Raw genomic sequence first — 57,671 nt, forward strand, 5'->3', positions numbered from 1 at the left:
TGAATATCCTTTTGGGTGTATATTACTCAAATGACACAGATTTATGAACACTACCGTTATTCCAGGCTCTGGCATAGTTTCAATCAAATGCTTTTAACGCCAGTTACAGTGCAATTGCTACGGATAAGTACTCTGATAGCAACTTTTCATGAAACCATGCCCGCCACCAGGGAATGGGGTAGTGTTAAATTCCCTGTTAGCGCACAAGGCAATTGAAAATTGCTACGGATAAGTACTCTGATAGCAACTTTGCCACTTAAAATTTAGCCCTTAATAGGCTGTTTTTTTATGACTGATTGCCTTGTTTTGGTTTAACCCCGAACACTTCAATGGAGTGTTGTTTACCCTTTAACTTGACCGGTCCTAAATTGGTGAGCTGATACTCGCTGTCATCATTTTCCAGCCTAGCTACCAGCGCGCCGGAGAGCAGCATCCTTTGTCCTAAGGGGTTACACTGATCCTGTAGTCGCGCTAGGGTGTTGAGCACGTCGCTGAAGAAGCTGATCTCCTGTTTTTGCACCCCGACCACAGCTGCAACCACTTGGCCACAGTGAGCCGCCGCCTTGAATTTGGGGACAAAACCATAGTGTTCTTCAAAATAGCGTCGCTGCCAATTGAGCTGCTGGCTGAATTCAAAGTAGATATTCATACATCTGTCGTTAATGATGCCGTCTTCCAGCGGCCAATGGATGAGCACGGCATCACCCATGTAACGATAGATCTCGGCATCATTGTTGGTGACTGTATCGGAAAGCAAGCTGAAACTGTCCTGTATCAGCCGGGCAAAGCGGTAATCCCCCAGAGATTCGGCATGGGTAGTGGAAGCTACCATATCGAGATAGAGAAATAGCCGCTGTTCATATCTGGGCTTGTGATACTTACCCAGACCTATGTTTAACAGGATCCTGGGGCCTACCAGTAGTCCCATCTGTTCAATAAAGGCGAGCCCGACCCTGACTACCACCAGATAAATAATTAACGCCTGGAATGAGGGACTATAGAGGATATGCACTGTCAGCATCTGCCTCAAGGTTGCCATATGGTTCTCTATGGCCCACATATTCAGGTACTGGGTCATATAAGCCAAAGTGGTGGCACCCAAGAGCAGAAACAGCCCTTTAAAGATGACGGAGAAGACATAGGGCAGGCGATTGATGGCACTGAAGTCGGCTATCAGGTTTGACATCCAGTGCAAGCTACCGAAAATAATTCCCATGTAGGCGGCCAGCGTCGCGAGATCCGCCGAGCCGACAGCCCACTGAGGTAGCTCAGTGGTTTGGGCATAGCGAAAAAATACAAAAGCTGCCATAGCTACTGTCCATGCCATTATGGCAAACAGAAGCTTTTTGGCCTGGCGACGCGCTCTCACGGGGTAACTTCTATCCTAAATTAACGGGCCTTCTCAGGATGCGCTAGTTTATAGAATATACCCCTCTGATTTCCAGTGGTAATTGTGATCTTAATCAAGGCAAGTGCCGATTAGAGGCGATATCAGCCAAAAAAGCGCTCAAGTAACCCTTTTGTGAACTGAGTTTTGAGATAAAAGCCCCTGGGGTTGGTCATCTGGATACTGCCATCCTCGGCAATACTCTCGGTTAACACCTTACTGTTGGCCGCCTTTGGCCTTAACTGTAATACTTCACCGTGCCTGGCCGTGATCTTGCTGACCTTGCCCAGGCTGATAAGCTCCATGATCTCTTCCCAATCCTGGCGCAATAGCCTGTCTTCCTCGACGCTTGGTTCCCATAAAAGCGGCGAGCCGATACGTCGGACACCCGGGGGAAGATCCCTGTCCCCCTGAACCGGGATCCACAGTACCCGCTGCAATTTGTGATACACCAGACTCTGCTCCCAGCGCAGTCCTGAAATATTGGTTAGCGGCGCGACACAGACATAGGTGGTTTCCAGCGGCATACCGCGTTCATCTATTGGAATGCTCTTCAGTTCTACCCCAAGGTGCAGAAAGTCCTGTTCGGGCTTAGAGCCTGCGGTTGCTCCCAATGCCAGCTCCAGTAGTTGTCCGGTCCAGCCTTTATCACGGCGAAAGTCTTTGGGCACGGCTACCCCTAAAGATTCGGCGAGCTGTCCCAGAGTCAGCCCGGCGATATCGTCGGCGCGCTTTAGCAGTTGTGCCAAGGAGCTTGGCGGCAAGATATTGGTTTTCATGGCGTTGATTTTACCTGAGCGGGATTGGATAACAAGTTTGTGCAAAAAATGGTCATTGCGATGTCGGGTGAAGTCATCCCCAAAATTAATTTTTCTATCATTATGTTTTTATTGACTAAAGTTTTCATCTTCAACTATAGGGGAATGGATTTCCTGAGTTACTCGCCGATTTCCCCTGTGTTGCCAACAAACTTATCCACAGCATTTTGGGATAACTGAACAATTATGGCCGCAATAAAACAAATAATGGTCGGTGTCAACCGGGTTTTGACGCTGTTTTTCAGCTTGAAAGTCGAGTTTTTGTCCGTAGGGTGTGAATAAAGTTTTGTGACATTGCCGAGAAATTGCTTCTGATCGAGTGCGGGTTAAAAAGTGTACTATTGGTGGTTTAGTTGTGGTTGTATTCGTTTTTGTGCTTTGTATGATTATGTATTTGAAGTATTTTTGTTGGGTTTGTGTCTTTGTTAATTAGGAGGGAAAGGTTGTAAAAAGCAGCGTTTCCAGAAGTTCAGCCGAGTTTCAAACAGAGATATCCACAGTTTTTGTGGATATCCACTCAAGCAGAGATGGTTAATTGTTGATAAAGTGGAAAAGCTTATTTGATTATCCAAAGAAAAAGCCGTAAATAGAGAATTGCTGCCGACGTGGGATTGTGAAACAATCGAATCATTGAAATTTATCGCTTTTTCGGAGTCCATGTGATTGACAGCGACGGTTTTCGCGCAAATGTGGGCATCATTATCTGTAACAGATTTGGCCAAGTAATGTGGGCCAGGCGTTTTGGTCAGCACTCCTGGCAGTTTCCCCAAGGGGGATTGGATGACGGTGAATCCGCCGAAGATGCCATGTATCGAGAGCTGTATGAAGAAGTCGGGCTTAGGCCGGAACATGTGCAGATATTAACATCCACCCGCTCCTGGTTGCGATACAGATTGCCAAAGCGTTTGGTGCGCCAAGACAGCAAGCCTGTCTGTATCGGCCAAAAGCAGAAATGGTTTTTGCTGCAGCTCAAGAGTCAGGATAGTGCCGTTAACTTGAATTCGTCCGGCCATCCTGAATTCGATGACTGGCGCTGGGTCAGTTATTGGTACCCTGTGCGTCAGGTCGTATCTTTTAAACGTGACGTCTACCGGAAAGTGATGAAAGAGTTCGCCACCACGGCTCTGGCATTGCAGACCCGGGAGCCTTCACGCCGAAGGGGACGACAAAGAGCAGCAGGCTGAGGTTTGATATCGAAAGGGGGAACAGGTGTTAAACACGCTCAGGGATATTACTCAGGCAGTTGCGGCCGCAAGGGATCTTGAGGCTGCCCTTGAGCTATTGGTCGGCCAGATAAAGGCCGCCATGAGCACTCAGTGTTGTTCTATCTATATTCTGGATAGAAATGAGTTGGTCCTCTCGGCCACTGATGGTCTTAAGCCCAGTGCCGTTGGCCAGGTTCGCATGCCGTTGACCGAAGGTCTGGTGGGCTTGGTTGCTGAGCGTGAAGAAGCCATCAACCTTGCCGATGCCAGAGCACATCCCAGATTCAAACTCTTTCCCGAAGTGGCTGAAGAGGAATATCGAGCTTTTCTCGCCGCGCCTATTATCTATCAGAAACAGTTGCTTGGCGTCATAGTGGTGCAGCAGCCCAGTGCCCGTCAGTTCAGCGAAGGGGAAGAAGCTTTTCTTATGACGCTGGCGGCGCAGTTGGCTATGGCTATTCGCGGCCTCAAACAAAAGGCCAGCGTCAAGGAAGATCAGCTGCAAATCCTGTTTCAGGGTACACCGGCTTCCAATGGTATCGCCATTGCCCATGCTTTGGTGCTGGGTGGTCAGATATCCCTGGAGCAGCCGGATCAAACCGCAACAGATATCCCCAATGAGCTTGAACGCCTCAAGGCAGCAATCGAGCGTTGCCGTAACACTCTGAGCACCCTGGCACAGCGTTTTGACCGCGAGCAGGATGAAGAGGTGGTGTCTATCTTCTCGGCGCTGCAGCTCTTGCTGGAAGAGGCCAGCCTTGGGGGCGAATATCGCGACGAAGTGCTTGCGGGTTGGTGCGCCGAGTCGGCGGTCAGCCGCGTGTCTTTGCGTTACATCACCCAGTTTATGGCGATGGAAGACCCCTATCTCAAGGAGCGGGCCAGCGATATCCGTGACTTGGGGCAGAAGGTGCTGCGCCAGTTGATTGAGCCGGAGCGGTTGGAGCTCAATGCCGATAAGCCGGTTATTCTGGTGACCCGTGAAGCGGACACCACCTTGCTGGCCGAGTTTCCGCGGCAAAAGTTGGCCGGGATAGTGACAGAACTTGGCGGGGTCAACTCCCATGCTGCTATTCTGGCCCGGGCCCTGGGTGTGCCTGCCATCACAGGGGTCGACCAGGTTTTGGCTGCCGACATAGACAAGAAGCTTTTGGTGCTCAATGCCACCCGTGGTCAACTGATGGTGTCGCCGTCTCCGGCCGTGGTCGGTGAGTACCGCAGTTTGTTATCCGCCGAGAGAGCGTTGCAGCGGAAATACGCCAAAGAGCTGAACCTGCCGGCCGAGACGGTCGATGGCAAACGTATTCATCTATACATGAATGCCGGCTTACTCAGTGGTTTGGCCTCGGAAATTGCCGAAGGCGCCGATGGTATTGGGCTATATCGCACCGAAATCCCTTTCATGTTGCAACAGCGTTTTCCCAGCGAGTCTGAGCAGGTCAAGGTGTATCGCCAGGTGTTGGAGGCGGCATCGGGGCGCCCCGTGGTGATGCGCACCCTCGATGTGGGCGGAGACAAACCCTTGCCTTATTTCCCCATCAAGGAGGAAAACCCATTTTTGGGCTGGCGTGGCATTCGTTTGTCGCTGGACCATCCCGAGCTGTTTCTGGTGCAAATTCGCGCCATGCTCCAGGCCAGCGGCAGCGGCGAGCAGCTGCATATTTTGCTGCCCATGGTCAGTAATCTAGATGAGATAGATCAATCGCTTGAATATATCGAACAGGCTTATTCCGAGCTTAAGTCGGATGTGAACCCTGAGCTGAAAAGACCCAAGGTGGGCATTATGCTGGAGGTGCCGGCGCTGCTGTTTCAACTGGATGAAGTCGCCAAGCGGGTCGATTTTGTTTCGGTCGGCAGTAACGACCTGACTCAATATCTGTTGGCGGTGGATCGCAACAACCCCAGGGTCAGCGCCCTGTTTGACAGTTATCATCCGGGGATATTGCGTTCGCTGAAACAGGCGCGGGAGACCTGCCGTCTATATGGCCTCGGTGCCAGTGTCTGTGGCGAGTTAGCCGGTGAACCCGGTGGTGCCTTGCTGCTGGTTGCTATGGGCTACAACCGCTTGAGTATGAACCAGGGGAGCTTGGCCAGAATAAATTATCTGCTGCGGCGAGTGCGCAGCGATGAACTCGAGCAGTTATTGGCCGAGGCGCTGACACTCAAAAGCGGCAGTGAAGTGCGGCAACTGGTGCACGATTATTTGGGGCAAAGAGAACTGGCAGCCATTCTCAACTGAACCGGCGGTGCCGGGTATGGAATAACAACAAGAATTAAGGAACCTCTGTGGACACATTTCTCTGGGTATTCGGTGTTTGTCTGGCGTTGGGGGCCTTTGTCGGCTTTATGGCCGGTTTGTTGGGAATAGGCGGTGGTCTTATTGTGGTGCCGGCGCTGCTGTATATTTTACCCAAGGTGGGGGTTCCTGCCGCGCAGTTGCCCCATGTCGCCATTGCTACTTCGTTGGCGGCCATTATTTTGACCTCTTTTTCATCCGCCCGCGCCCACCACAGCCGCGGCAATATTCCTTGGCCGCTGTTTAAATCCATGTTGCCGGGGCTGGCACTGGGGGCCTTGTGTTCGGGTTTTATTGCCGAGTTGATCCCGGCCGATGATCTGCGCCGTGCCTTTGCGGTGTTTGTTATTCTAATGGCCGCCCAGATGGCATTTCCTTTCCGTCCATCAGCGAAAGAGGGCTTGCCGCCATTTCCCGTGTTGCTTATCGTCTCGGCGATGATTGCCATTATTGCCGCCTTGATGGGGATAGGCGGTGGGGTGCTCTTGGTGCCTTTCCTCACTTGGTGTGGGTTGCAGATGCGTCAGGCGGTGGGTTTTTCATCGGCTACTGGCCTTATTATCGCCCTTTGGGGCAGTTTAGGGTATGTTATCGCAGGCTGGAACGCCCCTGATATGCCAAGCGGCACTTTGGGATATGTCTATCTGCCGGCTTTGCTGGGTATTATTGCTTCCTCAATGTTGGTTGCGCCTGTGGGGGTCAAAGCGGCCAGCACCTGGCCGACGCCTGTACTGAAGAAAATATTTGCACTTTTATTGGTTGTTGTGGGTCTTAAACTTATTCTGGCCTGATCTGCGCCTTAGTTAATTTAGGAATCGTCTTTCTGTTATGGCTTTAGAATTTCCCAATATTGATCCTGTGATCGTCTCTTTTGGCCCCTTTGAGCTGTTCGGCCAGACTTTTGAACCGGCTTTGCGTTGGTATGGTTTCATGTACCTGCTGGGCTTTTTGGCCGCTATGATACTGCTCAACCGTATGGCTGACAGATCCAAGGGGGTATGGAGCCGCGAGCAGGTCTCTGATCTGCTGTTCTATGCCTTTCTCGGGGTGATCCTGGGAGGACGCATAGGTTATGTGCTCTTCTACCATTTGGATTACTTTATTGCCGACCCCTTGTACCTATTCAAGATAAGCGAAGGCGGCATGTCTTTCCATGGTGGTTTGATGGGGGTTATTCTGGCCATGCTCTACATCGCCTGGAAACAGAAGCGCAGCTTCTTCGCGGTGGCGGATATGGTGGCTCCGGTGGTGCCTATCGGTTTGGGCGCCGGGCGTCTGGGTAACTTTATCAATGGTGAGCTTTGGGGCCGGGTGACAGATGTGCCTTGGGCCATGGTGTTTCCTTCCGGCGGCCCTGAGCCTCGTCATCCTTCGCAGCTGTATCAATTTGCCCTCGAAGGCGTTGCACTGTTTATTTTACTGCAATGGTTCAGCAGACGCAGTCCCAAGACCGGAGCCGTGTCCGGGATGTTTTTGCTCGGCTATGGTATCTTCCGCTGCATAGTGGAAACGGTCAGGCAGCCGGATGCTCAACTCGGGCTTTATTTGGGCTTTTTGACCATGGGGCAGATACTGTCAGTGCCCATGATCCTCTTTGGACTCTATCTGTTAATGCGTAAAGCGCCGCAGGCCGGCGTGGTGAAGGACAAGCAGTAATGCAGCAATATCTTGATTTAATGCAACATATTTTAGATGCCGGTACTGAAAAAACTGACCGTACCGGCACGGGAACCCGCTCTGTATTTGGTTATCAGATGCGTTTTGACCTCAGTAAGGGGTTCCCCTTGGTGACCACCAAGAAGTGCCATTTGCGCTCCATCATTCATGAGTTGCTCTGGTTCCTGAAAGGGGACACCAATGTTGCTTACCTGCATGAAAATAAAGTGACGATTTGGGATGAGTGGGCCGATGAATCCGGTAATCTGGGACCGGTTTACGGCGCTCAGTGGCGTAGCTGGCCAACGCCCGATGGCGGTCATATCGATCAGATCACTCAGGTGATAGAACAGATCAAATCACAACCTGACTCCAGACGTTTAATTGTCTCGGCCTGGAACGTCTCCGAACTCGACAAGATGGCGCTGGCGCCTTGCCATGCCTTTTTCCAGTTTTATGTGGCTGATGGCAAGTTGTCCTGTCAACTGTATCAGCGCAGCTGTGATGTGTTCCTGGGGCTGCCGTTCAATATTGCCAGCTATGCGCTGTTGACCATGATGGTAGCGCAGCAGTGTGACCTCGAGTTGGGCGATTTCGTCTGGACTGGCGGTGATACCCACCTTTACTCCAATCATATGGAGCAAACGGCGCTGCAACTCAGCCGTGAACCCAAGTCTCTGCCACAAATGACAATTATTCGCAAGCCTGAGTCTATTTTCGATTACCGATTCGAAGATTTCGAGTTGTCAGGTTACGATCCTCACCCTCATATCAAAGCACCAGTTGCCATTTAAAAACAGTTTTTTAGCGGAATACCTCGTATATTTCGAGGTGTTTCGCAGAAACTTTCGATTATTCTTACCTAAATCCATCTACTACACTCAAATCAATTATGTTTTTGGGAGTTTAGTATGGAAAAGGCACTTCGGAATTTCCTGAGTCAGGAATCTGCCGGCGGTATCCTGTTATTGATTGCTGTAGCCTTGGCTATGGTCTTGGCTAATTCACCTCTTGCCGGCGTTTATCAAGGTTTTTTGGATACCCCGATGCAGTTGCGGCTCGGGGCCCTGGATATCAACAAGCCCTTGCTGCTGTGGATCAACGATGGTCTGATGGCGCTGTTCTTTCTGTTGATTGGTCTGGAAGTTAAGCGTGAATTGCTTGAGGGAGCGCTGTCCAGCGTTTCCAAGGCATCTCTACCCACCTTTGCTGCTATAGGCGGCATGCTTGTTCCGGCCGCAGTCTATCTGCTGTTCAATGCCAATGACCCAGTGACTCAGGGGGGGTGGGCGATTCCTGCCGCGACCGATATCGCCTTTGCGCTGGGGATAATGGCACTTTTAGGCAACCGGGTTCCTGTGGCGCTCAAGGTGTTTTTATTGGCGCTGGCAATCATAGATGACCTGGGTGTAATCGTTATTATTGCGCTGTTCTATAGCAGTGATCTGTCGATGATAAGCCTGGTGATTGCTGCTGCTGCGGTTATAGGTTTGATTATTTTGAACCGTCGCGGCGTGACTGCGCTTGGCGCTTATGGCGTGCTTGGGGCCATTCTTTGGGTTGCCGTACTCAAGTCCGGGGTTCATGCCACTTTGGCCGGGGTGATCATCGCCTTCTGTATTCCGCTGCGCGACAAGCAAGGTGGTTCACCGTCCGAGCATTTGGAGCATACGCTGCACCCCTGGAGTACCTTCCTGATCCTGCCGGTCTTTGCTTTTGCCAACGCCGGGGTAGCTTTGGGCGGGATGTCGCTCGAGAGCCTGGTATCGCCTGTACCTCTGGGTATTGCTTTGGGTTTGTTGCTCGGTAAGCCGATTGGTGTGGTGCTGTTCAGTTTTATTGCGGTTAAGTTGCGTCTGGCAGAGTTGCCCGAGGGCATTGCCTGGCGCCATATCATACCTGTGGCTGTGATGTGCGGTATAGGTTTTACCATGTCGATGTTTATTGCCTCGCTGGCGTTTGAGCATGGTGGCGTTGTCTATAGCGATTTGGCCAGGTTGGGGATCCTGATCGGATCTATGTTGGCGGCAGTCGTGGGCTATTTCTGGCTGTCAAAAGTGTTACCTGAAAAAGGAGAAAAGGAATGAAAACAAGCATAATGGCAGGACTCATTCTCGTGGGCATGGCCCCTTTGGTTCAGGCGTCACAGATAGAAGCCTGTGTTGCAGACAAGGAAGCTGTCCTGTGTCAGAGTTACCTTGAGGGCGTTGTTGATGGTGCGCTTATGTATAAGCCACAGGCGGTAGGTGCCCGCCTGGACAGCAACGGCTATGAAGCCCGCGCGCTTAAATATCGGGGAGGTAAGCGTTTTCAGGAAGCAAATCGCAAGTATTGCCTGGAGAGGATCCCGGATAGGGATCAACTGGTTATGGGGATCAGCGAAGCCTTTGAAAGCGGTGAGGTCAAGGATATAGAGACACTGCAGCTTGCCGTAAATAATTTGCTGGACTGTCAGCGTTTGAAGTAAGGAGTCGGGGCAGCCTATGTCTCATTTGAACTACAACCACCTGTATTACTTTTGGATGGTGCATAAGCAAGGCTCAGTGACCAAGGCTGCCGAGACACTCTGTTTAACCCCACAAACCATTACCGGCCAGATACGCACTCTGGAAGAAAGGCTCAAGGGGAGTCTGTTCAAGCGGGTAGGGCGCAATCTGGCCCCTACTGAATTGGGCGAGTTGGTGTTTCGCTACGCCGATAAAATGTTCAGCCTCTCTTATGAGATGCTCGATGTGCTCAACTATCGCAAGGATGAATCCATCCTGTTTGAGGTGGGTATTGCCGATGCTCTCTCCAAGGCGTTGGCCAGTCGGGTGCTGATGTCGGTTATCCCGGCAACTAGCTCCATGCACTTGGCCTGTTATGAATCGACTCACGAGAGTCTGATGACCCGGCTCAGGGAGCATAAACTGGATATGATACTGTCGGACTGCGCCGGTGAGTCTCTCAAATATCCGGAAATTCTTTCCAAGAAGCTGGGGGAGTGCGGTATCGCCTTCTTCTCGGCGCAGGAGTTTAAAAGTGGTTTTCCTGAATGTTTGGAAGAGGGGCCCTTGCTGATCCCCAGTCGACGCACTTCCTTGGGGCAGCAGCTCTATCGCTGGTTTGATGAGAAACGCCTTAATGTCACGATTCTCGGCGAGTTTGACGATGCGGCTATGATGAAGGCTTTTGGCTATTTCCGTAAGGGGATATTTGTTGCTCCCTCCATCTACCAGCAGGATATTCTCGAACATAATATACGTTTGCTCGGTGAAACCATGGAGATCAAAGAGGAATATCATGTGATGTTCGCAGAGCGGATGATCCAGCATCCGGCGGTGCAGCGCTTGCTGGAAACGGATTTTGGTGAGTTATTTGCCGGTCGAGATCTTCAGGTGCAGCAGTTCTGATACGGGTGGATGATTAAGGTGGGTATTCGACAGCGCAGACGCCAGAATGTAAACTTGCGGCAAAATTCTTGATTGGAGCATTATAGGTGTCTGACTTGATGAGTACCCCCAGGGTAAAGTGGGCATGTCGCCGTGGCATGCTGGAGCTTGATGTATTGTTTCAACCTTTTGTGGAGCAGCATTATGAGACTCTGAGCCCTGAGGACAAGGCCTTGTTTGTTCGTCTGCTTGAGTGTGAAGACCCGGAACTGTTTGCCTGGTTTATGGGGCATGAGCAATGTCCGGATCCGCAACTGGCACAGATGGTAGTGCGCGTTCGTGGCCGGGCAGCGCCATAGGTTTCAACTCAGTTCTTCCTTCAGCCAGTATCTGAGTCTAACTGTGCTGGCTGCTGTTTGCCTGAGCAGCTTTCTTGCCTGGCCGGCGCTGGATTATCCTTTCTATTTATCGTTCAAATACTTATGTTTGCTGCTGGTACTGGTAGCTTTTGGCCTGGCTCTGTGGCGTTTGCGCCGTTGGCAACTCTGTTTCTGGCTTAATGAATTGGGTGAAGGACAGTTCGAACCCGGTTCGAGTTTCGAACTTAGTGGCAAACCTTGGGTCAGCCCCTTTGTGGTGACTTTTACCTATCAGGGGGAGGATAACTACGGGCGTTGCTGGCTGTTTGCCGATATGTTTGACGACACAGACTATCGTCATCTGTGTCGTCTATTGTTGCAGCGGTCAAAGTCCGCTAACTGACCTTATTCCAGCTAAGTTATTCAGGCTGCAAAATGGTCGGCTGCGGATTCTCCAGTTTCTGCGGATGATCGATATTACAGTGCAAGCCGCGGCTTTCCTTGCGGGACATAGCGCAGCGGATGATCAACTCGGCCACCTGCACCAGGTTGCGCAATTCCAGTAGATTGTTTGTGACGTGGAAGTTGCTGTAATATTCCTGGATCTCCTGTTGCAGCATGGCGCAGCGGCGTAGGGCCCGCTCCAAACGCTTGTCTGAGCGCACAATCCCCACATAGTCCCACATAAAAAGTCTCAGCTCATGCCAGTTGTGGGCAATTACTACTTCCTCATCCGAGTTACATACTTGGCTTTCATCCCAGGCCGGGATATTACCGGGCATGGCAATTTTACCCAATTGGCTTTGAATATCGGTCGAAGCAGCGCGGGCGAATACCAGGCACTCCAGCAAGGAGTTGCTCGCCAGGCGATTGGCACCGTGCAGTCCGGTATAAGCCACTTCACCTATGGCATAGAGACCATTGAGATCTGTCTGGCCATGAAAATCTGTCATTACCCCGCCGCAGGTATAGTGTGCTGCAGGCACCACAGGGATAGGTTCCTTGGTGATATCTATCCCTAAGTCCAGGCAGCGCTGGTAAATGGTGGGGAAATGCTTGATGACAAATTCCGGATCCTTGTGGCTGATGTCCAGATAGACACAATCGGCGCCGAGGCGTTTCATTTCATAGTCTATGGCTCTGGCTACTATGTCTCTGGGCGCCAGTTCGGCGCGTTCATCGAAGTCAGGCATAAAGCGACTGCCATCGGGACGGCGCAGATAGGCGCCTTCACCGCGCAGGGCTTCGGTCAGCAGGAAATTACGGGCATCTGAATGGTATAGACAGGTCGGATGGAACTGATTGAATTCCATGTTGGCTACCCGGCAACCGGCACGCCAGGCCATGGCAATACCATCACCACTGGCGATATCCGGGTTAGAGGTGTACTGGTAAACCTTGGAACTGCCGCCGGTCGCCAGCGCGACAAACTTAGCCTTGATGGTTTCCACCTGCTCAAGGTTACGGTTCCAGACATAGGCGCCCAATACCCGGTTGCCCGGACGGCCCAGTTTACGGGTGGTGATCAAATCTATGGCGTTGTAACGCTCAAGCACCAGAATATTGGGGTGGGCCTGGGCCATCTCCTGCAGTGTGGTCTGTACCTCTTTGCCGGTGGCATCGGCGGCGTGCAGAATACGTCTGTGGCTGTGGCCGCCTTCACGGGTCAGATGGTAGGCACTGTCATTGATGCTGCCATCGGGGTTTTCTTCCTTATCAAAGGCCACACCGCATTCAATCAGCCATTGCATGGCGGCGCGGGCATTCTCGGCCGTATAGGTTACCACGGCTTCATCACAGAGTCCGGCGCCGGCGACCAAGGTGTCGGCCACGTGGGATTCTATGGTATCCTCCTCGTCGAAAACCGAGGCTATGCCCCCTTGGGCATAATAGGTCGAGCCTTCGTTGAGAGGACCTTTGGAGAGTAAAATGACTTTGGTTTTTTCAGCCAGGTGAAGGGCGAGAGTCAAGCCCGCTGCACCACTGCCTATGACCAGGACGTCAGATTGGTGTTCAACTACTTGTTTCATCGGGTATCATGAGATGTGACTGGGGGTTCGGTTATGGTAAACCAACTCGCAAGGGATGGATACAACTCAGCTCAGGTTATTCGCAGTACATTTTTTGCAAAACATCAGAACTTTTTCGAAGCACGCTAGTCTACATAAGTGAATATGATTCGAGCGACTGAGAAATCAGCATTATAAGATTTGGGAGAAGTCGGCTCGGATGAGTGGACAAACAAGTGATCAACAACTGGTTGAGCGCGTACAACGTGGCGATAAAAACGCTTTTAACCTGCTGGTACAAAAGTACCAGAGTAAGGTCATCAATCTGATATCCCGTTATGTACGGAATCAGGCCGATGTAGCAGACGTGGCGCAAGAAGCTTTTATCAAGGCTTATCGGGCGTTACCTAATTTTCGCGGTGAGAGTGCCTTTTATACCTGGTTGTACCGAATAGCAGTAAATACGGCCAAGAATCATCTGGTGTCACAAGGGCGCAGAACGCCTGCGAACGATGTCGATGCCGATGAAGCCGAGTTCTACGATGGCAGTGATGCCCTGAAAGAGTTCGCCTCTCCTGAGCGGTTGATGCTTTCAGACGAGATAAAGAAGACTGTCTTCGACACTCTCGAATCTTTGCCGGAAGAGTTAAAGATGGCTATCTCTTTGCGTGAGCTTGATGGTATGAGCTACGAAGATATTGCCAATGTGATGGATTGCCCTGTAGGTACTGTGAGATCCCGTATCTTTCGTGCTCGGGAAGCCATAGATAAGAAGCTCCAGCCTTTGCTGGAAAGATGACCCTTTAATAGAGACAGGTGAGTAATGGATAAATTAGGTCAGGAGTGGGTTTCTGCGGCAGTGGACGGCGAAACCGACGCTCAGACGCTGGCAGAACTGGCTGGTGACACTGCTTCTCACGACAAGTGGCGTAACTACCACCTAATTGGTGATGCCATGCGTGGCGAGTTGCCTTCCGCTATCCCCTTGGATCTTTCTGCCAGTATTGCTGCCGCTATCGACAAGGAACCGACGATAGTCGCGCCTGTTACCTCGACTCAGGTATCAGAGGTCGTTGAGCCCCAACGTCAGCTTGCTTCCGGCGGTAGAGTGATCCCCATGTTCAAACAGTTTGGCCAGTATGCGATTGCGGCCACTGTTGCCATGGTTGCCATTGTTGGTGTTCAGAACTACAACCAGGCACCTGAAAGCCAGGATCCTGCATCCCCAGTGCTTATTACCCGTCCATTGGTGGGCAGTGCTTCACCTGTTAGCCTGCAAACCGGACCGGTTCAGCAGCCACAGGGATATACCAATGAGCAGTTGATTGAGCAACGTCGCAGGATTAACAGCTATATTCAGGATCATATGTTGCAACAGAGATTGAATGCCGGTGTGGTTATGGATAACAATAGTGAGGTCGTTCCTGTTCCTATGAATCGTTAAGGAAATCTCTTGCGCCTTTTCCTCTTGGCCCTCCTGGCCTTCGCAGTGCCTGCCTTCGCGCAGGATGATATGTCCGCCAAAGCCTGGCTTGAAAAAATGAGCCAGGCTTTGCGCGAAAAAGAATACAAGATTTCTCTCATCCAACTTCAGGCCGATAATATTCGGCCTTTGGTATACCTGCACGGTAAAGTCAACGGTGAGGAAGTGGCCTTCCTCGAACACCTTAATGGGCCGCCAAAAAATGCCGTTCGTGTCGGTAATACAGTGACCTTTATCGAACACGATCAGCCCGCCTATAGTATTAATGCCAAGCGTATTCAAGGAGTGATGCCAGCGGCCTTCTTCGGTGACAGCGGCAATCTTGAGGCCGGATATCAATTGGTGTTGGGGGGGCGTAGCCGTATCGCCGGCCGTCCAGGACAGATGATCCGCATTTTGCCCAATGATGAATACCGCTATGGTTTTCAGGTGTGGATGGATATGGAAACCTTCCTGCCGCTGCGCTATGACATGCTGAATCAGGACAAGCAGTTGCTGGAGCAGTTGTTGGTCATCGAATTGATAGAACTGCAGGAAACGGCGCCTCTGCTGGTGGAGGCCTACAAGCAGGAATGGCCGGCGGTGATGAACTCCTCAGAGCGTGAAGATGGCCAGAATTGGCAGTTTGATTGGCTGCCGCCCGGTTTTCAAGTGGTGGTTCGTGATCATCATCGCCTGATTGGCAGTCATGAGCCGGTGGAATACATAGCCTTGACCGATGGCTTCAGCAATATCTCTGTCTACGTTGCCCGCGCCGGTGACGCGCCTATGCCGGAAGAGCTGATGACCCGCAATGGCCTTTCCATGGCGGCCGACCGAGTCGGTAATCTGGAAGTGGTTGCTGTTGGTAAGGTGCCGACACAAACGCTTATCCGTATCGCTTCGGGTCTAAGGCTGGAGTGAGGGCTGAATTATGATGGAGCAGGTGGCTAAGGTCGTTGGCACAGACAGCGATGGTTGGGTCAAGGTGCAGGTGGAGTTGAAGAGTGCCTGTAATCACTGCTCCAGTAGCGAATCCTGCGGCACTTCTGCGGTTGCCAAGGCGTTTGGCAGTCGGCTGCAGGAGTTTTCCCTGCCCAGTACTGAAACTTATCCAGAAGGCACTTTACTGCGTTTAGGCTTGCCGGAAAGCGTAGTGCTCAAGGCGGCATTGCTGGTTTATATGCTGCCTTTGGCCGGGCTTTTTTTAGGCGGGTTGCTGGGGCGCTTTATTGCTTCGCTTGCTGGGTTCAGTACAGATGGAGGGGCTATATTCATGGCGATCATCTTTGCTTTGCTGGCTTGGCAACTGGGTAAGTCTCAGGCGCGCAGGATTGAAAACCGGGCCCAACCCGTCATACTCGCCTATCTGGGCCAAGCCATGGAGGCCGCTTCAGAAAGCAAGTGCCATTAATCCCGTCATTCCCACACAGGCTTAAAGTGTGAATCTAATTGGTATTGGCCCAGCAATCGGGTACAATTTCGCACCTTTGAGCACAGTCTCCCATTAGAATTTAGTCATTGCAGCATAATGAAACATATTAGAAACTTTTCGATTATTGCCCATATCGACCATGGCAAATCTACCCTCTCAGATCGCCTGATCCAGGTTTGTGGCGGCTTAACCGACCGTGAAATGGCTGCTCAGGTGCTGGATTCAATGGATCTGGAGCGCGAACGCGGTATCACCATCAAGGCCCAGAGCGTGACACTCGACTATAAGGCCAAAGACGGTGAAGTCTATCAGTTGAACTTCATCGATACCCCAGGGCATGTTGACTTCTCCTATGAAGTTTCCCGCTCGCTGGCGGCTTGTGAAGGAGCTTTGCTGGTAGTTGATGCCGGTCAAGGGGTTGAGGCCCAGACACTGGCGAATTGTTATACCGCGCTGGAAATGGATCTGGACGTTGTTCCTGTACTCAACAAGATTGACCTGCCACAGGCTGAACCCGAGCGGGTGGCGGCCGAGATTGAAGATATAGTTGGCATTGAAGCCAAAGATGCAGTGCGCTGCTCTGCCAAGACAGGTATCGGCATAGACGAAGTGCTGGAAACCATAGTGGCACAAATCCCACCACCGGAAGGTGACCCGGAAGGGCCGCTGCAGGCACTGATTGTTGACTCTTGGTTCGACAGCTACCAAGGGGTTGTGTCCCTGGTTCGAATCAAGAACGGTGTACTCAAGAAGGGCGATAAGTTCAAGGTCATGAGCACAGGCCAGACTTACAACGCCGACAAGGTGGGGATCTTCACTCCCAAGCAGAAAGAAAAAACTGAACTGAGAACCGGTGAAGTAGGCTTTGTTATTGCCGGTATCAAGGAGATCCACGGGGCCCCCGTGGGGGATACCCTGACCCATGCCAAACACGGCGCGGAAAAACCGCTGCCGGGCTTCAAGAAAGTGAAGCCTCAGGTATACGCTGGTGTGTTCCCCATCTCTACCGACGACTATGAAAACTTCCGTGATGCGTTGAATAAACTGAGCTTGAACGATGCTTCACTGCAGTTTGAGCCGGAAAACTCCACTGCTCTGGGATTTGGTTTCCGTATTGGTTATCTGGGACTTCTGCATATGGAGATCATCCAGGAGCGATTGGAGCGGGAATATAACCTGGATCTGATCACCACGGCACCGACTGTAGAGTATGAAGTTGAACTGACCAATGGCGATGTTGTCTATGTGGATAACCCATCCGAGTTGCCGGCACTCAACTATATCGAAGAGATGCGCGAGCCTATCGTCGAAGCCAATATTCTGGTGCCCAAGGATTACCTGGGCAACGTGATCACTCTGTGTGTTGAAAAACGCGGTGTACAGAAGAATATGGTTTACCACGGCAACCAGGTGGCACTGACCTATCATATTCCGGCGGCTGAAGTTGTGATGGACTTCTTCGACAGGCTTAAGTCCACCAGTCGTGGCTATGCTTCGCTCGAGTATAACTTTGTCTACTTCCAGGCAGCCGACATGGTGCGTTTGGATGTGTTGATCAACGGCGACAGAGTCGATGCACTGGCGATGATCATCCACAGGGGCAACATACGCCACCGTGGTATCGCCCTGGTGGAGAAGATGAAAGAGCTGATCCCGCGGCAGATGTTTGATATTGCAATCCAAGCCGCAGTGGGCAGTCAGATTGTGGCCCGTTCGACCGTGAAAGCACTGCGTAAAGACGTAACCGCCAAATGTTACGGTGGTGACGTTTCCCGGAAGAAGAAACTGCTGCAGAAGCAGAAAGAAGGTAAGAAACGGATGAAGCAGCTCGGTAACGTGGAAGTTCCACAGGAAGCCTTCCTGGCGGTATTGAAACTGAACGAGTGATCCTGTGGCGCCGTGGCGTCCAGGATAGCTACATCTCATTTGCGCCGCATTTTGCGGCGCTTTAGTTAGTTTAAGGGGAGACCTGTCCCTGGAACGGCAAATATGGGTAAACTAACTAAAGCTGACAAGACTTATTCCAATTTAATACAAGGCAGGAGTTAATTAACCAATGGCAGCCTATTTTTCCATTATTCTGGTGCTGGTGACCTTGGTCAGTGGCCTTATCTGGGCGCTCGATGCCTTTGTGTTGGCCCCCAAGCGTCAGGCTAAACTGGCTTTGGCCCAAGCGCAAAATGGCACCTTGACCGATGAAGTCACTGAAAAAATCATCCAGGAGCCAGGTTATGTGGAAACCTCCAAGTCCATTTTCCCTGTGATAGCCTTTGTGCTAATCCTGAGATCTTTTTTGTATGAACCGTTTCAGATCCCTTCCGGCTCCATGATGCCAACCCTGCTGGTGGGTGACTTCATTCTGGTGGAAAAATTCAGCTATGGCCTGAAAGATCCTGTATGGCGTAGCAAGCTGGTGGAAACCGGCGAGCCGGAGCGCGGCGACATCATAGTATTTAAATACCCTAAAGATGAGCGAGTCGATTACATCAAGCGGGTTATCGGTTTGCCAGGTGATAAGATCATCTATCGCAACAAGGAGCTCTATATTCAGGAAGCCTGTAAAGAGCAACAACCTTGTCCAGGACCTAAACTGGTATTGAGAGCACCGGTCAATAAAGGCGAGTTTCAGGATGATGGCGTGGATCTGCTGCGTTTTCGCGAGCAACTGGGTGAGGTGACTCACGATATTCTGATCAACCCGGCCCGTCCTGAGCCATCGGCTTTCTATTACCGTGAGCCAGGCTTTGCTCAAGGCGAGTTTGTCGTACCTGAAGGTCACTACTTTGCCATGGGCGATAACCGCGACAACAGTACCGACAGCCGTTTCTGGGGCTTTGTACCCGAAGCGAATCTGGTAGGTAAGGCTGTGGCAATTTGGATAAGTTTTGAGTTTGAGCGCCAGCCTCAGGATTGGTTACCTACTTGGGTGCCAAGCGGTGTGCGTTTTGAACGTGTAGGTGGTTTGAAGTGAGAGAACCTGTGAAGAATTTTGCCCGTCTGTGTCGTACTCTGGGGTATGAATTCAATAACATGGCACTGCTGGAGCAGGCCATGACTCACAGAAGTGCGGCCAACAAGCATAACGAGCGGTTGGAGTTTCTCGGAGACTCTATCCTGTCGATAGTGATTTCCGATGCCTTGTATCATCAGTTCCCCAGGGCGACCGAAGGCGATCTCAGCCGGATGCGTGCGACCTTGGTGCGGGGTGATACCCTGGCGATAATTGCCAAAGAGTTTAAGCTGGGTGATTATCTGACTCTGGGCCCGGGCGAGCTCAAGAGCGGTGGTTTTCGCCGCGAATCCATTCTCGCCGATGCGGTGGAGGCCATCATAGGTGCCATCTACCTGGACTCGGATCTGGAAACCTGTCGACCATTGCTCTTGGGCTGGTACCAGCAGCGACTGAAGGCGATTCAGCCCGGGGTCAGTCAAAAAGATGCCAAGACCCAGCTGCAGGAGTACCTGCAGGGCTATAAGAAACCTCTGCCTGAGTATACAGTGGTGGCGGTTTCCGGCGAGGCGCACGATCAGACCTTTACCGTCGAATGCCGTATCGAAGAGCTGGATCAAGCCGTATCCGGCACCGGCAGTTCACGCAGAAAAGCCGAGCAGCAAGCCGCTGCTGGGATATTGGAGCTACTGAAAAAATGAGTAAGACCCCAGAGGTACCGGCCCAGGAGCCGAGCCTGGATGAATTGTTGGCCAATATGAGCCAACCGTCACCGACACCCGCCTATGATGTTACCTACTGCGGTATGGTGGCCATAGTCGGTCGCCCCAATGTCGGCAAGTCCACCTTGCTCAACCGTTTGCTCGGCCAAAAGGTGAGTATCACCTCCCGTAAGCCGCAAACCACCCGCCACAGGATCATGGGGATCCACACCGAAGGCCCATCACAGATAGTCTTTATCGACACCCCCGGATTGCACATAGAGGAAAAGCGCGCCATCAACCGTTTGATGAACCGCGCCGCCGCCAGTTCGCTGGCCGATGTCTGCATGGTGATCTTTGTGGTCGATGGTCTCAACTGGACCGCCGATGACGAAATGGTGCTCAATAAGCTGCGTCATGGCGGCAATGAGCGCAAGACAGTGCTGGCGGTGAACAAGGTCGACTATATCAAGGATAAAGAGACGCTGTTTCCGCACCTGGAAGCCCTGGGACAGAAGTATGCCTTCGATGAAATTGTGCCTATCTCTGCCAAGTCGGGTACCAACGTTGGCCGCTTGATGTCGCTGGCGAAAGAGTCACTGCCCGAGAGCGTGCACTATTTCCCGGAAGATTATATTACCGACCGTTCACAACGCTTTATGGCTTCTGAAATCGTCCGTGAAAAACTGATGCGTTTTCTCGGTGATGAACTGCCTTATGATGCCACGGTGGAAATCGAGCAGTTCAAGATGATGGAGAATGGCGTCTATCAGATCAATGCGCTTATTCTGGTTGAACGCGACGGCCAGAAACGCATGGTGATCGGCAAGAAGGGCGAGCGGATCCGCACTATCGCCACTGAGGCCCGCAAGGACATGGAGCAGTTATTTGATAACAAAGTGTTCCTGGAAGTCTGGGTCAAGGTGAAGTCGGGTTGGGCCGATGATGAACGTGCCCTTCGCAGCCTGGGTTACGGCGAAGACTGAGGCCGACTATGCTGCGAGGCTATGTGCTGCACGCCCGGCCCTATCGGGAATCCAGCATGTTGTTGAACCTGCTGGTGGATGGCCTTGGTCGGGTCGACGCCGTTGCCAGAGTCGGCAGTGGCAAACGCTCGATAAAGAGCATAGTGCAGCCGTTTCAGCCGTTGCTGTTCCAACTGAGTGGCCGCAGCGACCTCAGAACCCTGACTCAAATTGAAAGTGCGTCCCCGGCAGTGCCCCTGACCGGGGACGCTTTATATGCGGCCATGTACCTCAATGAACTCTTGGTGCGGGTACTGGGCAACCACCAGAGTGGCGAAGCGCTGTTTTTCAGTTATCATCAGAGCCTGCTGGCGCTGGCCAAGGGCTTTGAGCAGACAACACTGCGCTATTTCGAGCTCAAACTCTTATCCGAGCTTGGCTGCATGCCCTCATTGGTGAAGGATGCTGATGGCGCCGATATCCAAGCCGATGGCTGCTACAGATTCATTCCCGAACAGGGGTTCACCCCCTTTATTGGTGATGCAAGGCGGCAAGAGGCGCTACCGGGAAGCACTCTGTTGGCATTGGCTGAAAATCGCCTTCAGCAAGAGGATTGGCAAGCCGCCAAAGTCTTGACCCGGCAATTGCTCCGGCCTCTGCTCGGCGATAAGCCACTGCTCAGCAGGCAGTTGTTTGCCCGCCGGGGGGGAAATTTGCCAAGGGAGCCACAGCCGCCCAGCCGAGGGGAGAAATGAGCTCTTCAGCCCGCTTTTTTCAAATGCTGCCGTTACAATGGGCAGAGAATAGAAACTGCTTTTATACCGCCGAACAGGCTGGTGCATTACAGGAATTATCAAGGAGTTAAAGATGAATCGAATCTTGTTAGGGGTGAACATAGATCATATCGCCACCTTGCGACAGGTGCGTGGCACCCATTACCCGGATCCTGTGCATGCAGCGGCCGTGGCCGAGCACGCCGGCGCCGAAGGGATCACTATCCATCTGCGTGAAGACAGACGCCACATAGTGGATCGCGATGTCTATCTGCTGGCCAAGACGCTCAAGACCCGGATGAATCTGGAGATGGCGGTCACCGAAGAGATGCTGGATATCGCCTGTGAGGTTAAGCCTGCCTATGTTTGTCTGGTGCCGGAAAAACGCGAGGAGCTTACTACAGAGGGCGGCTTGGACGTTGCCGGTCAGCAGCCGAAAATTGCCGCGGCGGTCAAACGTCTGACCGAGCAGGGCATTAAAGTATCACTCTTTATCGATGCCAACCGCGAGCAGATAGATGCCGCCGTAGCCGTGGGGGCGCCCGTGATAGAAATTCATACCGGCCGCTACGCCGACGCCCACAGCGCCGAAGAGGAGAGCGAGGAGTTAGCCCGTATCACGGAAATGGCGACCTATGCTCATGGCAAGGGCCTGGTGGTCAACGCAGGGCACGGGCTGCACTATCACAATGTGAAGCCGATAGCGGCCATCCCCGAGCTGCATGAGCTGAATATCGGCCACGCCATCATAGCCAGGGCGGCGATAGACGGCCTGGACAAGGCGGTCAGAGATATGAAGCAACTCATGTTGGAAGGTCGCAGAGGCGAGTAATGGCTGTGCTGGGACTGGGAACCGACATAGTGGAAATCGCCCGCATTGAGGCTCAGTTGGAGCGGGGCGGAGATAGGCTGGCCAAACGGGTGCTGACCGAGGCCGAATATGTCCGCTTTCAGACGCTGAGCGAACCGGCGCGATTTCTGGCCAAGCGCTTTGCGGCCAAGGAAGCGGCTGCCAAGGCGCTGGGAACCGGAATCGGCCGCGGAGTCTCGTTTCAGCATATTCATATCAGCAACAATGCCGATGGTGCGCCCTTGCTTGAATTCAGTGATGGCGCGTGCCAACGCCTGGAAACACTGGGCGCCAAGCGGGCACTACTGTCCATTGCCGATGAACGTCACTATGCGGTGGCGACGGTTGTTCTGAGCGACTGAGCTTCAGTCGGAACAGTAAGCTCAGTTTGATAAGTCGAACAATTCATGCTAACTGCATACTCGCTCAATTGATGGTAACTGAGGCCAGAGGTAGGTTGTTAACCTGCCTCTGGCCTTTTTGCATCAAGATTGGCTTATTATCAGTCCAGCGATTTCAGCGGCCGATAATGGCTCAGGCTGGATGGCAGGGCTATGCCCTGGCTTCGCAGCTGGTTGACCCGGTTTTGATAGGCGGCGCCTACGAGCAGTTGCAGTGCCAAGTCCACGGCGCGGCGCTGACGGTAATCATCCAGATAGCTATCCTTGGCCCAGGCGTTGAAGGCGCCCAGTGCCGGCCCGGCCCAGATCTGGTAATCCATCTCCCGACCGCTTTCCCCTGTATTGGACCAGCGGCTCGATAGCCCCAGATACCAGCGGAAAATGAGCGCCATCTTGCGCTTTGGATTGCCCTCTGCGCGGCGAATTTGTTCGGGATCCCGCGCCATAAAGTGGGCAACCGTGCCTTGCCAGATTTCATCCAGATTGGCGCGAAACACCTGAGTTTCCAGTTTTTGGCGCTCATCGGCCGGAATGGCCTCTATCGAGTCGTAGCGGCTGTAGATTTCGTAAAGCTTATTGGCTCGCATGGGGAATAGGGTGCCGCGTTTTACCACTTGCAGCTTGACGCCCATCTCAAACATATCCGCGGCCGGCGCCATGGTGACATCGGCCATTTCCACGGTCGCCAATAGCTTACGGCTGTGCTCGCTGGCGCCGGCTTCGATACAGGCCTGATTGATAGAGCCGGTAACGATAAAGGCGGCGCCCATATTGAAGGCCGCCAAAGCCGCATCCGGCGTGCCTATGCCGCCACCCGCTCCAACCCGGATAGGTTCTTGGTAGGCGTATTTTTCCTGCATTTGATCCCGCAAGGCGATAATGGTGGGCAGCAGGGTAACCAGAGGACGATTGTCGGTATGGCCGCCGGAGTCGGCCTCGGCGGTAATGTCGTCGGCCATGGGCACCTGCCTGGCAAGTTCGGCCTGCAGTTCAGTGATCCATCCCTGACTCAGCAGTTGCTGGAGGATTTTCTCCGGCGGCGGCGCCATAAAGTGGGCGGCAACTTCGGTGCGGCTCACCTTGGCTATCACCTTGTTGGCGATTAGGGTGTTGCCGTCACTGTCCCTGCTCAGTCCGGCCACCCGATATCTTACTATGTGAGGGGTCAGCGCCAGGAAGGCCGAGGCTTCGACCGTACGCACCCGGTGTTTGAGGTAGAGCTCGACCGCACCTTGTTCGAGTGCCGGTTCGCTGGGGCTGTGGATCAGGTTAAAGGCGTAGGGGCCGCTTGGCAGCGCCGCCTGAATTCGGCCGATGGCGGCTTCCACTCGGGCGGGCACCAGACCGGCGGCGCCGAATGAGCAGAGTATGCCGGCCTTGCCGAGGGCAATCACCAGCTCTTCGGAGGCGATACCGTTGGCCATGGCACCGGCATAATAGGCGTACTTGACTTTGTGGCAGGCGGCAAAGGCCGGATCGCCGAGCGCTGCTGCGCTGAGTGGCGGCACCATGGCGCAAACCGGCAGTGTATTGCCGCTAGCACTCGTCTCGGCAAGCTGCGCCTGATTGGCAAACAGGATTTCACCCTTGGTTTGTCTGGCGACAAACAGCGGCTTATTCAGCGCCTTGATTGCGTTGCTGGCACAGTTATCTGTGGCCGCAAAGACATCATCACTATTTGGGTTCAGGGCCCAGGGCCAATTGAAGCTTGTCATCTTGTTGCTCTCATTATCTGTTCGGTTGTTTTTGCCTGAGGGCTCAGGCTTCTTCAATGGCCAGAGCCAGATCTGTTATTTCATAAATTCGCAGGCCATCTTTGGCGAGCCAGGCATCGGCTGTCAGTGTGACTCTGTCCGGCGTATCGTCTATGGCTGTGATATGCAGCTCCAGCGACATCTGCCGGTTCAGGGGATTGATCTGACCGCGGTATTTCCACTGCACCTGACTCAGGCAATGGGCGAATCTAGGGTTACTGAATTGGCTCCCAAGCCCGGCGTCCAGGGCAAAGGCACTCAGGAGTTCCAGCATGGCTTCCACTCCGAGCGAGCCTGGCATTACAGGGTCCTGATGGAAATGGAAGCGGAAGAACCAGTCAGCGGCATCGATTTTGCGCTCGCCATAGATGTAGCCTAAGCCGGAATGGCCGCCTTGGCGGCAGATGCGGATAGAATCGACAAAGTTGAGTCGACCGCCCGGCAGGCGCAGGTGTTTTTGATCCCAAGAGCCATGATAGAGAGCGCAATCGGCGGCGCGAAGATCATAGCTCACATCGGCCTCAAGCCCTTGCTGTTTATCCCAGGGCTCGGTCACCTTGCCGTTATCCAGCCCCAACTGGTTTTTCAGCGCCTCGGCCTTGAAGTAACCAAATACTGCTTCGCCTTCATAGAAGGGTTCACCATCGGCGCTGAGCACAAAGCTGAAGCTCTGGATGATGTTGGTGCCCGCCTTGACAGTGCTCAGCAGACGTGAGTCGTTGCTGATGGTCTTGCCACGCAGGTCAAGCCGGCGCAGCAGTGTGCCTTTACCGTCGAGGTTACGGAAGAAAAGCTCTGTGTCGCCATAGCCCAGGGTGGTGCCCATATAGCCGGAAATAAAACCATTGGGCTGCAGCGCTATCTCCATCAAAATCGAGTAGGGCATATGCGCCGGGTGGCTGTTTTCACTGAAGTACCAAGCCTTAGGTGGCACTTCATATTCGCCGATACAGGAGGCCGGAGACTTGAAGTCGCCACGCTTGCCAATCACCTGTGTCACCCTTGTGGTGAGCTGCAGATCGCCGCAGGGGGTGCGCGGTGGGATAAGTCCGCGGTAGGCGGCAAAGTCGGGGCCGAAGCAGTTCTCAATATCGCCGGTGGCAAATTCAAACATATGCCAGGGAGTAAAGGGCGCAGTATCGGGTCTGCGATTCGGGTAGTCCGGCGTTACAGGTGCCGGAACATGCCTGACCGGGAGCACGCTGGGAATGGGCTGAGAGTCCGGGCAGCTTTCATGGCTCATCAAGGGAGCATTGATGGATGCCTGGCGCCCGGCGTTCAGCGCCTCGTTAGCATCACTTGCCGAGACGGCAGGGTGTTGCGGCTTTCCGCTGTTCTCCTGGTCACTCACAGCACTGTCATCGGCGTACCTGTGGCAATCTTCATCTTCTTTGAGCATGACGCCAAGATTCTGGAAGTCCACCACCGCCTTGCCGTCGAGCAAGATCTCAATATTGGCCTTGGCCCAGGGGCTGGGGGTCAGTCCTATTTCGGTGACTTCCATCCGATAGGTGAGACGATTGGATTGCGGCTGTACCTGTCCGCGGCAACGTACCTTCTGCGGCGCACTTTCCAGTGGTTGGAAACGGCCATTGCGGGTGTGTTTGTGCAGGCCAAGATAGAGCATATAGAACTGCAGCAACTGACCGCAGCCCTCGGCCATCAAGGAACCGGCCATCACCTGATCGTCCTTGAAATGACAGGGGAAATACCAGTGATCCGGCTCCAGTTGCTTGTGCCCTTCAACCAGACCCAGGCCCCAGGCGCCGCCGCTTGGTTCGACTCTGCTGACCTCTTCGATCATCAGGAACTTTTCCGAGGCAAAACACAGCGAGGCTTGGCGGTAACCCAAGTCATGAGATGGGCCAAAGCAGGCGCCGATATCGCCGCTCAGCAGTTGCCTCATTCGCTGGTAATCAAATATCTGTTGTTTACAGTGGATCAAGGGCTGGAATTGGCGCTTGTTCGCCATCGCCAGGTTGCGGGCCTTGATCTCCTCTTCGGTGCGGATGACTCCCTTGCCATCGGCCAGCTCGGCATCGGTGAAGAAACCGGCGCAGCCGTTGTCCATCTTGAGGATCAGACGTTCGCCGACAAAACACTCGTAGGAGAAGAAAAACAGCAGGGTATCGCCGTTGCGGGCAAAGTGATTGATGGAGATGTCGTATCTCAGGGTATCACCGCCACGGGGCAGATCGCCGAGGAAGGTGAGGGTACAGTCGAGCAAACGGTAGACCCGCTCGCCCTTGTTCTCCAGATCTATGCCGAGATAGCTTATCAGCATCAAGTCACACTGGCCCGACTCCACGGCCACCGCCCAGGGGATCTGGCCATCGACCAGATAGGGGGCGTCCACGGGAATATCATACTCTGTGGTCATGGTGCTCGGCTTGTATTCGCCAAGACGGGCATTGAGTTTAGTCACCCTGGAGACCAGCAGGTAATCTGTGGTGGGCAGTCGCACCCGGCGGCGGTAGCTGTCGATCACGGCATACTCAGGGCCGAATACCGGCGCTATGTCGCCCTCGGCGTATTGCACCAGATCCTGATAATTCCAGATGCAGGGTTTGTCCTTGGGCACTTGGGATGTCGCTTTGGGGGGAATGGTTTTGGCAACAGCTTCTGCAGCCGTTTGAACCGAGTCCTTGGGCGTGCGCGCTGGTAAAGGCGCTACTGAGGCGGAGCTCTGATCTGCCGAGTGCTTGTCTTCTGAACCGATATTTTCAGCGCTTAAGCGGTTTTCGGCCGCAGTCCCGGCGCCCAAGAGGGCGCTGGCCAGTGCCAGTCCGGTTTCACGGCTCTTGAGGAAGGCCAGGTGCGCTTCACGTGCCAGCCGTTGATTATCTGCCAGTGCCTGCAGGTGCGCTTCGGTAGCGGCTTTATGGGGAGCGGCCGCAATTTTATCGCCGGGCATGGATTGTCTGAGAGCTGATGGGGCGTGCTGATTGTTCACCGGAGTGAGCTCCTTAGTCAGTTCACTGTTAACTTGTTGGCTGCTGGTGTGCATTGCAGGCGCTGCCTGGGCTTGAGTGTTCTTTGCCTGGGCAAGCTTTTGGCGAATGCCGGTCTCGTGTTTAAGCTCGGCGGTGGCGATATGCTGCTCTATGGCGTCACCGCCAAGGGTGATGGTTTGCCACAGCTGGCGGACATTTGCGCCGGCTATCTTTTGACTGGGCTTTTCACTGGCCCCTTGACTATTCTCTTGACGGTTCTTTTTATTCTGCGTGCGGAGCGCCTGTTGCAGACGCGCCTTTTGCTCCGCCGACTGTTGCAAAGTAACCGCGGCGCAGCGGCGCTCGCCATCTATCAGCAGGGTGTGGAAATCTTTATCCCTATCCTGGGTCAGGCGCAGCAGCGAGTGCAGCAAACTGGCCATCCCGGCGGCGGCAAAGCTGTGCCCCATACGCGAGACGGCGCTGTGGCTGGTGGCCGCGAGACGACGAAAGGCCTTGAAGCTGGGGCTGTGTTCATCTACCTCAGGCTGTGCGTCCCGGCAAAATGCTTGCTCCCTTGAGTCTGCCGTAGAGAGAGGCTCTTTAGCTGTTAATTCCACTGATGAAAACGGCTTGAAACTCAGCTCTGTCAGGGCGCCGTAGCGGCCGCTTTGATGCGCAACTGACGGCGTCAGCACCAAGGCACCGGCGCCTTCACCCGGTAACAGTCCAAGTTGCTGCAGGCGCTTGCCCGAGTGCAATACCCGCTCGGCGCTGCCGGCGAGATCCACAGCGGCCACTACTACGGCGTCCAACGCCTCGGTGCGGCAGAGATTGGCGGCGACTTCCAACGCCCGGGGGACCGACAGCTCGGCGGCCGAAATACTGAAAGCCGGGCCGTTGAAATCCCATTGGGAGGCGACCCGGGAGGCCATGATGTTGCCTATATAGCTGGTGTATTGATTGAGGCTGGCGCTGGGCAGTACGCTGTCCATCGCCAAACGCTCGAGTTCGAGATACTCATCTTGGCTTAAGTTGATGCCGGCATCGTTAAGGCTCTGGCTAATCTGGCTGTGCAGATTAACTCGGCCGCGGAACTGATGCAGCTCAAGCTCGGTTTCCATGGCGACCAATACAGCCACCCGGCCACCCATGGGCAGATTGGCATCGCGAATCGCATCATCGGCCACCTTGAGCAGCAGTAATTGCTGCGCCACCAGTCTATCTCCCGGATGGGGCGGCAGGCGGAATTTGAGAAAATCCAGTTCAAACTTGTCTATGTAGCCGCCATTGGGAGCCTGTTCAAGCCCCATGCTGGAGAGCAAGGAGCGGTTTCGCTCCAGGCCTTTCCAGCGTTTGGGTGGCAGGGCTCTGGTGGCCGTTTGCCCTTTGGCTATCAGCTTGGCAAGCACCTCGAGTGAGTCGGCGGCGCCGAAATGCGCGGCGGCGCCCTCAATCGCCAGGCCGTCAGCGCCTTGGTGTGCAGCCGCTCCCGGCGAAGGTTTGGCCGGAATGAGCTCTTTGGCAGCATCGGGTCCTGTGAGCAGCAAGTGGGCGTTACAGCCTCCGAATCCGAACACAGACACCCCGGCAACCGGGCCTGTATTGTCCGCTTTGGTCGGCCAGGGGATGGCGCTGCGCATTATATTGTGCTCGCCAAACACGCCGTTGGGCGAGCTCAGCGGCGCCGATATTCTCACCGAGGCAGGTAACAGCTTGTGTTTCATCGACAGCAGCAACTTGATGATGCCTGCCATACCGGCAGCGGTCAGCAAGTGGCTGAGGTTGGACTTGACCGAGCCGATTTTAGGCGCGGCGCTGCCTTCCAGGCGTGGGCCGAAAAACTGCTCCATGGAGCTGAGTTCCACCTTGTCACCCAGAGGCGTGCCCGTGGCGTGGCACTCAATCACCTCCACCTGGGATGGCGCGATATTTGCCGCCTCGGATGCCCGTTCAAACGCCAGTACCTGGCCCTTGCTGGCGGGGCTTAAGACAAACTGGCCGCGACCATCGTTGGAAAGCCCTGTGCCTCTGATTATGCCGTGAATGGTATCGCCATCCCTTTGGGCATCGCTCAGGCGCTTGAGCACCAATACGCCGCAGCCTTCACCGGCAAACAGGCCGCCGGAATGGTTATCCAGCGGGGCGCTTTGGCCCGACTCGGGGAAGGCCTGGAAAATGGAAAAGCCCATATGGATAAAGAAGGGATCGGCACCGCTGACGGCACCGGCCAACATCACATCGGCGCTGTGGTTACTGAGATAGTCGCAGGCCAGGCGCAATGCATAGACTGAGCTGGCGCAGGCGGCATCCAGGCTTAGGCTTGGGCCGCCAAGGCCCAGGCAATCGCACAGCAGTTCAGAGCCCTGGGCGGCGATATCCGTATCCCAATGGCGAATGCTTGCATCTGCCGCCGTTTCCGCATCTATGGCTGACGCCAATGGCGGCATGCCGGGGAAACGGCGTCGCAGCGCCGTATCGACACTGTGATGATACAGCGGCAAAAAGGCCTTGTTGGAAGCTCGGGTAGGGAACGAAAGCGTGCCTATCACGGCGCCGCAGCGCGCTAAGTCGGAAGCGTTTTGTGCAGGGGTTAGCCCGGCGCTTTGCAGGGCCTTGCGGGCGCAATCGAGAGCCCACAACAGGTGCTGATCCCAGATTTGGGCACCCGTTGCCATTTCATCCGCTGATCTGGCATAGCCCTCGGGCGAGAAGTTTAGCTGGCGAATATAACCGCCCTTATCACAATAGAAACGGTCGCTCTGGCCTTTTGCGCCTTGATAATCGCTGACACTGGCGCCCAATTGGCTGTCATTCAGGGAGCTGATGGCATCCCGGCCTTCGCTGAGCAGTTGCCAGAAGGCGTCCAGATCCTCACAGCCCGGGAAGCGGGCGGCCATGCCAACTATGGCAATGGGCTCGGCTTGTTTACTTGTCACTCTGTTCTCACTTTCTCACGTCACTAAGTTATCGGGCCGGGCAAGCTGTGGATACAGCGCCGCTGTGGCCAGTGGGACCCTGTGGCTGATGAGTCGAGCCAGGGCCTTGAGTAATGCTTTGTTGTCGGCGGCGCCGCTATGTTTGCGATCGCAGCCAAAGGCCTTGATATCGCTGGAGAGCTGTTTTCCGGCCATCGCCTGAATAATGCTGCTGGTTTGGCTGTCGGCGCCGACCTCCAGAAACAGTTGCGCGCCATGTTTTCGGGCTCTTTGCAGCAGCGACTCCACATTGAGTGGCTGGCTGAAACAAGTCGCTATGGTCTCGGCTATCTGCTTGCGCTCAAGCCTGGCAGGTTTGAGCGGCTGCTCGCTGCCGGCGCTGATATAGACGGGCTGCGGCTGTTCAAGCTCGCCCGAGAGTGGCCTGTCATAAAAGGTGGTCAATTCTGGCTTTACACGCAGGGCCGCCGGTGTGTGCATGGCGGTGACCCGGTTGGCGGCAACGCCGCGTTTGCCAAGGGCCTTTATCAGTGCCCGGCACTGAGCCTCATCCCCGGCCAGCACGCAGCTAGGCCCCTGACGTATGGCGAGGTAGACCCGCGAGTAAGCCGGGTTTTGCAATAATGGCGTGATGCTGCCTGTATCAATGCGCAGCAGAAAACTGTTCCAGCAGATGGCATCTCTGGCATCGAGTTGCCACTCCTGGCGCACGGCTGTGAGCGCGCCCGAGATCTGCTCTGAGAAAATCCGGCTTTCCAGCGTAGGTTTAACCAAAGCAAAAGGCTTGTCCCAGACGCCATTGGCGGCAAACATGGCCGCTTCGCCCATGGAGTAGCCGATGGCAAAGGCTGGGCGGAGCTTGAACTCCCGCCGCAGTATCTGCGTCAGCAGCACACTGGCGCCGACCCCGGCAACGGCCTGCTCGGCGAGTGTCATTGTTGGCGCCGGACTGGGTGCGGCCTCTCCTTTATCGCTCAAGGCTGTTTCATTGGAAGCATCGCTCAAGGCTGCTGGCAGCAGAGTGGATAGGGCGACATTTTCGGCTGTTGCTGCGGCCTCAAAATCGGCATAACTCTTGGGGAAGGCCTGCTTTAAGGCGCCGAGCATGCCATGGTAAGCCGTGCCGACACCCGGGTAGACAAAGCAGAGGCGAGCAGGGCCCAGCGGCTGGGCGCAAAAAACGCTGCCATTTGGCGTAATAAGCTCAAGCTCTGGCAGTTCGGTCAAAGACGTTATTTTTTGAAGCTGACCCAGGAGCAATTCGCTCTCGGCAATAAGCTCGGTGGCATCTCGGCCAATAAGCACCAGCGAATAGTATTCGCCGCCCTCGGGCGCTGTGCCTGAAAAGCTCTGCTCCAGGGTTTTTAATTCATCCGTCAGCCAGCGCGCCAGAGCATGAGTGCTCATCGATTGGCTCAGGCGACTTTGGGCCTGCTGCAGCGCAGTTTGCGCCTCACTGAGCAGAGTCTTTGGGCTGGCAATCAAGGTCAGCGGTAAAAGCCAGGGCGCTCCTTGGGGGCAAAGGCCAGAGCTTGATTCTTTTCCAGAAGCCAAGCCGCTCACACAAAAGCTGCTCACGCAAGAGTCGCTCAGGGCTGTTTTATCATAAGAGCCGCTCAAGGCTGTTTCATCGCAAGAGTCGCTCAAGGCTGTTTCATCGCAATAACCGCTCAAGGCTGTGCCTTGGCTGAGGATCAGCGCCATAGCCGGGGAGTTACTGGCCAGCGCCAGAGACTTGCCTTGAAAAGGCAACCCCGCCATTTTCTGCGCCAGGCGCCGCTTGGCAAATGCCTCCAGTTGCAGGCATAACGGCTCAAGCTGCAATGGTTGCTCCAGAAACAGAGTGTCCCTTTCCTCAACCTCTGGGCGTTTTGCCTGCTGCCAGGCCTGCTTAAGAAGCTGCTGCGGCTTGTGAGCGCCATGGCTTAAGGCCTGCAGCAAGGCTTGCGGATGCAGTCTTGCTTGCGCCGCATCGACTGCGCTTAGCAGCAATAGCCGCTGCTTTGATGGCAGCACCAGGCTCAGGCTTGCCCCGGCCTTGACTTCGGCCACCAGCCAAGGCCAGTCGGGAACCTGATTACTATCAAACGCGATAGTGCGCAAGGCAGCCCTAAGCTTGGGCGCCAGGCTTTGCTCCTCTTCGACCAGGCACAGTGCCAGCCGCAGCGGCTTTTCGGCCGCAGACTCAGCTGGCTTTACTTCAATGTGAGGCATAGGGCCTATCGCTTTGCTCAAGGCCTTTCTCTATTACCTGTGGCGGCCTTGGCCGGTTCAAAGGCGGCATTGAGCCCCTTGCTAATGGTGACCTTGGCATTTTCCAGCCCGGTTTGCAGCAGGCCCTCGGCGTTGAACAGGGCCAGATCGGCGCTGAGCTGACGGCTGGAGTGCTTGGTCACCTGCAGGCGAATAAGGCCGGTGTCATTTTCAGGCAGCAGGGCGTTTTGCCAGAGCGCCGCCAGTGAGGAGGGCAGGCTGGCGGCATCGTATTTGAGCCGGGCCCAGATCAACATGGCCTGCAGCAGTGCGTCTTGCTGGATCAGGGCGCGATCTTCGCTCGATGCGGCATCCGGTAGCTGGTATCGGCAGCTAAGCCCTTGGTCATCAAACTGCAGTACCTCAGTAATGGCCTGCAGCTGCGGGCCATGGAACAGGGCGCCGCTGTGATAAAACTTACTGCCTTGACGCACTTGGAGCTCACCTTCGCCTATCTCAGTCAAAGAAACATGCGCCAGTGGCTGACTGGCATGCTGCGGCATTAACGGCTGCTGGATTAACGGCTGCTGTATTAACGGCAGTAAGGTCGCCTGGTACTGAGGCCGCTCATCACAGCTGATGCTCGCCTGCAGCTCGCCGTCGGTTCCCAGAGTCAGGCTGAGCTGCAATCGCTTTTCATCACTGTCAAATACCACGCCTTTGAGCAGCTTATAGTCCACGGCGCGCCAATCGCCGCCAAAGAGGCTCTGGGCACATTGCAGCATCCACTGGAGCGCGCAGACAGTCGGCCATACCGGATTGCCACCTATGCAGTGATCTTCCAGCAGCGCCAGATCCTGGCGCTTGATACTGCGACTCAGGATTTGGGGGCTAGCTTGGGTCTCCAGCGTATCAGTGTGGTTCAGGCCTTGTTTGTCCCCCGGGCCTTGCATGCTGGAGCCAATCAACAACTGCGGCTCTGAGCGGGCCAGAATCGCCTCGGCAAACAGCTTGGCACCGGCTTCCCTTGGGATCACATAAACGCCGCGGGACTCAAACATCTGCTTCAGCGCCGCGTTGACCATGCCGCCATCCCAGGGGCCCCAGTTGAAACTGATCACTCGGGTGGTCGGCAACTCATGATGTAGCCGATGAGCGGTTTTATTGAGAATTTCATTGGCCATGGCGTAGTCGCTCTGGCCTGTGTTGCCGTAGAAACCGGCGGCGGAGGAAAACAGCGCCAACAGTTTTAAGTGCTCGGCGGCCTTTTTGTTTAGTGCCAAGGCTCTGAGCAAGGCGGAGAGGCCGCCAACCTTGGTGCCTGTAACCAATTCGAGTTCGGCGAGGGTCTTGTCGGCGATGTGTTTATCGGCCAACACCCCGGCGCCGTGAATCAGCCCGCTGATAGGCGCCAATGCCTGAATGGGCGCCAGTGTGGACGCGACCGCATCCGGGTTACTGACATCCAGACTCAGGTATTCGGCGCTGGCACCTATGGCCTCAAAGCGCTTGAGCGCTGCGTGAATTTCCAGCGCGTTGACAAGAGGTTTTATCAGGGCTTCCACTTCCTTGGGCGAGGGCTTTTGCCCCTTGGCCAATAGCGCGGTGATTGCGGCCGCTTTTAGCTGACCGCTCTCAAGCCCTTGGGCCCAATCGGGGAATGCTTCCAATGCCAAGGCCTTGCTGCGACCGGCGAGAATAAAGTGACTGCCACTTTGGCGGGCCAGCGCCAGGGCACAGTCCAGGGTGACGCCTTTTGCGCCCCCGGTCACCAGTATTTTATCTGAACTATCGAGCCTGCATGGCGCCATGCCTGTATCGGCAGCAATCTGGTCATAGGCCGAAGTCGCTACCAGGGTCACTCTGCCGGCGGCGCTTTTGCCCCACTCCAATGGATCCTGACTAGGGCTGTAGAGCGCATCCATGACTTGCGAGGCCAGCGCCGAGGCATCTAGCTCAGGAGCAAGATCCAACGCGCGGCAATGCACCTGAGGCCATTCCTGCGCCAGGGTCTTGGTTAAGCCAAACAGGGCGCTCTGATTCAATTCACAGGGCTGACCGCTGAAACCCAGCTGACCATCCATGCGCGCCACAGTGATAAAGGCGCGGCGGCCTTTTGTCGGCGTTTGCCAGGCTGGGCTCAAATGCTTGGCGAACAGGAAGCTCAGTTGTACCTGAGTCTTGGCCGTGATGTTGAGCGGCATCAACTCTTCGAGTTGTTCCTGCGGCAGTTGTGGCTGCAGATGGATATAGATGGCCACTTGCTGTTTGAGCCCGGCGATGAGCGCCTTGACTCCGGCATCATCATTGCTGGCCAGAGTCAGGATTGGCAGCTTGCTGTCCAGCGCCGATTGCGAATCGGTTGCCGCCGGGCGCACCAGAGTGACACTGATGCCACTGTCTGTCAGTTTCTTGGCCAGGACACCGGCATTGTGGCCGTCATCGAGCAGCAGCGCACAGCTGTTCGCGGCAAACAGAGCCTCGGCGCTTGCGCCTGAGAATCTATCTGCCGCCGGCAGCTTTTTTAGGCTGACTCCCGAATGGGGCGGCAAGGCCACACTCGGCTGAGTGTTTGGCGTCTCATAGGTTTGGGTTAGCGGCTCGGCTGCATGCTCAGCGTTTGAGCCGGCAAAACAATCTATGATCTGCCCCAAGGTGCGGCATTCGCTTAAGCTTGCGGCGTCCAGCTGTGGCAGCTCAGGCAGTTTGTCTTGCACTGTGCCGAGAATTTCTACCCGCTTGATGGAGTCGATACCGAGGTCGGCCTCCATATCCATCCCCAGCTCGAGCATTTCGGCCGGGTAGCCGGTCTTGTCGGCCACTACCTGCAGCATGATTGCCGTGACATCACTAGCTGTGTTTGATTGAGCTGTGTTTGACTGGGCAGGGCTCGGCTGAATTGGCTCAGGCTGCACACTGGCGTTCACACCGGCGCTTTGCTGTAGATAATCGACTATCTGCCCCAGGGTGCGGCATTCGCTTAGAGTTGCGGCATCCAATTGTGGCAAGTTGGGCAGTTGATCTTGCACTGTGCCGAGAATTTCCACCCGCTTGATGGAATCGATACCGAGATCGGCTTCCATATCCATTCCCAGCTCGAGCATTTCTGTGGGGTAGCCGGTTTTGTCGGCCACCACTTGCAACATCAGCTCTTCGACACCTGTGCTTGGCTTGGCTGTGGTTATGGCTATGGTTGGGACAGGAGCTGGAGCTTGAGGCCGGCTTTGTAGCACTTGGCTGGGTTGCTGTGGCGTGCTTGCTGCTTTGACTGGCGCTGCGGCGTGAGTTAAAGGCGCTGCAGCCTGGACGGGCACTGGCACAGACACTGCTACTGCTTGGGCCTGCTCTATCTTGGGCAATACAGCATTGGTCAACACAGAATTTGGTAACACAGCACCGCCCTGAAGTTGTTGCAACAACTGCTGGGCGCCGAGATTTTGCGACTGAATAAAGTCGTTGTGGATCTTTAAAGTCTCGGCCTGGTGCTGGTGGAACATGGCCAGGGTCTGATTGAGGCTGTCAGGAATCGCTTTGCCGGCCGTCGCCAGTTTTACTTGCTCTGCGAGCAGTTGCTGCACACTGTTGCCATATTGCAGTGGGATATTCAGAAACTGCTGATGCAGCTCGGCCAACTGTTGCTGGGCGCTGAAAAACTGCTGTAATCCGCTGCCGCTGTTTGCTGGGAGGCCGTTTGCAGCTTGTGGCGCTGTAGCTTGGCTCGGTTGACTCGGGTTCTGGCTTGCGACCGCTACTGGGATCTCGACTATTTTTTCCACGACTTTCTCGACTATTTTTGTCTGTTGACTGACCCGGCCCTCTTTGAGTGAGGCCGCCATCTTCTGGGCGGTCGCCGGGCTGATATAGTTACTGGCACCGAGCTTGATAGTCATCGGTGAGGCCTTGTGTTTGGCCTGGGTTTGTACGGCGCGATAGGCATCGGGATCTGTCAGAGGCAGGCCCGCCAATGCCAGGCTGAGCAGGGCTTGCTTCAGCTCAGTGTCGGCGGCCAGGGAATCGATACAGCTTGGGCTGTCCAGCGACAGGAACAGGCATTCGGCGGCGCGATCGCCCAAGGTGGCTTGTGCCAACCTGGCCAGGGTGTTTTTCGGGCCAAACTCGACAAATATTCTGGCGCCGTCCCGGTACATGCTCTCTATCTGCTCACTGAAGCGCACCTGCTTGAGCATATGCTGCTCCAGGTTGGCTCTGAGGCTTTCGGCATCCTGTGCCAGCTTGTCACCTGTGGCATTGACATACAGAGGCGTTTTCGCATCGCTCAAGCCCTGGTGGGCAATCGCCTCGGCAAAGGGTTGCTGCGCATGGGCCACCAGCGGAGTGTGGAAGGCACCGGATACCGGCAGCGCTATGGCGCGCAAACCTGCCTCGTTCAGCTTGAGGTTGAGCCGGGTCACCGCTTCACTCGCGCCGGCAATCACAAGCTGAACCGGGCTGTTGATATTGGCTATCTGCACCTCGGGTTCAGTCTGCAGCAGCTGCTCGAGAGTATTGCGCTCAGCGGCCGAGGGCAGAATAACGGCGCTCATGGCGCCCGGGTCTTTATCTTCGGGGACGCTGGCCATGGCATCGCCACGGGCGAAGGCCAGCGCGTAATAGCTCTCACGGCTCAAGGCACCAGCGGCGCGCAGCGCCGACAGCTCACCAAAGCTGTGACCGGCCAGCATATCTGCCTGGAATCCGGCCTGACAAAGCAGAGTGAACTGTCCCATGCCGAGGGCGCCGATGGCGCTTTGGGCAAAGCGGGTATTGGCCAGTGCCAGTTCATCCTCTTTGTTGGCCTGGGGCGTGAATTTGGCTATCGGGAACACCCGCGCCGACAAGGGGCCCATGCCGTACTTATCGGCTACGCCCTGGCGGGAAAACTCTCGGTCGGCGGCGGCAAATTCGGCGCGAAGCTCGGGATAGAGCTGGGTTAGCCCAGAGCCCATCTGTAGATACTGACTGCCTTGACCGGCAAACAGGGCGGCGGTCTTGGCCTCAGTCAAAGGTGCGCTGCGGTACTCGACTCCCTGCTGTTGCCAACGGGTTTGCGGCTGTTCTTCCGCCGTGCTTTGCAGCTTGTTCAAGGCCTGTTGCAGTTTTTGCTGCAGCTCTATGGTGTCGCAGGCAAGCAGTCCCAGCCTGGGGCCTTGTACCTGTGTCTGGCTGCCGAGGCGATAGGGCGCACATAGGGTTTCAAGGTCGCCATGGGCATCTGACTCCAGCGTCTTGAGCAGAGCGGTTATCTCTTGCTCCAGCGCCGGTTTGTCCGGAGCGCAAAACAGCAGCGGCAAAGGCGTGCGTCTCAGGCGAGAGGGTTGCTTGGGTAATTCGGGGCTGTGCTCTTCCAATACCAGGTGGAAGTTGGTGCCACCAAAGCCAAAGGAGCTGACGGCGGCGCGCCTCGGTGTACCGTCGGTTCTTGGCATCCAGGGGCGGGTTTGAGTGTTGAGATAGAAGGGCGATTGCTCCACTGCCATCTTGGGATTGGGCTGCTTTACATTGATGGTGGGCGGCAACACCTTGTGGTGCAGCGCCAAAGCCGCCTTGATCACCCCGGCAGTGCCGGCGGTCGACTTGGTATGGCCCACCTGGGACTTGATTGAACCCAGCGCAATGTGCTGCAGCTCAGGATTATCCTGGCTCATTACGGCGTTGAGGCCGCTGAATTCGGCCACATCACCGGCGGCCGTACCTGTGCCGTGGGCTTCCATCAGGCCCAGAGTATGGGGCGGGAACCCGGCATCATCGTAGGCCCGCTGCAGCGCCTTGGCCTGGCCTTCGGGGCGCGGCGCGTAAATGCTCTTGAACTTGCCGTCGCTGGAGGCGCCAACCCCTTTGATCACCGCATAGATGCGGTCACCGTCGCGCTCGGCATCATCCAGGCGTTTTAGCGCCACCATGCCTATGCCTTCGCCTATCATCATGCCGCGGGAGTCGGCGTCGAACGGCTTTATCTGCTCGTCGCTGGTAAAGGCCGGGGTCTTGGAGAAGCTCATGTACATATAGGCGGAGTTGTCGGTGCAGACGCCTCCGGTGAGCATCATATCGCTGCGGCCTTCGGTCAGCTCGGTGAGCGCCATCCGCATTGCCGCCAGCGAGCCGGCACAGGCGGCATCGACCACACAGTTCATGCCGCCGAGATCGAAACGGTTGGCAATCCGACCGGCGATAACATTGCCGAGTGACCCAGGGAAGGAGTTTTCCTCCCAATGTATATATTGATCCTGGAACTTGCGGATCAGCATTTCGCTGTCCTGCTCACTGACGCCACTCTCGCGGAACACCTTTTTCAGCACAGGGTATTGCAGCCTGGCATTGAGGCTTTGGCTGATTTTCTGGCCACCGCCAATCCCCAAGGTGATGCCGATGCGGTCGCGATCATAGTCCGAGCCTTCATCGATACCTGCATCCTCCAACACCTCTTTGGCTACCACCAGCGACAGCAGCTGCGAGGTGTCGGTCAGTTCGAGGATATTGGGCGGCAGACCAAACTCCATCGGGTTGAAATCCACTTCCGGGATAAAGCCGCCGCGCTTGCAGTAACTCTTGTCGGCGGCTTTCTTGTCGGGGTCAAAATAGTCTGCCACTTGCCAGCGGTCGGCGGGCACTTGGGTGATGGCATCTATCTTGTCGCAGATCAGATCCCAAAACTGGTTCAGATAACGGCTGCCGGCAAACAGGCTCGCCATGCCGACTATGGCAATCGGTGTGTCTTTCAGCCTTTTGTTGAGGCGTTTGTCTATCTGAGAGGCTTGTTCTTGGCTCATTGAGCATCTCCATTGGTGGCTGCAAGTTGCGGCCTGGGTTTGCGCCCTGCCTTGGCGGCAGAGGGAAACCTGGACTGGAAAATATGATAGTTGCGTACCAGCAAGCGGCGCAGGGCAAACGGGGCGCGCTTGAGGACGTAGGCTATGTAGCGGTCGGCGGCGTGGGTGTCGTCATCCTGATAGATGTCGACATAGACCCAGCCGCTGACGGGATCCATCCCTATGAGTACCGAATGGGTCTGTTGGCCAATGGGAATACTCATGGCTTCGACCTGAACCACAGTGTGTTCATCGGTACTGGGCAGCATCAACGCATCGGCAAGCGTTTGGCTGTTGAGGGTGTAGGTTTGCATCTTGCTGCCGCTGTAGACCGGCAGTTTATTGAAGTGTTTCGGCGGCAGCGAGTGCGCGGCATCGATATTGTCGAGCCGGGATGCGCCGTGGCGTTTCAGACAGCGGGCCAGCCCGGAGCGCGAAACATGGGGATTGATAAATTCCTGGGTGACTTGCAACAACCTGTCCAGCGGCAGCTTGAGCTGCCAGCGCAGCCCGACAACCACATACTCCTGAATATCGCTCAGAGTGGTATTCAGATGATGCGGGGTGTGGGATTGATCCTGGGTCGACTCGCGTTTACGCCACTTGCGAACGGTTGCTTCACTGATATTCAGTAACCGTGCCAGTTGGCTGACATTGAGCTCCGACTCCTGGATAAAGCGGCGCATTTCCGGGGTGGTGGTGGCATTACGATGACGCCGTTTTCCGGTTTGAGTTTGCTTCATAATCAGCTGGGACTGGGCCCTTGGGCTTCCTTTCTCGCCTGTCTGCCATGGTTGCAAACTTCCACAATACTGAGCGTCAGGCTGTTATTTCAGTAACAGGTGAAGCAGATTACCAGTGCCTGTTGCTCGATACAATCATCTGGGACTGAAAATCCTGCTTTTGTTTTAAAGCACTTACTTGCAAATGAGTCCCGAATGGCTTGTTGTTGATTTGTTTTTAAATTGATATAAATTGGTTGTTTTGGTTTTTTGTGCTGTAAAAATGGATATCTGATACCTATTTATCCCTAATCCCCAGTGGTCTGTTGCAGCTTATATTGCAGCTTATGTTACAACCTGGGTATCTGCCTTTAGGGCAACTGGATGAACTGGCATCAGCAACAGAAATGGAGAGTGTCAGGTGTATTTAACAAAAAATAATCTACTGGGAATGGCGAGTGCGACCTTGTTTACTGTACTCGGCGCCGGTTGCAGTGGTACCAGTGCCACTACCGCCGAGTTGTCGCCTGAGGACGCGGCCCGCCAACAAAGACTCGATGAACAGGGATACCGCTGCGACCGGGTTAGGGTTACCGGCAGCAATATTCCCAACCGCCGCTGTACAACCGCCCAGCAACGGGAAAGAGAGCGGGAAGAGGCGAGAGCCTATGTCGATAAAATGAATCAGCAAAACATGAACGATTAGCACTTGAGACCGAGGGGGAGCCCAAGGCAAAATAGCCTACTCCCCCTTGGTTTTTTGGAGCCTCCCATCAACGCCGTGCAACTCTTTTTGTATCCCTTACGCCAGAGTGAGCCTTTAAAACTCAAAGATCTGGCGCTGTGCCTGACACCGGCCGAGCGGGAAAAGTTTGCCCGAATAAGCCATAAAGAGGTACAACAACGAGCAATAACAAGCCGCGCCTTGCTGAGAAAGACCCTGAGTACTCAAGCGCCGCTTGCAGCCCGCGAGTGGTGTTTCGATTATGGTCCCCAGGGTAAGCCGCGCCTTTGTGATGAGCAGTTTCAACAGACTCAGCTGCATTTTAACCTCAGTCACAGCGGTGATTGGCTGCTGTTGGCATTGCTGAAACATCCTTCTCCTGAGTTGCAACTTGGAGTCGATATAGAGCGTTTACGGATGCGCACGGCTATCGATACTGTAATGCGCCACTATTTTGCGCCTTTTGAGCTGCAGCAATTACGAAATCTGGATGATGCCACGCGGCGAGAGGCGTTTTTCGACCTCTGGGCCTTGAAAGAGTCTTATATCAAGGCGACAGGCAAAGGGTTGGCGCAGCCGCTCGATGGGTTTGCGTTTGACTTGAGCTCAGGGGAAGCCTGCTCGGCCGAGCGGCCAGCCGAGATTGTTTCGATGCGCCGTGGGCTTTTGCTAAAGCCTAAGGAAAACACCCAATGGCAGAGTTGGCTTGGCCATATGGAGCCGGGTTATCGATTGGCCCTGACGCTGTGGGCCCCTGCAGCCATCAACTGGCAACTGCACTGGCACCTTGGTCAGTAGCATTCTGAAATGGGTTACCGGGCAGGAATGAAAAAGCGGCCTTAAAGCCGCTTTATGTTCGATTACTGTCTTGCCAGGCGTTGGCTTTCCGGCACGTGCTCAAAGTCACTGCGGAACGGGTTGATGTCCAATCCGCCTCTGCGGGTGTAGCGGGCGTAGACGGTCAATTTACTGCAATGGCAGAAACGCTTCAGATCGGTGAATATCCGCTCCACACACTGCTCATGGAACTCGTTATGCTGGCGGAAAGAGATCAGATAACGCAGCAGTTTTTCCTTGTCTATCTTGGGGCCCTGGTAGCGGATCATCACGCTGCCCCAATCAGGCTGTGAGGTGATCAAACAGTTGGACTTAAGCAGGTTGGAGTTCAAGGTCTCGGCAACTATCTGCTTGTCGTCTGTACTGTCCTCGAGCCATTTGGGGTTGAACTCATAGTCGCTGACTTCAATATCCAGATCGTCAATGCAGTGCCCCGGCAGCTCAACAACTCTCTGGCTGTTGAAGTGCTTGGGCTCAATCACTCTGACTTTTACCTCGCCATTGGCACAGCGGCTCAGATCTTGGGTAAGGGTCTGCTCGACGGCTTCAGTACTGTCAAAGCGAGTTTGATTGAAACTGTTCAGATAGAGCTTGAAGGATTTGGACTCAATTAAATGCTCGCTGTTGAGATCCAGCTGGAACTCGGCGATGGCCACCATGGGCTTGCCCTTGGCATTGAGCCAGGAGAGTTCATAGCCGGTCCAGATATCGGCGCCCTGAAACGGCAGAGGCGTACTCAGGTTGATTGCATCACGGTTGAGTTTGCGGGGCACACCCTGCAACAGCTCTGGGGCGTAATGCTCTTGATAATCTGTCTGCTGACCCAGTGTCAGGCCAGATAAGGCTTCGGCGTTCCGGTAAGGGTCGTGATTCTGTGTCATCAAGCGGGTTTCCGTGTCAAAATAGGCCACCATTATACCTGAATTTGGAAGTGCGATAAGTGTCTTGTGCCCAGGCGTTGGAGCAATTTCTCAGCCGTTATCATCAAAGTTACCAGTCGAGTCTGGGGGAAGGCCCCAGATGTTATGCCAGGGGAGAAGCCTCGCCCTGTGTGCTGCAGGAGGATGGTGAAGATCCGCAACTGTGGCAGACTATTCGCCGTGAGCAGCCAGGCAGTTTTGCCAATGTCAGTCATGCGCTGGAGTTGCCGCTGCATGCCGATATCGACGAGTTTTATGGGCAGTTTTTTGCCGCGCATCTGTTGTTTGAAGCCGATTTCGGCGAAGGGGAACTATTGCAGCCCTGGAGTCAGGATGATTTTGAGTTCCTGCAGCAGAATCTGATTGGGCACCTGATGATGAAACGCAAGCTCAAGCAGCCACCGACCTGGTTTATCGGCCTATTGGGGCAAGGTGATGAGATGATCTGCGTGGATAACGAAACCGGTGCTGTCTGGCGTGAGACCCCGGGTGAGCTCCCCTCAAAGAAGCTGGCAGATAGCCTGGAAGAGTTTCTTGTTATGCTGCGCCCCAGAGTGGCGCCGGCAGTTGAGCCTGTGGAGCCGACCATGGCGGATGTTGACCATCCCGGTCTCTGGGCGCGGATGAAGCTTATGTGGCAACACCTGTTTTCCCGCCGCTGATAGCCGGGGTTGCCACAATCACTATTGATTGATGATCACTGCTATTGATGAACCTAGGCTATTGATGATCCCAGGAGAGGTTGGAGACTATCCGGCAGTTGTCACAGCGGAAATGAAACAGATCCAGCAACGGGCTGGGCTGGCGCCAGTCCGGGTTGCCGCAGCGGGGACAGGGACGGGCCAATTCGGCTTGCTTACTCTCTCCCCCGACCCGGTAAAGGTAGTAATAGGTAGGAATTTGGGTCAGATATTCGATGCGGCCACGCAAATCCCAGCCGCGGCGAAACAGATCGCTATCCGGGCTGGAAAGCTCCTCAAGTGCGGCAAACTCGGCCTTGGTTGCTGCGGCCATCTGCAGTTCATCACAGGCTTGCCACTCGGTTTGCCAACGGATCACCCGCTTGTGATCGCCGTTGAAGGTCGCGGGAATGCGGTAGAGTGGAATGGGTAGCAAGTTATCGCCGCTGCGCAGCGGCGAGCACATATGCACATAGCTGGTATAAAGCAGCTGCCAACTTGGGGGCTCCAGGGTGCTGACTTCGGAATTGATATCCTGACCTATGAGCTTTTCCTTGGGGGCCAGCAGTTTGGCCTCGGTTAACTGCTGCAACGCCTGTTTGGCCCAGGGACTGTTGTGCCTGTTGGCCAGACTGGTTTCTTCAGGTAGCAGTAGCCTGACTCTGAACTCTCCGTCCCTAAAGGCCACCGCAAATTCCCGTCCTAATACCTGACCGTTGGCCCGCCAGGCTTCAAGCAGAGTATTGATGGCTTTTTCTGCGGCGCTGATCGTGGTGTTGGCAAAGCATTCAAACCTGAGTTCGCAGACAAACATTATTGCTGGCCCTCAAGCTTGGCGAGCCTTTGTTGTAAGGCCGCGAATTCTTGTTTCAGTTGCTGCTGTTCCTGGCGTAGCTGGCTGATCTCCTGCTGGAGGACTTCTACTGTGGGGACAGGTTTCTGTGGTGCAGCTTCATCCTGCCGAGGTTCGCTTTGAGTTAGTTTTTCCCGTTCACTCTCCGGAAGGGATTTGAAGCGCTGCAGACCTTCAACCAGCAGTGGCATTGGTAACTTGTTGCTGAGTCTTGCCTTAATCAGTGCCAGAGAGGGAGTATGGCCGCTTTGGGCTACTGCCGCCGCAGCGGCCATGACCTGTTCCAGTGGAGTGGACATCTTGGTAAAAAACCTCACTTTTTCGCCAATAGCTACATAGTGCAGCAGTTATTTGTTTTTATCTTTTTGATATTTATCAGTTTATTTGTTGGCCTGCATGTTGCATAGCGCTTGCTGTATTTACTTAACAAAAATTAACATTTGATAAATATAACAAGGAGTGACAATGAACAAGTTATTACTGCCACTGATGGGGATAGCAAGCTTAGGGCTTAGTGCTTGTGTGGTCAATGTCGGCGATCACGAAGCCAACTGGGATGAAAAGGAGTCCTGGCAGCTGCAGCAACAGCAAAATCAGCAACAACTGGCCAAGTTGACTCTGGGGATGGATCAGCAACAGGTGCAGCATCTCATGGGGCAGGCCGACTTCAATGAAGCCTTTCTCTCCAATGAGCAGCAAGTACAGGTACTATTTTACCGTACCCGCCACAGACACAGTGATGGCAAGACCACCAAGGATGAATGCACCCCCTTGGTGTTTCGCGATCAACAACTGATTGGCTGGGGCGATAAGGCCTACGCGCAGCTGTAATTCACACTCATCCCAATTTCAATCAACTCCTGAGCTGGGCGTCCAAATGGTCTATGGTGTCTGACCATTGGGCGTCCTCGGCCAGAGCCTCTGTTAAAAAAGTGCGCTGAGCTTCATTCCAGAATGGTGCATCCACCAGTTTGACTCCCTCGGGGATAGAATGTGTGCCGATAAAACCTTCTATCGCCTCGCTGCTGCTGGGGAGTCCCAATTGCTCAAATAAATGGGCCAAGTCTGTGTGGGTGGTATCCATATTCTGACCTCCAGAAGTCCTGGCATATCTTGCCAAGGTGATGGGTGAACAAGCCTTCATAAAACAGATAGTAAGCTTTATTCCTTCCCTTTAGCTTATACCAATCGAACCGCAGATCCATTGCTTTAAATCGGCAGAGCTTATTATCTCTATGGGAATGGTGCCCACGGCAGTAGTCGAACGGCTTGACAAGCAAAAGATTGTACTTTGATCCAAAATTGTTAAATTGGAAATTACCCTTTTGGCTGACAAGGACAACAACAAATGGAAACCCAGACTCCCGATTCCCTGCGTGCTGTTTACCTGACGGCGGAAGATTTGCGCCTGGCCGCATCAATTCTCTATAACGCCTATCACTATGATGCGTTTTTTCAGCAGACCTTGCCGGCCGCCAATGCCGCCGAATATGAACAAAAGCTCAGAGCCGCAATTCGTGAAGAGCTCAATGAGCTTTGGCAACAGGAGCAGCCCCTTATTGGGTTGTTCGATGATGAGCGCTTGATTGGGGTTGCCTGCGTGGTGACCTCATCACTTCCCCAGGGGGAGGGGCGCTATTGGCATTGGCGTTTGAAAATGCTGCTGGGGACAGGTTGGCAATCGACGCAGAAGTTGATGCAGAAGGAGAATTCAATTCTGGAGCACCTGCCGGCTACTGAATACGGCATTATACAGTTCATTGCAGTAGCTTTAACCGAGCAGCGCAAAGGTTATGGCAAGTTGCTCGTCCAGGCGGTATTGGGTTGGTGTGATGAGCAGCCGGAGCTGGAAGGGGTTGGAGTCTTTGTGACTGAGGATGGCCATTCTCATCTGTTCCGAGAGCAAGGCTTTGTACCCGTGGTTGAGCTGAATATCGGGCAGTTAACCGGAGAGTTGCTCTTTTACCACAGTCATACTGATGATGACGTCTACCAATAACAGGAGTTAAGCATGGAGCAAAAGTACAAGAGTTTTGCTGAGTTTTATCCTTTCTACCTGTCACAGCATTCCGATCCCGTATGCCGAGGTTTGCATTATCTAGGTTCGATACTGGTATTGCTTCTTCTGTTATTCAGCCTGCTTAGTGGACAATTTGTATGGCTCTTGGCTCTGCCTGTGGTGGGTTATGGCTTTGCCTGGATTGGTCACTTTGGTTTTGAACACAATAAGCCGGCGACCTTTCAATACCCAGTCTATAGCTTGATGGCTGACTGGGTCATGTTGGCCCAATTTGTCAGTGGCAAACGTCGTTTCTGAGTGTTTTTGGTTATTTACCAGTACCAATGTGAGATATGTCTCACAAAGCTGTGCGATAAACATAAGACTTATTAGCTGTTCTTACTGGCGAATAATTAAATGTTGTTAATAAACAAGTGATTAGAATTTTATTAGCGACTGCTGAATATTTGTCATTCCTAGCCTGTTCTAAAATCGACCATCTCAAAGAGGGGGCCTTGGGTACACTTAAGTTGTGGTCAGGGCAGGATGCTTTGACAGAGCTTCCAAGGAAAGGAGCTGAAGTTACAAGCTTCAAGGAAGAGGGAGCCTCAAGGAAGAGGGAGTTGCAAGGAAAGCAACGCCAAGGAGTTTAAGGAGGCAGCCAGGGCAAGTGTCAGGATGACGCGTTTTGGAAAGGCTTATGCAAGGACGAGCTGCAAGGATGAGCTGCAAGGAAGCCTGCTAAATGGATTTTAATCATGGATGACAATCAAGACAGGACGTCTTGAAACCATTGCAGGGAAGTTCAAGCCAAGGAAACGGCTCGCAGGGAAAGCGGTATCCAGGATGGATACACAAGAGATTTTTCCGGTAATAAGGAAATTGCCGCGCCAGGAAAGGCCATTTGAGACAGGAAGGTCTGCTAAGGAAAGCGTTCAGGACGAAGTAGAGGACAGGCTCAGGGATGCCAGCCTTTGGGTTAAGGGAAAACCCAACTCATGGACGACAACAAGCTCGTGGATGGGCAAACATGGAAGATGAGTGCCAGGAGGCCACAAGGAGGCTCAAGGGAATTGAGCAGATACCAGGATGGTTGTCAGCAAGGATGAAAAGATAGCTTGGAAGCTGTCATCACTGAGACAAGGTGTCCACAGGAAGAAATTCATACGCATGGAAGGTGCAGGGAGCACAACTCAGCGGGATGGCTGACAGCAGTAAATAGGGCGCGTCTTAGGACGCGCCTTTTCTTTGTGTGCCGGGCATGGCGCGCAGCCTGTTAAGTTGATGCTGGTAGGATGCCATTGTAAGCTCGCTGTAAGCCCGGTCAGGGGCGTCATTTGCTGCACAGTGAGGGCGCGCATCTTGAGGTGGGAACGGAATAATGTGGAAAATAGCTCATAGAACTGACGAACAGGAATTGAATAGATCTACCTGCAATGGTTGAAATAAGTGGATTAAAGTTCTGCATTGAATCGTCACCAATCACCCAGTCACTTCAGCCGCTCTTTCAGTGGAATGAAATGGCATTTACACCATCTTTTGTACTGTTTGAAATCCGGATGAAGGGATGAATTCTCACGCTTCGTGAGATAACAGCATTTTTTCATCTGTTTTCCCTTGACGAGAAGGTACAACAAACATTGGATAAAGAAACCTTCAAGCATGGTGGATTGTTACTTTTTGTCATCCTAACTATTTGATGATTTGGCGATTTTGCTGTTTACGACAAGTGAGCCAAGCTTGGCATTCAAACTTAGACAAAGCACACATGGAAACCGTTTGCTGTTTCCTTGGCAATAAAGATGAAAATTTTTCCGGTTTCGCCCTTGATCTCCCGCTTCAGTCTCGGCATAGTGTAATGCCGTAATGGTGCACCGCTACGATGGTGCGGTTAAGCAAGTCGCGCAAATTAATTTCAGGTGATCAGAATGCAGTCCAGTAATATAGAGAATGTGCACATCAGTGCCGAACAAGTCCTCATAACTCCCGAAGAACTCAAGCAGCAGTTGCCACTTTCTGATCACGGTTATCGCTATATTCTCAGTGCCCGCAAGACAGTTTCCGACATAGTTCACAAGCGTGACAACCGGGTGTTGGTCGTCACCGGCCCTTGCTCTATTCACGATATTGAGTCGGCCAAGGAATATGCCCTCAAACTGAAAAAGCTCCATGACGAGCTCAAGGATCAGTTTTTTATCCTGATGCGGGTCTACTTTGAAAAACCTCGAACCACAGTGGGCTGGAAAGGGATGATCAATGATCCCGATATGGATGAGTCCTTCAATATTGAAAAAGGGTTGCGGATGGCGCGGGAGTTGATGTTGTTTCTGGCCGAACTCGAGTTGCCGGTTGCCACCGAAGCGCTGGATCCCATCAGTCCGCAATATATTTCCGAACTGGTGACCTGGTCAGCCATAGGCGCCAGAACCACAGAATCACAAACCCACAGGGAGATGGCCTCCGGGCTTTCCATGCCGGTAGGGTTCAAGAATGGCACGGATGGCAATCTGGGGGTGGCCATTAACGCCCTCAAGTCGGCGGCCAGCAGTCACAGATTCATGGGGATCAATCAACAAGGGCAGGTGGCTTTGCTGCAAACCGCCGGTAACCCGGATGGGCATGTGATCCTGCGAGGTGGGGCGGGCCCCAACTATGATGCCGATTCGGTGGCCGAGTGTGAACGGCAGCTGCATGATGCCGGGCTCAATGCCAGACTGATTATCGACTGTAGTCATGGCAACTCCAACAAAGATCATCGGCGGCAACTGCCTGTGTGCCGGGATGTATTTGACCAGATAGCGGCGGGCAATCGCTCCATCATAGGTTTGATGTTGGAAAGCCATCTGTTTGCCGGTAGTCAGGCCTGTGACAAGCCGCTTGCCGAGCTTGACTATGGGGTTTCGGTCACTGATGCCTGCATAGATTGGCAGGATACGGAGCAACTGCTCAGGCAAGGGGCGGCGCAACTGAGTTCTATTTTACCCACTCGCTTTGATATGCTCAGGGTGGCAAATGGCTGACGGAAGATTTGAGATGAGTGAGAAAACCACGGCAGAGCTGGAGAAGTTACGCGGACTGATTGACGGCGTCGACCAAGAGTTACTCAAGTTGCTGCGTCAGCGGCTGGATCTGGTGGCCCAGGTCGGCGCGGTCAAACACAACGCCGGCCTGCCCATTTATGCACCGCAGCGGGAGGCCGCCATGTTGGCCAAGCGCCGCGTAGAAGCCGAAAGTCTGGGGGTATCGCCGCAGCTGATAGAAGATGTGCTCAGGCGCCTGATGCGGGAATCCTATCTCAACGAGAAGGATGTGGGTTTCAAGCAGGTGAACCCGGATATCAACAAGGTGGTGATCATTGGCGGTCGTGGCCAGCTGGGCACCCTGTTTGCCCAGATGCTGACACTCTCCGGTTATCCAGTACATCTGCTCGATAAAGATGATTGGGATAATGCCGATGCTATCCTTGCCGGAGCCGGTCTGGTATTGGTCACTGTGCCGATTGCCATTACCTGTGAGCTTATTCGCTCCCGTTTACAAGGCTTGCCCAAGGATTGCATTCTTGCGGATCTGACCTCGATAAAGTCGCAGCCGCTACAAGCCATGCTCGAGACCCACTGCGGGCCTGTGGTGGGGCTTCATCCCATGTTTGGCCCGGATGTGGGCAGCCTCGCCAAGCAGGTTGTCGTGGTGTGCCATGGTCGGCAGAGTGAGGCCTATGCCTGGCTGCTGGAGCAGATAGCTATTTGGGGAGCACGGCTGGTGGAAGCGGATGCCGGCAAGCATGATAAGGCGATGCAACTGGTGCAGGCGATGCGCCACTTCTCCAGCTTTGTCTATGGCCTGAACTTGTGCCGGGAGCAGGCCGATCTTGATAGTCTGCTGCAGTTCAGCTCGCCGATTTACCGGCTGGAGTTGGCCATGGTGGGTCGCTTGTTTGCTCAAAGCCCAGAGCTTTACGCCGATATCATCTTCGCCCAGCAAGAGAGCCTGGGGGCTATTTCCGACTATCTGAACAACTATGCCGGCGCTTTAGCCATGCTCAAGGCCGGTGACAGAGACGGCTTTGTGCGCCAGTTCCGTGAGGTGGCCGAATGGTTCGGTGACTTTGCACCACAGTTTCGCAGCGAGAGCCGCAGCATGCTGCAGTCGGTCAATGATATGAAGAGTCACTGATCTCAAGGCGGTCAACTCCGCTGGCAGTGCAACGCGATTTATCCAAGGGAGCCTTTTAGGCTCCTTTTTCATTTGTATCAGTAAGATAGAAGTCAAAAAGCCATTTATTCAGCAATTGCTTAAGGTGATCTCCTTCAAGCTTTATGACTCACGTTCTTTCGTCTGAGCGATGAAAGAGTACACTGATTTTAAACATGCAAAAATAAAGCATGATTAAAGGAGATATGCCGTGTTTTGTATTCAGTGTGAGCAAACCATTCGAACCCCGGCCGGTAATGGCTGCAGCTATGCCCAGGGGATGTGCGGTAAATTGGCCGCGACCTCGGATCTGCAGGATCTGTTGATTTACATGTTGCAGGGGCTGTCCACCTATGCCGTCAAACTCCGGGAGTTTGAGGTTATCGATCCGCAAGTCGATACCTTTGTGCCCAAGGCATTTTTCGCCACTCTGACCAATGTCAACTTCGACGATGAGCGGATTACCGAATATGCAAAGGAGGCCGCTCGCTTGCGAGACCAGCTAAAGCAGCGCTATCTGGAGCTTTGTGAACAAAGGGGCGTGACACCCGAGCCTATGTCCGCCGCGGCGACTCTGCTGCTGGGGGCGTCCAAGGCCGAGCTGTTACAACAGGCCAAAGTGGCTGCGCCCAACCGAGGTGATGACCTCAATGAAGATATTCTCGGTCTGCGACTCCTGTGCCTCTACGGCCTGAAAGGGGCGGCTGCCTATATGGAACACGCCCGGGTTCTGGATCAGACCAGCAGCGAAGTGGCCGGTCGTTTCCACGAGATCATGGCCTTTCTGGCGACCGACAGCACAGATGCTGACAAGCTGTTTGCCACTGCGATGGAGATAGGTCAGCTCAACTATTCTGTGATGGCTATGCTAGATGCCGGTGAAACCGCGGCCTTTGGTCATCCAGAGCCGACTCAGGTCAACACCAAGCCGGTGAAGGGCAAGGCAATCTTGGTCTCGGGCCACGATATGAAAGATCTCGAGCTCATCCTGCAACAGACAGAAGGCAAGGGCATCAATGTCTATACCCATGGTGAGATGTTGCCGGCGCTGGCCTATCCTGAACTGAAGAAATACCCGCATCTGGTGGGGAACTACGGCAGCGCCTGGCAAAATCAACAGAAGGAATTTGCCAACTTCCCCGGCGCCGTGGTGATGACCTCCAACTGCATTATCGATCCCAATGTCGGTCAGTATGCCGACCGCATCTTTACCCGCAGTATCGTTGGTTGGCCGGGCGTGACTCACCTGACCGGCGACGATTTCAGTGCCGTTATCGACAAGGCACTGGCGCTTGAAGGCTTTGCCTATGATGAGATCCCCCATATGATCACCATAGGTTTTGCCCGCAACGCTTTGATGAATGCGGCGCCTGCCGTGGTTGAAAACGTCAAGAACGGCAATATCCGCCACTTCTTCCTGATTGGCGGCTGTGATGGTGACAAGGCCGAGCGCAGCTACTTCACCGACCTTGCCAAGGCGGCCCCCAAAGACAGCCTGATCCTGACCCTGGGCTGTGGCAAGTACAAGTTCAACAAGCTCGAATTCGGTGATATCAACGGTATCCCCAGACTGCTGGATATCGGCCAGTGTAACGACGCCTACTCGGCGATTCAGCTGGCGCTGGCACTGTCTGAGATATTTGAGTGTGATATCAACGAATTGCCGCTAAGTCTGGTGCTGTCCTGGTTTGAGCAGAAGGCGATAGTGGTCCTGTTGACCTTGCTGTCACTGGGAGTGAAGAACATACGTACCGGCCCAACTCCGCCGGCTTTCCTGACCGCCAATTTGCTGAAGGTACTGGAAGATAAGTTCGGCCTGCGCAATGTTGGCACGGTTGAGGAAGACCTGGAGGCGATTCTCGGCGCCGCTTGATGCGTATCTCTTGAGGCCGGAATGCCTGCGGCATTCCGGCCATTTCTTTCTCTGTAGAGGGAGTTTCGATGACACTCAATCCATTACAAGTTTCGCCGGCAATCAGTCAATATCAGGCTGGTCAATGGGTTCCCGGAGAGCTGCGGCTCATTTGTGTCGCCCGCTGGCAGGAAACCCCGGATGTGGTGAGTTTTCGTTTTAAAGCGGCTCAGCCGCTGTCTTTTCATTTCAAGCCCGGGCAGTTTGTAGCATTGCAATTGGAGATTGCCGGTGAGGAGTATCGCCGCTGTTATACCATCTCCTCTTCGCCATCTCGGCCCAATTCTTTGATGCTGACCATTAAGAGGGTTGAGGGCGGCAAAATTTCCAACTACCTTATCGATAATCTTAAGCCGGGCCACAGCCTAATGGCTTCCGGGCCTTACGGCCAGTTCAACCTTATCGATATACCGGCCGAGCGCTATCTGTTTTTAAGCGCCGGTTGTGGCATTACGCCGATGTTTTCCATGAGTCGTTTTCTGACCGACAGCTATCTTGACAGCGATATCGCTTTTATTCACAGTGCCAGAAGCGAGCAGGATCTCATCTTCCGAGACAGTTTGCGGGCTATGAACAGCCGTCACGATAACTTTAAGCTGGGCTATCTGCTGGAGCAGGGAGGTGAGACTGCCTCAGTCTCCGGGGAGCTTGCCGAGTGCCCTATGTTACCGGGACGCTTGAGCTTGGCGGCACTGGAACAACTGGTGCCGGATTATCGTCAGCGCACCGTGTATGTCTGTGGCCCCGAGGCTTACATGGCGGCCACAGAGCAGATGCTGGCGCAAGCAGATTTCGATATGACGCGTTTTCACAAGGAAAGCTTTGCTGAAAATACCTCGGCGCCTGCGGGTGACGGTTTGGCCAATTACCGCTTGAGTGTTGCCGGCCTTGAGCTCAGCATCAATGGCGATCAGACCCTGCTTGAAGCGCTGGAGTCTGAAGGTTTGCCCATTATTGCCGCCTGTCGCAGCGGCGTTTGTGGCTCCTGTAAGTGCCGGGTTGTCTCCGGTGAAGTGGAAAGCAGCAGCCAGCAGACGCTCAGCCAGGATGAGATTGACTCAGGTATGGTGTTGGCGTGCTCCAGCCGGGTGAAGAGTGATATTCAACTGGAAACCGGCCCCTTCTAATTCTGTTTCCGGCATTGCAGAAGTGGCGATCTCACAGTATGGTTAAAGCAGGGCAAAAGCTTTGGGCCCTGCATTCCAGATGTTGGCCGGAGACAGACTATGACCAGCTTACCCTCAGAAGCATTTGCCAGTGAAGATCGTAGCATGGGCCATTTTTTATATGCGCTTATGTGTGCCTTTCCGTTGTTTTTCCTGCCTGTGATCCTGAGCCTGTTGATTAACTTAAGCCAAAGGCAGGTTGCACCTCTGTCGCTGCTGGGCTCTCACTTGCGCTGGCAAAGGCGCAGTATTATGGGTTTGGCACTGCTACTGGCTATGGGCTACTGGGTCAATCCGCTGTGGCTCAGCCTCAGCTTGTGCGCCCTGGGGGTTATCTGGTTCAGTTACCGAATCTTCAAGGGTTGGCTCAGCCTCACAGATGGACAAGCCATGTAGCTCTTGTCTGCTACCAGGGAAGCGGTCAGCCTGATCGCAAGGAAATATGACGGACTATCAACTCTTCTGTGTGCTGGCGGCGCTGGCACTGATTATCTCGCTGTTATCCAGCCGTTTTCACTCACTGCAAGAAACCATAGCCATCACAGGCCTGGCCATGCTCCTTAGCCTGATTATCCTGGTGGTGGGTAAGTGGTTTGAGCTGGATATCCATATCAAAACCATTTCAGTATTGCAGAGGCTCGACTTTCAGGCGTTGCTGCTGAACGGTATGTTGGGTTTTCTGCTCTTCGCCGGTGCGCTGCAGATAAGGCTCAAGGTGCTGGCCAGCCAGAAATGGGAAATTCTCTGTCTGGCTCTGCTTGGTACTGTGATTTCCACTCTGACGGTGGCGGCGCTTTGCTTCTATTTGATGCCGCTGCTGGGGCTGGCGCTACCCTGGAGTTATTGTTTGTTGTTCGGGGCCTTGATATCACCAACCGATCCGATAGCGGTTTTGGCCATCTTAAAAAAACTCGGCGCGCCTGAGGATATTGCCATTCAGGTTGAGGGGGAGTCGCTGTTCAATGATGGTATTGGCCTGGTGCTGTTTGTTGCTGTCTCGCAGCTGGCTTTTTCCGCCGAGGCTCTGAGCCTGGCCGATGTCGGCGCGCTGTTTTTCCATGAGGCCGTTGGTGGCATTGCCTATGGCCTGGCGTTGGCTTTTGCGCTGCATCAACTGATGAAACTCACGGATGAAGAAACCCAGAGACTCTTGATTACCTTGGTGGTGCCTACCGCAGGTTATGTGATGGCAGAAAAACTCTCGGTGTCCGGCCCTCTGGCCATGGTGGCCGCAGGAATCGTGCTGGGGAATTTCACAGTGCCAAAATGCTTTGGGGTCACGGGGAGAATATTGCTGCAAAGGTTCTGGAGCCTGCTTGAACACTTCTTCAATTCGCTCTTGTTCCTGCTATTGGGGCTCCTGTTGCTGTTGACCCATCTGGATATGCAACTCTGGTGGTTTGTGCTGCTGAGTATCCCTGTGGTGTTGTTGGCAAGATGTGTCAGCGTGTACTTACCTTATCTGGGGTTCCGGCGTATGCGGCAATACAGCCAAGGCGCGGAGGGGATCCTTATCTGGGGCGGGCTCAAGGGCGGCCTGGCGCTGGCTATGGCCATGAGTCTTCCGGCGGGGATAGTGCTGACCCCCGAGCTGGAGCTCAGGGATCTCTTGCTGGTAATGACCTATGCCGTGGTGGTCTTTTCTATCATGGTGCAGGGCTCAACGGTTTCCCGTTTGATCCGCCGCAGCCGCGAGGCGGCAGAGGCCGGTAAAGCCGCTGCCGAATCGACTCAGGCTGTCTGATACAGCTTGGCGATTAAGCCTGCATGTTGCTGTGGATGACGGACATCGGTTGCGATGATTAAACCATCTACGCCCAACGCCTTGATAGCCAAGACCTGAGCAGTCAGTGTTTGCTCACTGCTGCTTGGGTTGAGGCACAGACTTGGATTTACCAACAGCGGTAAGTGGCTCTGGGTTTTTAGTTCCACCAGGGCGGCGAGATCCAACATAAGCTGTTCGGGTTGATTCAATCCACTGACCCCCGCATCACAGAGGATTAACTGCTGATTCCCGCCGGCGAGCAGGGTATCTGCGCTGGTCAGCCAATCCTGTTGGCTGGCCATGGGATTACGCTCCAATATCACCGGCAGGTTCTGTCCGCCAAGCGCATTGAGCAGCTCTGTGTTGTACATCTGTTTACCGCTGAGCAGCAGCATGTCGGCCGCGGTCTGGGCCAGAGCCAGATCTTCTGCATGCTCCAAGGCAACAATGCTCTGCAGCCCGGCTTGGTTTAACAGGCTCTGCAACTTGGGCAGTTGCTGTTTGGCATCGGGTTGGCGCGTCAGCGTGCTGAGAACCACGCCCTGAAATCCCGCTTCCCTGAGGGCCTTGGCGCTTGGGGCAAAGCTGTCTGCATCTATGGGGAGGTTCAGTTGCGCCAAGGCGGCGAACTGGCCTTGCCCCAGTTTGAGCTGGCCGCAACTAATTTCTGTGCTGACCGGTTTATAGTGACGGGAATGTCTCTGGGGTGACAGTTTGGCGCTGTCCTGCCTGGAACTCTCAGGTTCAATCAGCAGTTGGCTGTGACTCAGCTGGGTTGGCTCGACCGTCTCACAAGGGTAACAGCCAAGTACTTTGATAAAGCGGGTGAGCCGTTCAAGCTCGGCAAGTGCTTGCTGCATAGCTATGGATGCCAGATTGGCATCGACATCCAGATAAAACATCTCTTCCCAAGGCGTGCCCGGGATAGGGCGTGACTCCAGCTTACTCATATTGAGGTTGTGATCTTTGAGGATCAGCAAGGCTTCCACCAAGGCGCCGGGCTTTTGGCCGGTTGCCATAATCAGAGTAGTCTTGGCCGGCAGTTGCTCCGGCACTTCTATCGCCTTGCGGGCCACTACGATAAAACGGCTCTGATTGATTTTTTGATTGGCCAGTTCCTGCTCCAGAGCTTCCAATTGGTAGAGGGCGCCGCCTTCACTGGAGCCGATAGCAGCCACAGTGTTATCGCCCTGGAGAACTTTTTCCATTGCCTCGGCGCTGCTGGCGCAATATTCCAGATGAAAGTCGGGATGGCGACTCAGGTAGCGACTGCATTGACTGATGGGTTGGGGGTGGGCATAGACGGTTTTGATATCGGCAAGCTTGCTTCCCGCTTTGGCCAGCAGACAGTGGCCCACTTCTATAGTGGTTTCACCCACTATGGCCAGGCTGGTGTGCTGCAACACATCGTAGACTTCGTTGATTGAGCCGGATGAGGTGTTTTCTATCGGCAGAAAACCATAGTCGGCATGGCCGGATTCGACGGCCTGCACTATATCATCGAAGTTCTGGCAACCCAGATCCTGCATCTCTACCTGACGACGTTGGCAGTAGCGACTGGCGGCCAGGTAGGAATATGAACCTCTGGCGCCCAAATAGGCGATGCAGTATTGCTGTTTCTGGGTTTCGGGATTGGCTCTGCCCTGGAGGTAGGCCTGTTGGTTCAGCACTGAGTCTTCAATAATGGCCTGGTAGAGACTGATGACATAATGGGCATCCAATCCCTGTTCCCGCCCTTGGCGAACCAGCCTTGCCAAGAGTTCTTTCTCTCTCTGGGTATCACGGATTGGGCGAATGTCCACCTCTTTGCTGCGGGCGACTTCCAGGCTGAGTTGCCGACGTTTGGCCAATAGCGCCAACAGATCCCTGTCCAGGGTAGTGATGTCATCCCTTATTCGCTCCAGCGACGGTACTTTATTCATTCAGACCTCTAAACCAGTAATACTCAGTGCATGATACAGACAAAAAAGCCTCCCGGGTGGGAGGCTTGGCAATTTTCATTTTCGTTTTTACACGTCAGGGCCGCCTCCGGGAATGAGGTGTAAAAAAGAAAATAAAAAATGAGCGATTGAGGTTTTTCATGACATTTAAGCTAAATCTATCCCTTAGAGCTGTCAATCAAAAAATCTTTGGGTTCAACAATGAAAAGCGCACCCGAAGGTGCGCTGGTTAGTGGGAGATTGAAATATCAAGCTGCGTAGTCCTCCTTGTAATCGTATTCGAACTCAGGTTCGGTGGCTTCGGGTTCAAAGGCACCACGCTGAGCTGCGGGTTTGTGGGTCAGGCGATTGAGTTGTTTTTCCAGCTTTTGTCCCATTGCATTTATGGCTGCGTAGAGATTTTCATGTTTCGCCTGGGCAAAAAGTTGTCCGTTGGCCAGTTTTATTGATGCTTCTATTTTAAAGAGTGGCCCTTCTTTGAGGATGATGACATGGGGATTAATCAGCTGAGTATCGTAACGGTCCAGTTTGGTAAGGCGGCTCTCAACACGTTCACGGATGGCAGCTGTGACTTCAAATTGCTTGCTGGTGATCTTTAGCATATTGTCAAACCCTCTGTTGCTTCCTTGGTTTCAGATTAACAATCCCCAGACTTAAAAATGTGATCTAAATCAATATTTGTGGCGAGTCAGAGAGCGT

General features: G+C 54.1%; 47 protein-coding genes, 1 pseudogene and 1 other annotated feature. Of the genes and pseudogenes, 34 read left to right on the forward strand and 14 right to left on the reverse strand.

Annotated features, from left to right (window positions below; translation table 11 throughout):
* Positions 1–286: 286 nt before the first annotated feature.
* Entirely contained in the window at positions 287–1,369 is a 1,083-nt protein-coding gene (locus CX651_RS03210; RefSeq protein WP_039034192.1) for an adenylate/guanylate cyclase domain-containing protein, read from the reverse strand.
* A gap of 122 nt (positions 1,370–1,491) precedes the next feature.
* Positions 1,492–2,166 (reverse strand): DNA mismatch repair endonuclease MutH, encoded by a 675-nt coding sequence (gene mutH / locus CX651_RS03215; RefSeq protein WP_101053469.1) that lies wholly within the window; start codon positions 2,164–2,166, stop codon positions 1,492–1,494.
* 698 nt (positions 2,167–2,864) lie between these two features.
* On the opposite strand from mutH, the gene rppH reads away from it, so the two are divergent.
* The 10 genes from rppH (at position 2,865) to CX651_RS03265 (ending at position 11,495) form a co-directional block, all read left to right on the forward strand.
* Positions 2,865–3,389 carry an RNA pyrophosphohydrolase gene (gene rppH / locus CX651_RS03220; RefSeq protein ID WP_025010542.1) on the forward strand — a complete coding sequence of 175 codons (525 nt, stop codon included), beginning with the start codon at positions 2,865–2,867 and terminating at the stop codon, positions 3,387–3,389.
* 25 nt (positions 3,390–3,414) lie between these two features.
* Positions 3,415–5,649, forward strand: coding sequence for a phosphoenolpyruvate--protein phosphotransferase (gene ptsP, locus CX651_RS03225; protein ID WP_101053471.1), 2,235 nt, complete (start codon positions 3,415–3,417; stop codon positions 5,647–5,649).
* Positions 5,650–5,696: 47 nt separating this feature from the next.
* Entirely contained in the window at positions 5,697–6,497 is an 801-nt protein-coding gene (locus CX651_RS03230) for a sulfite exporter TauE/SafE family protein (RefSeq protein WP_101053473.1), read from the forward strand.
* A gap of 37 nt (positions 6,498–6,534) precedes the next feature.
* Positions 6,535–7,362, forward strand: coding sequence for a prolipoprotein diacylglyceryl transferase (gene lgt / locus CX651_RS03235; RefSeq protein ID WP_101053475.1), 828 nt, complete (start codon positions 6,535–6,537; stop codon positions 7,360–7,362).
* The gene (gene thyA / locus CX651_RS03240; RefSeq protein WP_101053477.1) at positions 7,362–8,156 is read left to right on the forward strand and encodes a thymidylate synthase; all 795 of its coding nucleotides are present in this window, start codon (positions 7,362–7,364) and stop codon (positions 8,154–8,156) included. The genes lgt and thyA overlap by 1 nt, the downstream gene beginning before the upstream one ends.
* 117 nt (positions 8,157–8,273) lie before the next feature.
* Positions 8,274–9,449 (forward strand): Na+/H+ antiporter NhaA, encoded by a 1,176-nt coding sequence (gene nhaA, locus CX651_RS03245; RefSeq protein WP_101053479.1) that lies wholly within the window; start codon positions 8,274–8,276, stop codon positions 9,447–9,449.
* Between the two features lie 11 nt (positions 9,450–9,460).
* Entirely contained in the window at positions 9,461–9,829 is a 369-nt protein-coding gene (locus tag CX651_RS03250) for a hypothetical protein (protein WP_101053628.1), read from the forward strand.
* Between the two features lie 16 nt (positions 9,830–9,845).
* A complete protein-coding gene (nhaR, locus tag CX651_RS03255; RefSeq protein WP_101053481.1) occupies positions 9,846–10,754 on the forward strand; it encodes a transcriptional activator NhaR in 909 nt (302 codons plus the stop codon).
* A gap of 98 nt (positions 10,755–10,852) precedes the next feature.
* Positions 10,853–11,092, forward strand: a complete 240-nt coding sequence (locus tag CX651_RS03260; protein ID WP_028779782.1) for an FAD assembly factor SdhE — start codon at positions 10,853–10,855, stop codon at positions 11,090–11,092.
* Positions 11,073–11,495: a protein YgfX gene (locus CX651_RS03265; protein WP_101053483.1), complete on the forward strand. Its 423-nt coding sequence runs from the start codon at positions 11,073–11,075 to the stop codon at positions 11,493–11,495. Before CX651_RS03260 ends, CX651_RS03265 begins: the two co-directional genes overlap by 20 nt.
* Positions 11,496–11,511: 16 nt before the next feature.
* On the opposite strand, the gene nadB is transcribed toward CX651_RS03265, so the two are convergent.
* Positions 11,512–13,122, reverse strand: a complete 1,611-nt coding sequence (gene nadB / locus CX651_RS03270; protein ID WP_101053485.1) for an L-aspartate oxidase — start codon at positions 13,120–13,122, stop codon at positions 11,512–11,514.
* Positions 13,123–13,321: 199 nt separating this feature from the next.
* On the opposite strand from nadB, the gene rpoE reads away from it, so the two are divergent.
* The 11 genes from rpoE (at position 13,322) to acpS (ending at position 22,599) form a co-directional block, all read left to right on the forward strand.
* Entirely contained in the window at positions 13,322–13,900 is a 579-nt protein-coding gene (gene rpoE, locus CX651_RS03275; RefSeq protein WP_025010551.1) for an RNA polymerase sigma factor RpoE, read from the forward strand.
* Between the two features lie 24 nt (positions 13,901–13,924).
* Complete coding sequence (locus tag CX651_RS03280; RefSeq protein ID WP_101053487.1) at positions 13,925–14,545, forward strand: sigma-E factor negative regulatory protein; 621 nt, start codon at positions 13,925–13,927, stop codon at positions 14,543–14,545.
* 9 nt (positions 14,546–14,554) lie between these two features.
* On the forward strand, positions 14,555–15,487 hold the full coding sequence (locus CX651_RS03285; protein ID WP_101053489.1) for a MucB/RseB C-terminal domain-containing protein: 933 nt from the start codon (positions 14,555–14,557) through the stop codon (positions 15,485–15,487).
* A 10-nt stretch (positions 15,488–15,497) separates the two neighbouring features.
* Positions 15,498–15,977 (forward strand): SoxR reducing system RseC family protein, encoded by a 480-nt coding sequence (locus tag CX651_RS03290; RefSeq protein WP_101053491.1) that lies wholly within the window; start codon positions 15,498–15,500, stop codon positions 15,975–15,977.
* 117 nt (positions 15,978–16,094) lie between these two features.
* Positions 16,095–17,885 (forward strand): translation elongation factor 4, encoded by a 1,791-nt coding sequence (gene lepA, locus CX651_RS03295; RefSeq protein WP_101053493.1) that lies wholly within the window; start codon positions 16,095–16,097, stop codon positions 17,883–17,885.
* A gap of 169 nt (positions 17,886–18,054) precedes the next feature.
* A complete protein-coding gene (gene lepB, locus CX651_RS03300) occupies positions 18,055–18,969 on the forward strand; it encodes a signal peptidase I (RefSeq protein WP_025887849.1) in 915 nt (304 codons plus the stop codon).
* On the forward strand, positions 18,966–19,649 hold the full coding sequence (rnc, locus tag CX651_RS03305) for a ribonuclease III (RefSeq protein WP_101053495.1): 684 nt from the start codon (positions 18,966–18,968) through the stop codon (positions 19,647–19,649). Before lepB ends, rnc begins: the two co-directional genes overlap by 4 nt.
* Complete coding sequence (gene era / locus CX651_RS03310; protein ID WP_101053497.1) at positions 19,646–20,635, forward strand: GTPase Era; 990 nt, start codon at positions 19,646–19,648, stop codon at positions 20,633–20,635. The genes rnc and era overlap by 4 nt, the downstream gene beginning before the upstream one ends.
* An 8-nt stretch (positions 20,636–20,643) precedes the next feature.
* Positions 20,644–21,369 (forward strand): DNA repair protein RecO, encoded by a 726-nt coding sequence (gene recO / locus CX651_RS03315; RefSeq protein WP_101053499.1) that lies wholly within the window; start codon positions 20,644–20,646, stop codon positions 21,367–21,369.
* A 112-nt stretch (positions 21,370–21,481) separates the two neighbouring features.
* Complete coding sequence (pdxJ, locus tag CX651_RS03320; RefSeq protein ID WP_101053501.1) at positions 21,482–22,219, forward strand: pyridoxine 5'-phosphate synthase; 738 nt, start codon at positions 21,482–21,484, stop codon at positions 22,217–22,219.
* On the forward strand, positions 22,219–22,599 hold the full coding sequence (acpS, locus tag CX651_RS03325; RefSeq protein WP_101053503.1) for a holo-ACP synthase: 381 nt from the start codon (positions 22,219–22,221) through the stop codon (positions 22,597–22,599). Before pdxJ ends, acpS begins: the two co-directional genes overlap by 1 nt.
* A 140-nt stretch (positions 22,600–22,739) precedes the next feature.
* On the opposite strand, the pseudogene CX651_RS03330 reads toward acpS, so the two are convergent.
* From CX651_RS03330 to CX651_RS03350, 5 genes and pseudogenes are all read right to left on the reverse strand, one after another.
* Positions 22,740–24,170: pseudogene (locus CX651_RS03330) on the reverse strand (PfaD family polyunsaturated fatty acid/polyketide biosynthesis protein); the annotation flags it as partial.
* A 226-nt stretch (positions 24,171–24,396) separates the two neighbouring features.
* A complete protein-coding gene (locus tag CX651_RS03335; protein WP_268249204.1) occupies positions 24,397–30,264 on the reverse strand; it encodes a hotdog fold thioesterase in 5,868 nt (1,955 codons plus the stop codon).
* 15 nt (positions 30,265–30,279) lie between these two features.
* Positions 30,280–32,499, reverse strand: a complete 2,220-nt coding sequence (locus CX651_RS03340; RefSeq protein WP_101053505.1) for a PfaB family protein — start codon at positions 32,497–32,499, stop codon at positions 30,280–30,282.
* On the reverse strand, positions 32,496–39,224 hold the full coding sequence (locus CX651_RS20410) for a type I polyketide synthase (protein ID WP_101053507.1): 6,729 nt from the start codon (positions 39,222–39,224) through the stop codon (positions 32,496–32,498). The genes CX651_RS03340 and CX651_RS20410 overlap by 4 nt, the downstream gene beginning before the upstream one ends.
* Positions 39,221–40,006: a helix-turn-helix domain-containing protein gene (locus CX651_RS03350; RefSeq protein WP_101053509.1), complete on the reverse strand. Its 786-nt coding sequence runs from the start codon at positions 40,004–40,006 to the stop codon at positions 39,221–39,223. The genes CX651_RS20410 and CX651_RS03350 overlap by 4 nt, the downstream gene beginning before the upstream one ends.
* A gap of 400 nt (positions 40,007–40,406) precedes the next feature.
* Between CX651_RS03350 and CX651_RS03355 the strand changes: the two genes are divergently transcribed.
* A complete protein-coding gene (locus tag CX651_RS03355) occupies positions 40,407–40,691 on the forward strand; it encodes a hypothetical protein (RefSeq protein WP_144161927.1) in 285 nt (94 codons plus the stop codon).
* A gap of 75 nt (positions 40,692–40,766) precedes the next feature.
* On the forward strand, positions 40,767–41,507 hold the full coding sequence (locus CX651_RS03360; protein ID WP_146225988.1) for a 4'-phosphopantetheinyl transferase family protein: 741 nt from the start codon (positions 40,767–40,769) through the stop codon (positions 41,505–41,507).
* 62 nt (positions 41,508–41,569) lie between these two features.
* On the opposite strand, the gene queF is transcribed toward CX651_RS03360, so the two are convergent.
* Positions 41,570–42,427: an NADPH-dependent 7-cyano-7-deazaguanine reductase QueF gene (gene queF, locus CX651_RS03365; protein ID WP_101053633.1), complete on the reverse strand. Its 858-nt coding sequence runs from the start codon at positions 42,425–42,427 to the stop codon at positions 41,570–41,572.
* 59 nt (positions 42,428–42,486) lie between these two features.
* Between queF and syd the strand changes: the two genes are divergently transcribed.
* Complete coding sequence (gene syd / locus CX651_RS03370) at positions 42,487–43,128, forward strand: SecY-interacting protein (RefSeq protein WP_101053515.1); 642 nt, start codon at positions 42,487–42,489, stop codon at positions 43,126–43,128.
* Positions 43,129–43,186: 58 nt separating this feature from the next.
* Here the strand turns inward: syd and CX651_RS03375 are convergent, their stop codons facing one another.
* Together CX651_RS03375 and CX651_RS03380 are read right to left on the reverse strand one after the other, a co-directional pair.
* Positions 43,187–43,960, reverse strand: coding sequence for a Zn-ribbon-containing protein (locus CX651_RS03375; protein WP_028779837.1), 774 nt, complete (start codon positions 43,958–43,960; stop codon positions 43,187–43,189).
* Positions 43,960–44,298, reverse strand: a complete 339-nt coding sequence (locus CX651_RS03380; RefSeq protein ID WP_101053517.1) for a hypothetical protein — start codon at positions 44,296–44,298, stop codon at positions 43,960–43,962. Before CX651_RS03380 ends, CX651_RS03375 begins: the two co-directional genes overlap by 1 nt.
* Positions 44,299–44,464: 166 nt before the next feature.
* Between CX651_RS03380 and CX651_RS03385 the strand changes: the two genes are divergently transcribed.
* Entirely contained in the window at positions 44,465–44,830 is a 366-nt protein-coding gene (locus CX651_RS03385) for a DUF3192 domain-containing protein (RefSeq protein WP_101053519.1), read from the forward strand.
* Positions 44,831–44,852: 22 nt separating this feature from the next.
* Here the strand turns inward: CX651_RS03385 and CX651_RS03390 are convergent, their stop codons facing one another.
* Positions 44,853–45,083 carry a DUF2789 domain-containing protein gene (locus CX651_RS03390; RefSeq protein WP_101053521.1) on the reverse strand — a complete coding sequence of 77 codons (231 nt, stop codon included), beginning with the start codon at positions 45,081–45,083 and terminating at the stop codon, positions 44,853–44,855.
* A 264-nt stretch (positions 45,084–45,347) separates the two neighbouring features.
* Between CX651_RS03390 and CX651_RS03395 the strand changes: the two genes are divergently transcribed.
* The 9 genes from CX651_RS03395 to CX651_RS03435 all read left to right on the forward strand — a co-directional run bounded on the left by CX651_RS03395 (position 45,348) and on the right by CX651_RS03435 (position 55,011).
* Positions 45,348–45,998: a GNAT family N-acetyltransferase gene (locus CX651_RS03395; protein ID WP_101053524.1), complete on the forward strand. Its 651-nt coding sequence runs from the start codon at positions 45,348–45,350 to the stop codon at positions 45,996–45,998.
* A gap of 12 nt (positions 45,999–46,010) precedes the next feature.
* Entirely contained in the window at positions 46,011–46,316 is a 306-nt protein-coding gene (locus CX651_RS03400; protein ID WP_101053526.1) for a DUF962 domain-containing protein, read from the forward strand.
* Positions 46,317–46,760: 444 nt separating this feature from the next.
* Entirely contained in the window at positions 46,761–47,039 is a 279-nt protein-coding gene (locus CX651_RS03405; protein ID WP_101053528.1) for a hypothetical protein, read from the forward strand.
* Positions 47,040–47,926: 887 nt separating this feature from the next.
* A complete protein-coding gene (locus CX651_RS03410; protein ID WP_101053530.1) occupies positions 47,927–49,018 on the forward strand; it encodes a 3-deoxy-7-phosphoheptulonate synthase in 1,092 nt (363 codons plus the stop codon).
* A 13-nt stretch (positions 49,019–49,031) separates the two neighbouring features.
* Complete coding sequence (gene tyrA, locus CX651_RS03415; RefSeq protein ID WP_101053532.1) at positions 49,032–50,171, forward strand: bifunctional chorismate mutase/prephenate dehydrogenase; 1,140 nt, start codon at positions 49,032–49,034, stop codon at positions 50,169–50,171.
* Positions 50,172–50,400: 229 nt separating this feature from the next.
* A complete protein-coding gene (gene hcp, locus CX651_RS03420) occupies positions 50,401–52,062 on the forward strand; it encodes a hydroxylamine reductase (protein ID WP_101053534.1) in 1,662 nt (553 codons plus the stop codon).
* Between the two features lie 68 nt (positions 52,063–52,130).
* On the forward strand, positions 52,131–53,228 hold the full coding sequence (locus CX651_RS03425) for a hybrid-cluster NAD(P)-dependent oxidoreductase (protein WP_189577774.1): 1,098 nt from the start codon (positions 52,131–52,133) through the stop codon (positions 53,226–53,228).
* A 99-nt stretch (positions 53,229–53,327) separates the two neighbouring features.
* Entirely contained in the window at positions 53,328–53,663 is a 336-nt protein-coding gene (locus tag CX651_RS03430) for a hypothetical protein (protein WP_028779791.1), read from the forward strand.
* A gap of 46 nt (positions 53,664–53,709) precedes the next feature.
* Positions 53,710–55,011 carry a cation:proton antiporter gene (locus CX651_RS03435; protein WP_101053538.1) on the forward strand — a complete coding sequence of 434 codons (1,302 nt, stop codon included), beginning with the start codon at positions 53,710–53,712 and terminating at the stop codon, positions 55,009–55,011.
* On the opposite strand, the gene CX651_RS03440 is transcribed toward CX651_RS03435, so the two are convergent.
* Complete coding sequence (locus CX651_RS03440) at positions 54,999–56,954, reverse strand: chorismate mutase (protein ID WP_101053540.1); 1,956 nt, start codon at positions 56,952–56,954, stop codon at positions 54,999–55,001. The two genes, CX651_RS03435 and CX651_RS03440, sit on opposite strands and share 13 nt — an antisense overlap.
* Positions 56,955–56,992: 38 nt before the next feature.
* Positions 56,993–57,112: a sequence feature (Phe leader region), on the reverse strand.
* A gap of 108 nt (positions 57,113–57,220) precedes the next feature.
* The gene (gene hpf, locus CX651_RS03445; RefSeq protein WP_039034229.1) at positions 57,221–57,574 is read right to left on the reverse strand and encodes a ribosome hibernation-promoting factor, HPF/YfiA family; all 354 of its coding nucleotides are present in this window, start codon (positions 57,572–57,574) and stop codon (positions 57,221–57,223) included.
* Positions 57,575–57,671 lie beyond the last annotated feature (97 nt).

The organism is Shewanella chilikensis, from assembly GCF_002836945.1.
GTDB classification, from domain to species: domain Bacteria; phylum Pseudomonadota; class Gammaproteobacteria; order Enterobacterales; family Shewanellaceae; genus Shewanella; species Shewanella chilikensis.

Bases quoted from the DNA above. Each gene is read 5' to 3' on its own strand.
- mutH (WP_101053469.1), bottom strand. From the start codon at position 2,166: ATGAAAACCAATATCTTGCCGCCAAGCTCCTTGGCACAACTGCTAAAG.
- lgt (WP_101053475.1), top strand. From the start codon at position 6,535: ATGGCTTTAGAATTTCCCAATATTGATCCTGTGATCGTCTCTTTTGGC.
- thyA (WP_101053477.1), top strand. From the start codon at position 7,362: ATGCAGCAATATCTTGATTTAATGCAACATATTTTAGATGCCGGTACT.
- nhaA (WP_101053479.1), top strand. From the start codon at position 8,274: ATGGAAAAGGCACTTCGGAATTTCCTGAGTCAGGAATCTGCCGGCGGT.
- CX651_RS03250 (WP_101053628.1), top strand. From the start codon at position 9,461: ATGGCAGGACTCATTCTCGTGGGCATGGCCCCTTTGGTTCAGGCGTCA.
- nhaR (WP_101053481.1), top strand. From the start codon at position 9,846: ATGTCTCATTTGAACTACAACCACCTGTATTACTTTTGGATGGTGCAT.
- CX651_RS03260 (WP_028779782.1), top strand. From the start codon at position 10,853: ATGAGTACCCCCAGGGTAAAGTGGGCATGTCGCCGTGGCATGCTGGAG.
- nadB (WP_101053485.1), bottom strand. From the start codon at position 13,122: ATGAAACAAGTAGTTGAACACCAATCTGACGTCCTGGTCATAGGCAGT.
- rpoE (WP_025010551.1), top strand. From the start codon at position 13,322: ATGAGTGGACAAACAAGTGATCAACAACTGGTTGAGCGCGTACAACGT.
- CX651_RS03280 (WP_101053487.1), top strand. From the start codon at position 13,925: ATGGATAAATTAGGTCAGGAGTGGGTTTCTGCGGCAGTGGACGGCGAA.
- CX651_RS03290 (WP_101053491.1), top strand. From the start codon at position 15,498: ATGATGGAGCAGGTGGCTAAGGTCGTTGGCACAGACAGCGATGGTTGG.
- lepA (WP_101053493.1), top strand. From the start codon at position 16,095: ATGAAACATATTAGAAACTTTTCGATTATTGCCCATATCGACCATGGC.
- lepB (WP_025887849.1), top strand. From the start codon at position 18,055: ATGGCAGCCTATTTTTCCATTATTCTGGTGCTGGTGACCTTGGTCAGT.
- era (WP_101053497.1), top strand. From the start codon at position 19,646: ATGAGTAAGACCCCAGAGGTACCGGCCCAGGAGCCGAGCCTGGATGAA.
- recO (WP_101053499.1), top strand. From the start codon at position 20,644: ATGCTGCGAGGCTATGTGCTGCACGCCCGGCCCTATCGGGAATCCAGC.
- pdxJ (WP_101053501.1), top strand. From the start codon at position 21,482: ATGAATCGAATCTTGTTAGGGGTGAACATAGATCATATCGCCACCTTG.
- acpS (WP_101053503.1), top strand. From the start codon at position 22,219: ATGGCTGTGCTGGGACTGGGAACCGACATAGTGGAAATCGCCCGCATT.
- CX651_RS20410 (WP_101053507.1), bottom strand. From the start codon at position 39,224: ATGAGCCAAGAACAAGCCTCTCAGATAGACAAACGCCTCAACAAAAGG.
- CX651_RS03350 (WP_101053509.1), bottom strand. From the start codon at position 40,006: ATGAAGCAAACTCAAACCGGAAAACGGCGTCATCGTAATGCCACCACC.
- queF (WP_101053633.1), bottom strand. From the start codon at position 42,427: ATGACACAGAATCACGACCCTTACCGGAACGCCGAAGCCTTATCTGGC.
- CX651_RS03375 (WP_028779837.1), bottom strand. From the start codon at position 43,960: ATGTTTGTCTGCGAACTCAGGTTTGAATGCTTTGCCAACACCACGATC.
- CX651_RS03380 (WP_101053517.1), bottom strand. From the start codon at position 44,298: ATGTCCACTCCACTGGAACAGGTCATGGCCGCTGCGGCGGCAGTAGCC.
- CX651_RS03385 (WP_101053519.1), top strand. From the start codon at position 44,465: ATGAACAAGTTATTACTGCCACTGATGGGGATAGCAAGCTTAGGGCTT.
- CX651_RS03390 (WP_101053521.1), bottom strand. From the start codon at position 45,083: ATGGATACCACCCACACAGACTTGGCCCATTTATTTGAGCAATTGGGA.
- CX651_RS03395 (WP_101053524.1), top strand. From the start codon at position 45,348: ATGGAAACCCAGACTCCCGATTCCCTGCGTGCTGTTTACCTGACGGCG.
- CX651_RS03400 (WP_101053526.1), top strand. From the start codon at position 46,011: ATGGAGCAAAAGTACAAGAGTTTTGCTGAGTTTTATCCTTTCTACCTG.
- CX651_RS03405 (WP_101053528.1), top strand. From the start codon at position 46,761: ATGACAATCAAGACAGGACGTCTTGAAACCATTGCAGGGAAGTTCAAG.
- CX651_RS03410 (WP_101053530.1), top strand. From the start codon at position 47,927: ATGCAGTCCAGTAATATAGAGAATGTGCACATCAGTGCCGAACAAGTC.
- tyrA (WP_101053532.1), top strand. From the start codon at position 49,032: ATGAGTGAGAAAACCACGGCAGAGCTGGAGAAGTTACGCGGACTGATT.
- CX651_RS03425 (WP_189577774.1), top strand. From the start codon at position 52,131: ATGACACTCAATCCATTACAAGTTTCGCCGGCAATCAGTCAATATCAG.
- CX651_RS03430 (WP_028779791.1), top strand. From the start codon at position 53,328: ATGACCAGCTTACCCTCAGAAGCATTTGCCAGTGAAGATCGTAGCATG.
- CX651_RS03435 (WP_101053538.1), top strand. From the start codon at position 53,710: ATGACGGACTATCAACTCTTCTGTGTGCTGGCGGCGCTGGCACTGATT.
- CX651_RS03440 (WP_101053540.1), bottom strand. From the start codon at position 56,954: ATGAATAAAGTACCGTCGCTGGAGCGAATAAGGGATGACATCACTACC.
- hpf (WP_039034229.1), bottom strand. From the start codon at position 57,574: ATGCTAAAGATCACCAGCAAGCAATTTGAAGTCACAGCTGCCATCCGT.